Raw genomic sequence first — 57,526 nt, 5'->3', positions numbered from 1 at the left:
GGCCAACGCCTCGACATCGGCCGGCCCGTTATAGACGCCGAAGCTCGCGCGAGCGGTCGCCTCGACGCCCAGCGTCTCCATCAGCGGCTGCGCGCAATGATGGCCGGCGCGGATCGCGACCTTCGCCTCGTCCAAGATGGTGCCGATGTCGTGCGGATGCACCCCCTCGATGGAGAAGGAGACGATCCCGGCGCTGTCCTCCGGCCCAAACAGGCGCACGGAGTTGATCGCGGACAGTGCCTCGCGCGCCTGCCGGACCAGCGCTGTCTCATGTGCATGGATGCGGTCGAGACCGATGCCCTCGACATAATCGATCGCTGCACGGAGGCCGAGCGCGCCGACGATATGCGGCGTTCCCGCCTCGAAGCGCGTCGGGGCCGGGGCGTAGGTCGTCTTCGCGAAGGTCACGCGGTCGATCATCGATCCGCCCCCCTGATAGGGGGGCATCGCATCGAGCAGCTCCGCCCTGCCCCACAGCACGCCAAGGCCTGTCGGGCCGTACAGCTTGTGCGCGGAAAAGACGTAGAAGTCGCAATCGAGATCGACGACGTCGACCGGCATGCGCGGCACGGCCTGGCAGCCATCGATCAGGATTTTCGCACCGACGCCGTGCGCAAGCGCGGCGGCGCGTTTCGCGTCCAGCACCGATCCCAACACGTTCGACACATGAGCCAGCGCGACCAGCTTGTGCGCCGGCGTCAGCATCGCGGCCATAGCGTCGAGATCGATGCGGTGATCGGCGGTCAGCGGCACGACGTCGATCGCGGCACCGACACGCTCGGCGACCATCTGCCACGGGACGATGTTCGAATGATGCTCCAGTGCCGACAAGAGGATCCGGTCGCCCACCTTCAGCTGGGTCCCCGCCCAGCATTGCGCGATGAGGTTGATCCCCTCCGTGGCGCCGCGAACGAAGACGATCTCGCCTTCCTCCCCGCCGACGAAGCCAGCGACGCGGCGACGCGCGGCTTCATAGGCCAGCGTCATGTCCGCCGACCGCTGGTACACGCCGCGATGGACGGTAGCGTAAGTGGTGTCATAGCCGCGCGTGATCGCGTCAATCACCGGACGCGGCTTCTGCGCCGTCGCGGCGGTATCGAGATAGGCCCAACCTGCGGGAATCGCCGGAAAATCGGCGAGCACATCAAGCGGGCGGGCTGTGGCGAGAACGGTCATGCGACCTCGCGAATGTTGAGGAAGTTGAGGCGCTGGCGCGTTTTTCTCAACATTGGGGATGCGGCGAACAAAGGGGAATGCTGACAGATGAAGCGCCTGTAGGACAGGCCCGTGACGAGACCGGCACCCGCCACGTTCCTTCCGAGCATCGTCGAGGAACGTGCGGCGAGCGATGCGCCCGCGGCCGGCCCCTCGACTGCGCTCCGGACGAACGGGGTGAGTGATTGGTCCATCAATCCAGCGCCGCCTCGAGCCAGGCATCGGCGTCGGCCTCGAACGCCGAGCGCACCGTCTCGTCGCCGATCCGCTCCAGCGCGTCGGCGACGAACGCCCGCGTCAGGATCGCCTCGGCACGCGCCCGCGGGATTCCGCGGCTCTGCATGTAGAACATCGCGCGCTGGTCGAGCTCGCCGACCGTCGCGCCATGCGCGCACTTCACGTCGTCGGCAAAGATCTCCAGCTCGGGCTTCAGGTTTACCGTCGCGGTACGATCGAGCAGCAGGCCGCGCAGGCTCTGCTCGCCGTCGGTCTTCTGCGCATGGCGCGCCACCTCGACCGCCGCCGCCAGGCTGACCTGCGAACGATCCGCCGCGACCGCGCGCCACACCTGGCGCGACGAGCCATTGGGATGCGCATGGTTCACGCGCACCGCACATTCCTGCTTCTGGTCAGCCGACGTCAGCAGCGCGCCGCCATATTCGGCGAAGGCGCCGTCGCCCGCCATGGTCAGCTGCGCGTCGATCCGGCTCCCCTGCCCACCGGCACCCAGGAACACGGTGACGAGGCTCGCCGCCTCCCCGATCTCCGCCGCCTCGCGCAGCGACACGAACCCGGCGGGCTGAAGCAGCCGCACCGACCGCATCAGCCGCGCCCCCTTGCCCAGCCGCGTGCGGGTAAAGCGGTTCTGCCAGCCTGCACCGACGAACGTCTCCACCACCTCGGCCGCGGCATCGTCGGCAAGGATGATCTCCGCCGGCACATGGTTCTGCCGCCCGGTGGCGACATGAACGATCTGCACCGGATCGGCAGCCGCCTGCGCATCAAGGTGGAGCGACCAACCGGTGCCGCCAGCGCGGCGGCCGAGCGGGTGATCGTCCGCACCAAGCGCGCCGATCGCCACGCGATGAAGGTCGCTGCGCCCCTCATCGAGCACGCCGTCAACGAACAGCAGCTTCGCGCCCGGCAGATCGAGGAAATCGGCCTCCGGCGCCGCGATCGGTGCCAGCGCCGCTGCCGCCGCCAGCCCGCCGAGGTCGGCCCAGCGCCACGCCTCTTCTCGGGCCGAGGGCAGATCAAGCACGGCGTCGCTCACGCCGCGATCTCCGCATAACCCTCACGCTCGAGCTGATGCGCGAGCTCCGCGCCGCCCGAACGGGTGATGCGACCATCGGCAAGGACGTGAACGAAGTCCGGCTTCACGTAATCGAGCAGGCGCTGATAATGGGTGATCAGCAGCACGGCCTTTTCGGGCTTGCGCATGATGCGGTTGATGCCGTCGCCCACGATCCGCAGCGCGTCGATGTCGAGGCCGCTGTCGGTCTCGTCGAGGATCGCGAACTTGGGATCGATGATGCCCATCTGCACCATCTCGTTGCGCTTCTTCTCACCGCCCGAGAAGCCGACGTTGACCGGACGCTTCAGCATCTCCTGGTCGAGGCCGAGTGCATCGGCCTGCGCCCGCGCCAGCTTCAGGAACTCACCGCCCGACAGCGGCTTCTCACCACGGCCGGCGCGCTGCGCGTTGAGGCTTTCACGCAGGAACTGGACGTTGGAGACGCCGGGGATCTCGACCGGATACTGGAAGCCGAGGAACAGCCCCGCCGCGGCGCGCTCATGCGGCTCCAGCTCGAGCAGATCGACACCATCAAAGGTGACGCTGCCTTCGGTCACTTCATAACCGGGGCGACCGCCGAGCACGTAGCCAAGCGTCGACTTGCCCGCGCCGTTCGGCCCCATGATCGCGTGGATTTCACCCGCATTCACGGAGAGGCTGAGGCCCTTGAGGATCAGCTTGCCGTCGATCTCGGCGTGGAGGTTTTCGATTCTAAGCATGGTCATTCCGAAATGGAGGCGGTCGGAGCGGCCGACCCGAAAAGGTAAGTGACGGAACAGTTGGTCATCCGACGGAGCCTTCTAGGCTGATCCCGAGCAGTTTTTGCGCTTCCACCGCAAACTCCATCGGCAACTGCTGCAGCACCTCGCGGGCGAAGCCGTTGACGATCAGCGCCACGGCCGCCTCGCTGTCGAGGCCGCGCGACATCGCATAGAACATCTGGTCTTCGCTGATCTTAGAGGTGGTTGCCTCATGCTCGATCTGCGCGCTCGGGTTGCGAACCTCGATATACGGGATCGTATGTGCCCCGCACTGGTCGCCCAGAAGCAGGCTGTCACACTGCGTGAAGTTGCGCACGCCCTCTGCCGTCGGCGCGACCCGCACCAGCCCGCGATAGGTGTTGTCCGACCGCCCGGCGCTGATGCCCTTCGACACGATGGTCGAGCGGGTGTTCTTGCCTAGGTGGATCATCTTGGTGCCGGTATCCGCCTGCTGGCGATTGTTGGTCACCGCGACGGAATAGAACTCGCCCACGCTGCCATCGCCCAGCAGCACGCAAGACGGGTATTTCCATGTCACCGAAGAGCCGGTCTCGACCTGCGTCCACGATACCTTGCTGTTCTTGCCCTGGCAGAGCGCGCGCTTAGTGACAAAATTGTAGATGCCGCCGACGCCGTTCTCGTCGCCCGGATACCAGTTCTGTACCGTCGAATATTTGATCTCGGCATCGTCGAGCGCGACCAGTTCCACCACCGCGGCGTGCAACTGGTTCTCGTCGCGCATCGGGGCAGTGCAGCCCTCGAGGTACGACACGTAGGCGCCCTTGTCGGCGACGATCAGCGTGCGCTCGAACTGGCCAGTATTCTCCGCATTGATGCGGAAATAGGTGCTGAGCTCCATCGGGCAGCGCACGCCCTCCGGGATGTAGACGAACGTCCCGTCCGAGAAGACCGCGCTGTTGAGCGTGGCGAAATAATTGTCGTGCTGCGGCACGACCTTGCCGAGCCACTTCTTCACCAGATCGGGATATTCCCGGATCGCCTCCGAAATCGACAGGAAGATGACGCCGGCAGCCTTCAGCTCCTCGCGGAACGTGGTGGCGACCGAGACGCTGTCGAACACGGCATCCACGGCGACCTTGCGCGCGCCCTCGACCCCGGCGAGCACTTCCTGCTCGGCAATCGGGATGCCCAGCTTCTCATAGGTGCGGCGGATTTCCGGATCGAGCTCGTCCAAAGACGCAATCGTCTTCTTCTGCTTCGGCTCCGCGTAATAATAAGCGTCCTGATAGTCGATCGGCGGGATGTTGAGCTTCGCCCAATCCGGCGATTCCATCGTCAGCCATTTGCGGAACGCCTTCAGCCGCCAGTCGAGCATCCACTCGGGCTCACCCTTCTTGGCGGAGATGTAGCGAACGGTGTCTTCGTTCAGCCCCTTGGGCGCGAAGTCCTGCTCCACCTCGGTGGCGAAGCCCCATTCGTACTTCTTGGATACCGCGGCGAGCGCCTCGGCGTTCTTGGTGGCCATGTCAGGCGTCCACTTTCATTTCGGTCATGGCGCGTCCCTCGGATGGGACGAGCGGCGTGGTGGCGGCGAGTTGGGTGAGCGTGATGCCGGCAAGCGCGCCGCGCACCGCATTGTTCACAACCGCCCAATGCGGCTTCACGCGGCAACTGCCGTCGAGCACGCAATCATGCTGCGCCGTATCGACGCAGGTGGTGAGCGCGATCGGCCCCTCCACCGCCTCGATGATATCGGCCAGCGTGATCGCCGCCGGGGGCCGCGACAGGCGGAAGCCGCCACCCGTGCCGCGCGTGCTTTCAATCAGTCCGGCGGACGAGAGCCGGCTCACCAGCTTCTGCGCGGTCGGCAGCGGCACGCCCGTCTCCTGCGCGAGGCTGGTCGCATTGACGCGCGCCAGCCCGCCGCAATGGCGCGCCGCGGCCGTCATCATGACGACGGCATAATCGGCAAGGCTGGACAGACGCATATTGCGAGCGGTTCTCAAATCAGACTAAATCGTTCTGATTGCCAGATGGGCTTCCGTGAAGCGGAAATCAACCGGCGATTTTGCACCCGCGAAGAGCATTCACGCCCTTGATCTCGCGGGTGGTTCGGGGGCACCGCCCGGCCATGAGCTTTCCGATGCGCCCCGCCCTGTTCGCCCTCGACGCCGAACGCGCCCATCGCCTGACCATACGGTCTCTCGCGCTGTGGGGCCGGCTGGGCGCGCCCGGCGGCCGATCCGTATCCGATAACAGGCTGGCGACCCGCGTGGCGGGGCTGGATTTCGCCAACCCGCTCGGCCTCGCGGCCGGCGTGGACAAGGATGGCGAGGCGGTGACGGGGCTCCACGCGCTCGGCTTCGGCGCGGTCGAGGTCGGCACGCTCACCCCTCTGCCCCAGCCCGGCAACCCAAAGCCCCGCCTCTTCCGCCTGGTGGAGGATGAGGCCGTGATCAACCGAATGGGTTTCAACAACGGCGGGCTCGATGCCGCGCTGAAGCGCTTGCCGGCGCGGCGTGCTGGCGTGCTCGGCCTCAATGTCGGCGCCAACAAGGACGCTGCGGATCGCGTCGCCGATTATGTGGCCGGCGTCTCGGCCGCGGCGCGCGTTGCCGATTATGTCACGATCAACGTCAGTTCGCCCAACACCCCCGGGCTGCGCGATCTCCAGCATGGCAGCGCGCTGCGCGACCTCCTCGCCGCGACCCGCGCCGCCGCCGGCACTCTCCCCCTCTTCCTCAAGGTCGCGCCTGATCTCGACCATGCTGCAATCGACGACATTGCCGCCGCGGTCATCGACCACCGGCTCGATGCGCTCATCATCGGCAACACCACCATCTCGCGCCCCGCGCTGGCCTCGCCGAACGCCGGGGAAGCGGGCGGCCTGTCGGGTGCCCCACTGGCTGCGCTCGCGCGTCAGAAGCTCGCCGAGTTCCGCACCGCCACGGGAGGCGCCATCCCGCTCATCGCCGTCGGCGGCATCGGCAGCGGGGCCGAGGCCTATGCCCGTATTCGCGCCGGCGCGAGCCTCGTGCAGCTCTACAGCGCGATGGTCTATGCCGGTCCCGGCCTGCCGGTGCGGATCCTCAAAGACCTCGCCGCGCTGCTCGGGCGCGATGGCTATGGCTCGATAACCGAGGCTGTCGGCGCCGGTTGACGCCGCCGCCGCCGCCGATAGGGTCGCGCGCCATGAAGAAAATGCTGGCGCTTGCTGCGCTGATCGCTCCCGTTCCCGCGCTCGCTCAGGGAATGGTGACCTCCGCCGATCCCCGTGCGACCGAAGCCGGAAGGGAGATCCTGCGGGCCGGTGGCTCGGCCTCTGACGCTGCCCTCGCCATGATGCTCGCGCTGACCGTGGTTGAGCCGCAGTCGAGCGGTATCGGCGGCGGTGGCTTCCTGCTGCACCAATCGGCCAAAGGACAGCTGGAGACGATCGACGGGCGCGAAAAGGCGCCGATGGCGGCCACGCCCGATCGGTTCCTCGGCCCCGACGGCAAGCCGATCCCATTCGTTCAGGCATTCCCGGGCGGTAAGTCCGTGGGCGTGCCCGGCAACATTCGCCTGGCGGCGCTCGCCAGCAAGAAATGGGGCAAGCTGCCGTGGAAGGCGCTGTTTGCACCCGCGATCCGGCTCGCCGAGAACGGCTATACCGTGACCCGCCCGATGGCTGCCGCCAGCACCAATCTCACGCCGATGTGGAGTGGTGGCAGCACCGCTGTTGCCGGGCCGGAGGGTGGCACCTCCACCGGCGTCGCTGATTCAACCGGCCGCTTCCCGCAGATCGCCGCCATGTATTCGCGCAACGGCAAGCCGCTAGCGGAGGGCGAGACGATCAAGAATCCGACGCTCGCCAAGCTGCTGCGAAAAATCGCGGCGGAAGGCCCCGACGCCTTCTATACTGGCGAGAATGCCAAGGCGCTGCTGACCGCGGTGACCACCTCGAAGGTCGCGCCCGGCGACATGACTGCCGCCGATCTTACCGCCTATGAGGCAAAGGAACGCGCCCCGGTGTGCGGCACCTATCGCAGCTACAAGGTGTGCGGGATGGGCCCACCCTCGTCGGGCGCCACCACGGTGCTTCAGATCCTGGGCATGCTGGAACGCTTCGATCTGGCGAAGCTGGGCAAGGATTCGCCCGAATCCTGGCACCTGATCGCTGAGGCGATGCAGCTCGCCTATGCGGATCGTGAGAAATACCTCGGCGACGCCGACTTCGTCGACGTGCCGGTCGCTGGCCTGATCGACAAAGGCTATATCGCACAGCGTTCCGGGTTGATCTCGCCGGCGCGCGCGCTCGGCCGCTACGAGCCGGGCACGCCGCCGGGTGCCCAGTCGCGGACCCCGGGCAGCCAGCCCAACGAACATGGCACGACCCATTTCATCGCCGTCGACGGCAAGGGCGATGTCGCGACGATGACCTCGACGATCGAAATGCCTTTTGGCAGTCAGCTGATGGCGAACGGCTTCGTTCTGAACAACGAGCTTACCGACTTCAGTCTCGCGCCTGAAAAGGACGGCGCCCCCGTCGCCAACCGCGTGGAACCGGGCAAGCGGCCGCTGTCGTCCATGTCGCCGACGATCGTCTATGACCAGAGCGGCGCGCCCGTGTTCACCGTGGGCGCCGCCGGCGGCAAGACGATCATCATGCAGGTCGCCAAGGCGATCATCGCGCATTTCGACTGGAAACTGCCGGCGCGCGATGCGCTGGGTCTGGGCCTCGTTTTCTTCAACAACGACGGAATCGTGCTCGAACAGGGCACAATTCTCGCGCCGATGAAGCCGGCGCTGGAGGCTAAGGGCCACAAGGTGTCGGTCGCCCGCCTGGGGCTGAAAGCCAATGCCGCGGAAAGGACGGCGTCCGGCTGGGTCGGCGCGGCCGATCCGCGCGGGGTTGGCAATGCGCTTAGCGAATAGCTAGCGGGGGCGTAAGGAACGGCGAGGAAGAGGATCCCAATGCGCCAGCTTGAGCATTTCCCCAATCTCGTCACGATGTTCTTCACGCGCGCTGCCGAGCTAGGCGACGCCCCCTTTCTCTGGGCAAAGCACAGCGGCAGCTGGCAGGCGATCTCGTGGAGGCAGGCCGCCGAACAGGTCGCCAGCCTCGCGACCGCACTCAAGTCGCTCGGCTTGAAACCGGGTGAGCGCGTGATGCTGGTCAGTGAGAACCGGCCGGAATGGTGCATTAGCGATCTCGGCATCATGGCCGCCGGCTGCATCACCGTGCCCACCTACACGACCAACACCGAACGCGATCATGCCCATGTGATCGAGAATTCCGGCGCGCGGGCCGTGATCGTGTCGAACCAGAAGCTCGCCGACACCCTGTTAAAGGCGGTGCTGCGCACCACGCATGTCGAAACCGTCATCGCGCTGGACCATCTGCGGCCGCGCCCGCTGGGCGTCCGCAGTTGCCACTGGGCGGACCTGATCGAGGAGCATCGCGCGGATCCCGACATCGTCGCCGCTCAGGCGAATTTCACCCGCGCCGACACCGCCTGCATCATCTACACCTCCGGCACCGGCGGCGCCCCGCGCGGCGTGATGCAGCATCATGGCGCGATCCTGCACAACATCGCCGGTTGCGCGGATGTCATCTCGGAGGATCTCGGCTGGGGGGACGAGGTGTTCCTGTCGTTCCTGCCGCTCAGCCACGCTTATGAACATACCGGCGGGCAGATGCTGCCGATCGCGATGGGCGGCCAGATCTATTACGCCGAAAGCCTGGAGAAACTTGCCGCCAACATGGAGGAGGTGAGCCCGACGATCATGTTCGTCGTGCCACGATTGTTTGAGGTGCTGCGCGCCCGGATCACCCGCGCCATCGAGAAGCAGGGCGGCATGTCGCAGCGGTTGCTGAACGCTGCGCTGGAGATCGGCGCGCGGCGCGCCGCGGGCACCCTGCGGCTGCGTGATCGCCCGACGGCGCTGATCGTCGATCGCATCTTCAAGCCGCGCATTGCGGCCAAGTTCGGCGGCCGTATGAAGGCGATGGTCTCGGGCGGGGCGCCCCTGACGCCAGAGGTCGGCATCTTCTTCCAGTCGCTCGGCGTCACCTTCCTGCAAGGCTATGGCCAGACGGAGGCCGGCCCGGTCGTCTCCTGCAACAGGCCCAAGGTCGGCGTCACGGTCGACAGTGTCGGCCCACCCCTACCCCATACCGAAGTGCGCATCGCCGAGGACGGCGAGATCCTGGTCCGCGGCGAACTGGTGATGCACGGCTATTGGCGCAACCCGACCGAGACCGAGCGGGTGCTCCGGGACGGCTGGCTGCATACCGGCGACATCGGCGTCATCGACGAAGCCGGGCGCATCAAGATCACGGACCGGAAGAAGGACCTGATCATCAACGACAAGGGCGACAATATCGCCCCGCAAAAGGTCGAAGGGATGCTGACCCTTCAACCGGAGATCATGCAGGCGATGATCGCGGGCGATCGCAAGCCGCACATGGTGGCGGTGATCGTGCCAGATCCTGAATGGATGCAGGAATTCTGCGCAACGACCAATACGCGCTGCAACCTGCCCTCGCTCTCCAAGGATCCGGATTTCCGCGCGCTCGTCGGCGCAGCGGTGGAGCGGACCAACAAGGAGCTCTCGGTCATCGAACGCGTGCGGCGCTTCATCATCGCGGATGAGCCGTTCAGCATCGAGAACGAACAGCTGACGCCCAGCCTGAAGATCCGCCGCCACATCCTGCGCCAGGTCTATGGCGAGCGGCTGGACGCACTTTACAAGGGCTGATCAAGCAACAGCCGCTCCGCTGTCCGGCTGCCGAAGCAGCAGGGCTGCTGATTGGTCGCCCCGCCCCGTGGAACGGGGCAACCAACGGGATCAGGCAGCCTTCTTCAGATGCCGCCGGCCGAGCAGCTCGGCGATCTGCACCGCGTTCAGCGCCGCGCCCTTGCGCAGGTTGTCGCTGACACACCACAGCGCAAGGCCATTTTCCACCGTCGAATCGTCGCGCACGCGGCTGATATAGGTGGCATATTCACCGACGCATTCGATCGGGGTGACGTATCCACCGTCCTCACGCTTGTCGACGAGCATGACGCCCGGTGCCTCGCGCAGGATGCGCTGCGCGTCCTCGGCCGACAGCTCCTTCTCGAACTCGATGTTGATCGCTTCCGAATGGCCGACGAACACCGGCACGCGCACGCAGGTAGCGGTTACCTTGATCTTCGGATCCATGATCTTCTTGGTCTCGACCACCATCTTCCACTCTTCCTTGGTGGAGCCATCCTCGAGGAAGCTGTCGATGTGCGGAATGACGTTGAAGGCGATCTGCTTGGTAAACTTCTTGGGCTCCGCCTGGTCCCCGACGAAGATGTTGCGGCTCTGCTCGAACAGCTCGTCCATGCCCTGCTTGCCCGCACCCGACACCGACTGGTAGGTCGCGACCACCACGCGCTTGATCGTCGCGGCATCGTGCAGCGGCTTCAGCGCGACGACCATCTGCGCGGTCGAGCAATTCGGGTTGGCGATGATGTTCTTCGCGCGATAGCCGTCGATTGCCTCCGGGTTCACCTCCGGCACGATTAACGGCACGTCCGGGTCCATCCGATACAGCGACGAATTGTCGATCACCGTGCAGCCCGCCGCAGCGAATTTGGGGGCATAAACCTTGGTCGCCTCGCTGCCGATCGCGAACAGCGCCATGTCCCAGCCGGTCGGATCGAAATGCTCGATGTTCTGCACCTTGAGCATCTTGCCGGTGTCGCCAAATTCGATCTGCTCGCCGACGGAGCGCGATGACGCCAGCAGCGCCACCTCATCCGCCGGAAACTCGCGGTCGGCGAGGATGTTGACCATCTCTCGTCCCACATTGCCAGTCGCCCCAGCAACAACCACCCGGTAACCCATTACAACCGTCCTTCATTCACGTCGGCGGGCGCCTTACGCCCGCGCGACACATTGTGCCAACGAAGCTTTACTTCACGCCACTTTTCTTCACGTGGCGATCAAGGAAGTCGAGCATCGTCGTCCAGGGATGGATCTCCCGCGCCGCGCCATGCGCCTTGCCGGGATACAGCATCATCTCGAACGGGCGGTTCGCCGCCTGCATCTTCGCCGCAAACGCCGTGGCGTTGTCGAGGAAGACATTGTCATCCGCCATGCCGTGCATCAGCAGCAACGGATCGCTGATCCGCGTCGCGTCAGGCAAGGCGCTCGCCGCGGTATAGGCCGCCGCATCGCGCGTCGGATCACCCATATAGCGCTCGGTATAATGCGTGTCATATAACGCCCAATCGGTGACCGGCGCACCGGAGATGCCCGCCGCGAACACGCCAGGGTGCTGCTCCATCATCTTCAGCGTCAGATAGCCGCCATAGGACCAACCATAGATGGCGATCTTCGCCGGATCGACAAACGGAAGCGTCTTCAGATAGGCCGCGCCGGCGAGCTGATCGTCCACCTCCACGCTTCCCATAGCGTGCCAGATCGCATCCTCGAACTTCTTGCCGCGGTTGTCGGAGCCGCGATTGTCGATCTGGAACACGATCCAGCCCTGCTGCACCAGGAACTGGCGCAGCGGCATATTGCCCGGCCAGTCGCGTGAGACATCCTGGCTGCCCGGTCCGCCGTAATGCATGAAGAAGACCGGATAGCGCTTCCCCTTTTGCAGCGCCGGGGTGATCATCTGCCAGTGCAGCGTCGTGCCGTCATCGGCCTTGATCTTGCCGAACTGCGTCGGACGATGCAGCGGCAGATACGGCGCATAGGGATGGTCCCCCGTCACCGCATTCTCGTTGATCCAGGCGATCCGCTTGCCGTTTGCGTCCGCCAGATACGTCTGGCGCGGCTGCGTGGGATTGGAGCGGCTGATGATGAAGCGCGTGCCGGTGCTGTCGGCCGTGGCGCCGCTCAGGGTCCAGCCCGGCTCGGTCAGCCGGATGATCGCACCCGGCGCAGTCATGTTCACCGAATACAAATGCCGTTCCAGCACGCCGTCGCGATTGCCGGTGAACACAAGGCGACCGGATGCCTCGTCCACAGCCACCAGCGCATCGACCACCCAGTCGCCGGAGGTCAGCTGAGTCCACTTGCCATCCTTCCAGCGGTACAGATGGCCGAAGCCGTCCCGTTCCGAGCGCCAGATGAGGCTGCCGTCCTTCAGCGGGCGGTAGGCATCGGACAGATTGACCCAGCTCTTCTCGCCCGACCGCTCGGTGAACATCAAGCGCGACTGGCCGGTCGCGGGATCGACCACCAGCATGTCCAGCGTCCTTTGGTCACGCGACTGGCGCTGGACCAGCAGCGCCGACCCGTCCGGCGTCCAGTCGACCCGCGCCAGGTAGATGTCGCGGTCCGGCCCCAGATCCACCTTCACCTGCCCCGAACCATCAGGCTTCATGATGAACAGATCCACCAGCACGTTTGGCGTGCCGGCCGCGGGATAACGCTGTTCGTAGATGCTGGTTCCCGTCGCGCCGATCGAGGCGCGGGTGAAGACGCGCACCGGTGCCTCGTCGAACCGCTCCACCGCGATCAGCCGGTCGTCGGGCGACCACCAATAGCCGGTGCGACGATGCATTTCCTCCTGCGCGACGAACTCCGCCTCACCGAAGTGAACCGTGCCGCCGCCCTCGGTGGTGATGGCGCGCGCAACGCCATTTGCGTCCCCGACCCACAGGTTCTGGTCACGCACGAAGCTGACGAAACCGCCCCGCGGCGACACGACCGGGTTCAGCGCCCCCTTGGATCCGTCCAGCTTGCGCACGTTGCCGTCCAGCGTCGCGACGAACAGCTCGCCATCCACCGGCACCAGGATCGACTTCCCGTCGGGCGCCCAGCCGTAATCGAGGATGCCGGTCTTGCCCGTCTTGGAGCGATCCCGCTCGCGCTGCATCTTCTCGGCCTCGGACAATTCCGCGCCGCTGCCGATCCGCTTCGAATCGACCAGCATCCGCCACTGGCCCGTGCGCGTATCCATCGCCCACAGGTCGAAGCGGTTTCGCTCATCCTCGCGGGGCCGCACCGACGTCAGCAGCGTACCGTCGGGCGACAGGCGCAGCGCCTGCGGTTGCCCGCCACCCAGGTCGGGGCTGGCAAAGACCCGCTCCAACGTCAGCGGCGAGCCCTTCTTCACCGGCTGACCCACGGCGGTCGCCGCATACAATGCCAGTCCCACGCCAGCCGCCGCCATCCATATCCGCATTCATTCTTCCCGCTCGATTGTTCCCAGCGGGTTAGCCGCCCGCGCCGCGCAGCGCAAAGTCCGTAGCGCCCTCACTGGCTAAGCCACTGCCGCTTGCTCTACAGCCATGTCATGCGTCTGAAGAATCGCGACGAGGAGCTTCACCTGCGTCGACGCAGCGGCCTGCCCGATTGGGCGAGCCTGGGTCTGCGTATCCTGCTCGCGTTTCTGCTCGTCGGCATCGCACTCGTCGGCCACTGGCTCGATCGCGAGGGCCTGCGCGACAATATCGACGGCCACATCAGCTTCATCGACCTTCTGTATTTCACCATGATCACGGTGACGACGGTTGGCTATGGCGATATCGTTCCGGTGACCAACAGCGCTCGGCTGTTCGACACCTTCGTCGTCACGCCGATCCGCCTGTTCGTATGGTTGATCTTCCTGGGGACGGCCTATGACTTCCTTCTTCGGCGCACATGGTATCGGTGGCGCATGAAGGTCATCCAGCGCCGACTCACCGGCCATGTCGTCATCGCCGGCTACGGCACGAGCGGAACGGAGGCGCTGCGCGAACTGCAGCGGCGCGGATGCGATCCGGCGAACATCGTCGTCATCGACCGTGACGAGCGCGCGCTGGCCGACGCCGAACAATGCGGCGCTGTCGTCCTTGATGGTGATGCCACCCGCGACAAGACGCTGGAGATCGCCCACGTGGCGCAGGCGTCGACCCTCATGGTCTCGGCCGGGCGGGACGACACCACAATCCTGATCGTGCTGACCGCACGCCGTTTGTCGGAAAATGTCCGCATCAGCGCGGTGGTCCGGTCCGACGACAATGAGCCGCTCGCGCGGCAGGCGGGCGCGGATGTCGTGATCAATCCGGCGAGCTTCGCCGGGCTGCTCCTCGCGGGCTCCACCAACGGGCCGCATGTGGCGGAATATCTGACCGACCTCGCCGCCGCGCATGGCCGGGTTGCGCTGCGCGAGCGGGACGCGACGCCCGAGGACGTCGGGCGACCGCTGAGCGCCCTCACGACGGGCCTTGGCGTTCGCATGTTTCGCAACGGCGAATGCATCGGTTTCGACCAGCGCGAGGCGGAGAACATACAGCTTGGCGACCGGATCGTGGAGATCGTTCGCGGGACAGGGCAGAGCTGAGTTAGAGTGCACGGCCGCCCTGCCCTCCGGCGGCCGCTCCAACAAAAAAGGCGCCGGCAGATTGGCTGCCGACGCCTTCCTTGAACGTGTTCCGAACCGCTTATTCGGCGGCTTCGGCCTTCGCCGGACGATTGTCGCGACGCTCGGCGATACGCGCCGACTTACCCGTACGACCACGCAGGTAGTACAGCTTCGCACGACGCACGGCGCCCTTGCGGACCACCTCGATCGAATCGATGTTCGGCGAGTAGAGCGGGAAGACGCGCTCGACGCCCTCACCGAAGGAGATCTTGCGAACGGTGAACGAGGAACCCATGCCCTTGTTCGACCGCGCGATGCACACGCCTTCGTAGTTCTGGACGCGGGTACGCTCACCCTCGACCACCTTCACGCCGACCTTCAGCGTATCGCCAGGGCGGAATTCCGGGATCTTCTTGTTCGCGGTCAGCTTCGCGATCTGCTCGGCCTCGAGCTGCTGGATCAGGTTCATCTCAACTTTTTCCCACATCGTCGCCGCGCGCCAGAGGGCGGTTGACCCGAGCACCGACGTGGCGCTCCCACAGGTCCGGCCGCCGTAGCCGTGTATCTTCCTCCGCCCGGCGCTGGCGCCAAGCGGCAATTTTCGCATGATCCCCCGATCGCAGCACTTCAGGGATCGTGCGCCCTTCCCATTCAACAGGTCGGGTATAATGCGGATATTCGAGCAGGCCACTTTCGTGGCTTTCCTCGACCCCGCTTGAAGCGGCGCCCATTACGCCGGGAAGCAGCCGAACGCAAGCATCCAGCAGCACCAGCGCCGCCGTCTCACCGCCGGAGAGGACATAGTCGCCGATCGACACTTCCTCTATCTCGCGGCCTTCAAACAGGCGTTCGTCAAACCCCTCGAACCGCCCGCACAGCACCACGGCGCCCGGCCCCGCCGCCAGCTCGCGCACGCGCGCCTGGGTCAGCGGCTTGCCGCGCGGGGTCATCGCCAGCACCGGCCGCCCCTGCCCCTGCGCGTCGACCGCAGCGGCCAGGATGTCGACCCGCAGCACCATGCCAGCGCCACCCCCCGCCGGCGTATCGTCGACGGTGCGATGGCGATCGGTGGTGAAATCCCGGATGTTGACGGCGTCGAGCGACCATCGCCCCTCCGCCAGCGCCCGGCCGGCAATGGCAAAGCCAAGCGGCCCGGGAAACATCTCGGGATACAGCGTCAGGACGGTCGCATGAAAGGTCACTTGGCGGCGGTAAAGCTCAACACCTGAAGACTCAACGCCGGTGTCGGCGCGCGCTGTACCCGTCCCGCGACATTGCCGTTGGCGCACGCCCAGGTGAAGGTTCCCTCCATTGCCGAGATCGGCTCGATCGCGGCATCGGTACGACATGCGCCAACCTGCTTCTTCAGCTCGGCAATATCCTTGCGCCGGCGGTTGAGATCACGATCGGGCACGACATTGTTGGCCAGCGGCGCCCGCGCCGGATCCCCGCTGCGCCACACGTCACGCATGATGTCATAGGCCCGCGCCAGATCGGGCGATACCGGCACCGTACGCTCCTCGGCCAGCCCCGCCTGCCGCAGCGCATAGAGCGTCTGCGATACGGGCAGGCCAGGCCCGGCATACGTGCGATTGGCGAAGGCGAACACACCAACGCCAGCATCCGGCAGCAGCATCACGATCGAACCATAGCCGGGGTAGCCGCCCGAATGGGTCACGATGCGCCCCACGTCGCAGTCGTTCACCACCTGCCAGCCCATGCCATAGGCGCTCGCAACCCGGCATGGGCGGCCTGACGCGCCGGGCCGCTCCACCGTGTTGACGAAGTTCGACCCCTCGACGATCTCGCGCACCGTCGCACGCTTGATCGGCCCCTTGTCGGGATCGTCGCGTGCCGGCCACGCCGACAGCAGGAACGCCACCCAGCGCCAGTAATCGTTGGCGGTCGTCTGTACGCCGCCCATCGCACCGAAAGCGCCATCGGCCATGTCCGGCTCACGCACCCAGGCATTGTCCTGCCAGCGATAGCCCAGGGCACGCAGGTCCTGCGGCCCGTTCAGCACGTCATAGCCGGTCGATGTCATGCCCAGCGGGGTCATGATGCTGCTACGGATATAATCCTGATACCGCTGCCCGGAGACGTTGCTGACGATCCGCCCCAGCGTCGCATAGCCAAGGTTGGAATATTCCATGCGCAGACCCGGCGCCTGCGCCAGCGGCACGCCGGCCTTCAGCATCGCGGTGAAGGCGGGCTCCGACAATGGCTGCTGCCGGTCGCCCCAGGGATTATCCTCCACCAACCCCGCCGTATGATGCAGCAGGTCCGCCACCCGCGTCCGCCGGCTGTCAGCGGTTGGATAGCGCCAGTTGCGCAGTTCGGGCACGTATCGCTCCGCCGGCGCGTCGAGCGACACGCGCTCCTCGTCGCGCAGCTTCAGGATCGCCATGGCGGTGAACGCCTTGGACATGGACGCAATGCGGAACCTGCTGTCGGCGGTCACCGGCTTCTTGCTGGCGATATCCTGAACGCCCAGGCCCCGGACCAGCACCAGCTTGCCGTCCTTCACAACGCCATAGACTAGACCCGGCACATGCGCGTTCTTCATCCAGCTGTCGAAGAAGCCCGTGATCTGCGGCTCAATCGCCTCGATCGACGTGGCCGCCGCAGGCTTCGCCTCAGGCGTCGTCGTCGCGGGTACGGCGTTGTTCTGCGCTGCTGCGGCCACTGGCAGCGTCAGGAACAAGGCCGCAGAAAGCGCGCGGATCTTCATCGTCATCCCCCCGGTTAGTTGCCGAAGCGATACCGCACCCCCGCGCCGCGTCAATCGCCGAGCCAGGGAACCAGAAAGCGACCAATGCGCTCGGCAGGCCATGCACGACTGCGTCATCATCGGCGGCGGCCCGGCAGGTCTGACCGCCGCCATCTACCTCTCCCGCTTCCACCTCGACATCGCCCTGTACGACAGCGGCGAGAGCCGGGCCGCGCTGATCCCCTGCACGCACAATCACGCCGGCTTTCCCGGCGGGATCAGCGGCAAGGATCTGCTCGCCCGCATGCGGCAGCAAGCCGCCTCGTTCGGCGTTCGCTCGCACGACTCAAAGGTCACCGCGGTTGAGCCGGTGGACGACCATTTCGTCGTGCGTACAGGGGAAACGACCGTGGAGGCATGCACCGTCCTTCTCGCCACCGGCGTGGTGAACAACCGGCCAAGGATAGAGGCGGCGTTGCACGACGAGGCGCTGCAGCGAGGCCTCCTCCGCTACTGCCCGATCTGCGACGGCTATGAAGTGACCGACAAGCGCGTCGGGGTCATCGGTACCGGCACGCACGGGATGCGCGAGGCGCTGTTCCTCCGCGGCTATACGCGCGATGTCACGCTGATCGCTCCCGATGCCGAACACATGCTCGACGACGCTTGTGCCGATGCGCTGGACGCCGCCGGGGTGACGCGGGTGGATGGTCCGTGCGGCCATTACGCGATCGAGGGCGACCAGCTCGCCTTCGACACCGCCCACGGTCGCCTCCGCTTCGACAGCGTCTATCCGGCGCTTGGCTCACAGATCCGCTCGGAACTTGCGCTGGGTGCCGGCGCACGCGGCACCGACGATGGCTGTATCGTCACCGACGAACATCAGCGCACCACCATTCCCGGCCTCTATGCGGCCGGGGACGTGGTGAAGGGGCTGGATCAGATCAGCCACGCCATGGGTCAGGCCGGCGTGGCAGCAACCACGATCCGCAACGAACTTAGCGAGCGCCGCCCTCTCCGCAGATAAGGAAACGCCGCTTCATTCCCGGGAATGAGACGGCGCCTGTCGCATCACTTCGCTGGCGTTTTCGGCAGCACCTTCAGCGTCCAGTCCTTCTCCGGCCGCAGATATTTGGCGGCGGTTGCCTGCAACGTCTGGGGGGTGATGCCCATGTAATCGCTCACCAGCGTGCGCGCGCCGTTCAGCCGATTGGGGTCATAGGCGCCGCCGTTCACCAGCAGCAGCCAAAACTGGTTCCCCGACGATGCGCGCGCCAGATACTGCATCATCGGCCCGACCGCGCGGCGCAGCTCGTCCTCGCTGACCGGCGTTGACACCAGCTCCGCCGCAATCTCGCGGCTCAGCTTGTAGAACAGGTCGACATTCTCCGGCGCTACCTGGCCGACTGCGATCATACGCCCGCCCGACGTAAGCCCCATCGGCCACTGGCTGACCGCACTGGGGCTGTAGCTCGCGCCGGCCACCGACCGCAGACGATCGAACAGGCGATCACCGAAGATTGCAGACAGGATGTCGAGGCGCCGGCTCTCCGCGATACCCGCGCTGCCGCCACCGGTCGGCCAGGCGATCACCGCCGCCGCCTGCGTGTCCGCGCCCTCATGGGTAAGCGTCACGGGCACGTCATTGTGCGCCGGGAAAGCCGCGCCGGGCGAGAGCGCCGGCGCTTCCGTGCGGGCCTTCAGCGCGCCGAACGTTTTGGCGACGGCGGCAATGGCCTCGTCACCCGTCACGTCGCCGAACACATCGACCTCGATCGGGCCGGTGGCCAGAAGCGGCTCCCACAGCTTGCGGAACCCCTCCGGCGTCAGGGCATCGATCTCCTCGCGCGTCGGCGGGCCCCAGCGCGGATCGCCATTGCGCAACAGCCGCTCCAGATCGCGGGACAGCACACCATCCGGCGACGAATTGAACCCGGCATAGCCCGCCACCGCAGCGGCCTTGGCGCGCAGAACGGGCGCTGCATCCCAGCGCGGCGCCGCCAGCTTGGCCGCCATCAACGCCAGATTGTCGGCATAGTCGCCCGGGGTCGTCATGGCGCTCATGACGAATGCATCGTCAGTGATATCGAAATCTAGCCCCATGCGGCGGCCCGTGGTCAGGGCGTCGAGGTCGCTCTGATTCCACTTGCCGATCCCGCCAGGAATGAGCGCGCTATCCGCCGCCCAGGCCGCCGTCGGCTTGTCAGCTGGGAGCGCACTATATCCGCGGCCAAAGCGGACCCGCAGGTATACGCGACCCGTCTCGGATGCATTCGGGTACATCAGCATCCGCACACCGTTGGAGAAGGTCACCTTCTCGATCCCGGGGTCCGCAATCGTCTCGCGCGCCGTCACGTTGCCCGGCTTGCCCAGCTTCGGCAGGTCCTTGAAATCGACCTTCGACTGACGATCCCGCCGTCCGGCCAGCTTCGACACGTCCGCCGTCAGCGCCGACGCCAGCTTCGCGGCCGCACCGGGGTCCGCCATGCGCGTGTTGACGATGGCGCGCTGCGCGTCGCCCTTGAACACGCGCTGGGTGGACTCAAGCACGCCAGCCGCGGAGAACATCCCCTTCTTCTTGGCGTCGAGGAAGATGTTGTACGATTCCTGCGGCCCGGCCACCGTCTCGCGGATGTCGAGCGCCTGGACCATGTCGTCGGCCTGCTTGGCGCCGGCTTCGACCCGTGCGGTCTCCACCTCATTGCGCATCGCGCCTTCGAACTCTGCGGTCTCGCGGTCGACGTCGGCCTGGCTCGGCGCATTGGCCATCGCGTCGGCAATCACCGCCCGCACGTCCTTCAGCGCCGCTTCCCAATCGTCGCCGATCGGCACGGTGCTGACGAAGGTGCCGTTGGTGGATCGCGCCACATCCTCCAGGTTCACGCTCGCCTGCAGGAAGCTGCCACCGGCGCGTGCGCGATCCTCCAGCCGCCGGTTGATGACCCGCATCGCCACCAGGTCCACCAGCCGCTTCTGGTTGAAGATGATCGTATCGTCCTGATAGGTCCACGGACGCAGCGTGGCGCTGATCACCAGCGGCGGCAGCGACGGCTCGTTGATCGCCGCGGTCGGCGTCGCCTTCGGATCAGGCTTGCCGAAGTCGGGGTCCGCCGGATCAGGGCCAACACCCTTCCAGCCGCCGAAGTTCTTCACCACCAGACGGGCGGCGACTGCCGGGTCGATGTCACCAGAAATGATCACCACCGTCCGCGCAGGGCGATACCAGCGCTGGTGGAATGCTTGCACGCTGGCCGGCGTCGCCGCTTCCAGCGTCTTCACATTGCCGATTGGTGAGCGGTCGGCCAGCGGCTGCCCGGCAAAGAACAAGGCATTGCGCGCGTCCGACAGGCGCACCTGCGGTCCCGGCGCCTCGCGCTGCTCGGCCAGCACCGCCGGCCGCTCGGCGGCCAGCCCCTGCGCATTGATGCCCGGTTCGGACATCATCCCGGCAAAGATCTTGAGACTCTCGTCGAGGTTCGCCTCGGTCGCGGCCGGTAGGTCGAGCTTGTAGACCGTCTGGGTCGGCGTGGTCTGCGCGTTCGAATCCGACCCGAAGGTCGCGCCGAACCGCTGCCACACCCGCTTCGCCTCGCCGTCGGGCACGTATTTGGAGCCGCGGAACGAGAGATGCTCAATTAGATGCGCGTAGCCGCGTTCCTCATCGGTCTCGTTCAGTGATCCGGCATCAATGCGCACCCGCACTGCAACCTGCCCCGGGGGCACGCCATTCTTGCGGACGGCATAACGCAGGCCATTGGGCAGTGCGCCGAAGTTCCACGCCGGGTCGGGCGGAATGTCCGATCCCTTGAACAGCCAGGGCGAGGTGTCGACCCTTACCGTTGCAGGATCGATGATCGTGCCCTGCACAGGCGCGGCAGTGGCCGCCACTGCCCGGCTGGCGGTGGCAGCTGCCTTCTGCGCTGCCTGCTGTCCAATGGCCGGAACGGCCGCCAACGCGACAAGAGAAACAACGGCGAACGGCGCAGCAAGCGCGCGCGAAAATGCGGTCATGCGGCTGCTTCTAGCTTGCCCGACACGCTGCCGCCACACCCCCCGGCGATCTTTCGATCACCCTTTCCTCGCCATGTTTTGGACCTGATCCGCCCCTAGTCGGTCGCCATGAACGTCGTGGCCTGCTGCGCGCACGCCAATATCAGAAGGCGGATAGGCATCGTGAACACCATTTCTCCCGCCCGCGATTCCCTGGCACCTGACAAACGAGCAATCGCGCCGGTGCTGGTCCCGGATGTCTGCGCGATCTCGGGCGCGCCCGCCCCTTCGGCGGAGATGAAGGCTGATCCGAACCGTCCCTTGATCATCCGGGTGGGCAAGCATCTTCGCGGGATCTTCGACCGGCTGATCGCCTCGTCATCTTTGGTCTCGAACGATCCCGTGCTCGACGTGCGCACCTTCCCTTGGACGCAGTTGCTGCGCGACAATTGGGACGCGATCCGCGCAGAGGCGATCGAGGTCGCGCTGCGCGGCCAGGCCGCGCCCAGCCTCGCCACCATCTCGCCCGACCACCGGTCGATCGCGCAGGTGAACATGTGGCGGTCGTTCTTCATCTGGGGCTATGGCTATCGCATCGACGAGAACGCCGACCGCTGCCCCACCACTGCCCGCCTCGTCGAGCAGATCCCCGGCCTGAACAGCGCCTTCTTCTCGATCCTGGCGCCCGGCACACACATTCCCGCGCACCGCGGCGTTTCGAAGGGGCTGATCACCTGCCACCTCGGCCTGATCGTGCCCGATGACGGCGACGTGCGCATGCGTGTCGACAACCGTATCGTGCGTTGGCGCGAGGGCGAGACTCTGGTGTTCGACGACACCTATGATCACGAAGTGTGGAACGAGACCGGCGGCACCCGTGTGGTGCTCCTCGTTCAGTTCGAACGGCCGCTGCGCAATCCCGGCAAGTGGCTGGCGGATTTCTTCCTCGGCTTCGTGCGCCGCTCCGCCTTTGTGCAGGAGGCCCGTAACAACATCTCGATGTGGAATGCGGCGGTGAAGCAGATGGACGTCTGATCGCCGCCGGCCAACCCGCCCGTATCAGGCGTCGGCGAACGCCGCTGCGATCACCAGCCGCTCGTCATCCCATTCCGGAACCGCCTGCGGCGTCATCGGCACCATGAAACGCTTGCCGGTCGGGCGTTCGACCTCGATCACATCGCCGGCGCCGAAATTCTCGACCGAAACGACGAGGCCCAGCGTCTCGCCAGCGTCGGATACCGCTGGCAGGCCGATCAGGTCGGCATGATAATATTCACCCTCTTCCAACGGCGGCAAGGCGGCGCGCGGAACCGACAGTTCCAGCCCGCGCAATCCTTCCGCGGCCGTGCGGTCTTTCACTTCCGCAAACCGAGCGATCGTTCCGCGCACGCTTTTCAGCGTCAGCGCGCCATTGTTGAAGGAGGTATAGCTGGCAAGATCATCGGCGAAGAGCTTGAGCTTCACTTCGCCGCCGATGCCGTGCGCCCCCGTGATGACCGCCAGGACGACCTGCGGTTCACCCGTTGGGGGAGCCTTCGCCGCCTGTTGGGACGTCGTCTGCGCCTTCGGCGGGCTCACTCGCAGAGACTCCTTCGTTGCTGGCGACCTGTTCGTCGTCATCGCTTGCGGTCCTGGGGTCTGGCGCGTGAGGCTTGGGGTCGACGGTCATGGCACGTTCCTTTCGCTGCCGAAGGAAAACGCGCCATGACCCGATTTGATGCTTACTGCTCGGCCGTCGCGTCGGCGACCTTCTCGGCCTCTGCGCTCGGCGTCTCGGTCGCTGCGTCGACTTCCGCGGCCATCACGGCCTCGGTCTCCGCCTGCGACGCTTCCTCAGCGGCCTTCAGCTTCTCGGCACGCTCCTCGGCGCGCTCCTTGGCCTTCTCGCCCGGCTCGGCTTTCTTCGGGTTGTTGCGGGCTGCACGCTCGCGAACGCCGGCGAGGTCGAGGAAGCGGGCGACACGATCGGTTGGCTGCGCGCCATTGCTCAGCCAGTGCTTCGCACGCTCCGCGTTCAGCACGACGCGCTTCTCGTCGTCCTTGGCGAGCAGCGGGTTGTAGTTGCCGATCTTCTCGATGAAGCGGCCATCACGCGGGCTGCGCGCATCGGCCACGACGATGCGATAGTACGGACGCTTCTTGGAGCCGCCACGCGACAGGCGAATGCTGAGTGCCATTGTAGTCTTCCTTGCCTTCTAAGTCTTCGTCCCTGCGCACGCGGGGATTTCGTTGGTGACAATGTTGCCCCGCGACGGGGCGGTTGCTTACTTCTTGAACTTCGGAAATCCGGGCGGCAGGCCGCCCGCACCACCGGGCAGACCAGGGAGCCCGCCGCCGGCCTTGCCCAGCATGTCGCCAAGCTCCGGCCCGCCCAGCGCGTTGCCGATGCCGGCCATGCCGCCGCCAGGACCACCCTTGCCCAGCATCGCCAGCATGCCCTTGATACCGCCCATCTTGCGGATCTTCTTCATCGCGGTGGACATTTCCTGGTGCATCTTCAGCAGCTTGTTCACGTCCTGAACGGTCGTGCCGCTGCCCTTGGCGATACGAATCTTACGCTTGGCGTTGATCAGTTCGGGCTTCGATCGCTCCTTCGGCGTCATCGACGTGATCATCGCATCCATGCGCAGCAGAATGCGTTCGTCGACCGCGCCGTTGGCCATCGCCTGCTGCGCCTTCTTCATGCCGGGCATCATGCCGGCGAGCGCGCCGAGGCCGCCCATGCGGCGCATCTGCGCCAGCTGGCCACGCAGGTCGTCCATGTCGAACTGGCCCTTGGCCAGCTTCGCCGCCATGCGCTCGGCGTCTTCCTGCTGGATCGACTCCGCCGCCTTCTCGACCAGGCTGACGACATCGCCCATGCCCAGGATACGGCCGGCAACCCGCTCCGCATGGAACGCCTCGAGCGCGTCCATCTTTTCGCCGACGCCGGCAAACTTGATCGGCTTGCCGGTGACGGCGCGCATCGACAGCGCCGCACCACCGCGCGCATCGCCGTCCATGCGGGTCAGCACGACGCCGGTCAGCGGCACCTGCGCCGAGAAGCTCTGCGCGACATTGACCGCGTCCTGGCCGGTCAGCGAATCGACGACGAGCAGGATTTCCTGCGGCGTGGCGATTTCCGCCACTGCCTTCATCTCGTCCATCAACGCCTGGTCGACGTGGAGACGACCGGCGGTGTCGAGCATCAGCACGTCGAAGCCCTGCAGCTTCGCCGCCTGAAGTGCGCGGCGGGCGATATCGACCGGCTGCTGCCCGGCCACGATCGGCAGCGTCTGCACCTCGATCTGCTTGCCCAGCGTCGCCAGCTGCTCCTGCGCCGCCGGGCGATTGACGTCGAGCGACGCCATCAGCACCTTCTTGCGATCGCGGCCCGCCTTGCCGCCCGACAGGCGCTTGGCGATCTTCGCGGTCGTGGTCGTCTTGCCCGACCCCTGCAGGCCGACCATCATCACCACCGCCGGCGGCGTGACGTCGATCTTCAGCTCGGCCGCTTCGGGATCGTCGCCGCCGAGCATCGCGACCAGCGCGTCATTGACGATCTTGACGACCTGCTGCCCCGGAGTCACCGAGCGCAGCACGTTCTGGCCGATCGCCTTTTCGGTGGCCTCTTCGACGAACTGCCGCGCGACCGGCAGCGCGACGTCAGCCTCCAGCAACGCGATGCGCACTTCGCGCATGGCCTGCCGGACATCGGCCTCGGTCAGCGCGCCGCGGCCGCGAAGACGGTCGAATACACCGCCAAGACGGTCGCTCAGGCTGTCGAACATCGCGTCAAAACTCCTTTCTTCCGCCCAAACGCAAAAGCGCCGGCGGGCGAAACCTCGCCGGCCAGCGTGCACCACAATGGGCGCTCGTCTTCAGCGTTCAACTCGGAACGTTGCGCGGCCTGTACGGCAAACGGCGCTTCAGGGCAAGCATCGGGCAGTTAACAAATTATACATGGCCCCGCCGCATCATGGGGCGAGATGGAAGACTCGGCGCCCCCCGCCCAGGTCTCGCGTGGTTCTGCTGAGCCGCGCGCTACCCCTGCAGGCCGTATCACGATCGCCGCGATCGGGCTGTTCGTTGCGCTGCTCGGTGCAACGGCCGCCACCCTTCTGCAGCGCAGGTTCGGCGGCGCGGTGGACGAACTGATGGTCCTCGCGCTTCTCCTGAATGTCGCGCTCATTCTTCTCGGGTGGCACCGCCATCGCCAGATCACCCAGCTGGTCGGGCAGCGGCTGGCGAACAGCGCTCGTACCCGCCTGACGCCGACCAGTGATCCGCTGACCGGCCTGCTCAATCGTCGGGCGTTGACGGAGCAGGGCAGCGCGATGCTGCTCGATGCGTCGCGCAGGCATCGCGCCACCGCGCTCCTGCTGGTCGATCTCGATCGCTTTCGCGCGGTGAACGAACTCCATGGCCACGCCACGGGTGACAAGCTGCTCGCCCGCGTTGCCAGCCAGATCCAGGCCGAGCTGCCACCTTTCGCACTGGCCGGACGGCTCGGCGGGGACGAATTCGTCTGCGCCTTCGTCTTCGATCCGCGCGATCCCGATACCGTACAGCGTATAGCCGAGCGCCTCGTCAGCCACCTCGCGCAGCCGATCGAGATCGACGGCGCGGGCATTCAGATCACGGCTACCATCGGCCTTGCACGGTCGGACGTGGAGCGTGGCTCGATCGACGCGCTGACGCGCGCGGCCGAAATCGCGATGTGCGCCGCCAAGGAAGCCGGGCGAAACCGCGTCGGCTGGTTCGATCCGGCGATGGCGCGTGCGCTGCAGGCGCGCAACGAACTGGAACAGGCGCTGCGCGACGCCATTCCGGCGGGCCAGATCATCCCCTATTTCGAACAGCAGATCGACCTCGCCACCGGCCAGTTGTTCGGGTTCGAAGTGCTCGCCCGCTGGGACCACCCGGTCCACGGCATCATCCCGCCAGACCGGTTCATCACCATCGCCGAACAGACCGGCATGATCGCCGACCTGTCGCTGGCCGTGATGCGTCAGGCGTTCCATGCCGCGCGCGACTGGGATCCCTCGCTCAGCCTGTCGATCAACATCTCGCCCGCGCAGTTGCGCGACGCCTGGCTGCCGCAGAAGATCATCAAGCTCCTGCTCGAAACCGGCTTCCCCGCGCATCGGCTGGAGATCGAGATCACCGAAGGCGCGCTGTTCGAAAACCTGCCGCTCGCTCAGTCGATCGTCGGCAGCCTCAAGAACCAGGGCATCCGCGTCGCGCTGGATGATTTCGGCACTGGCCATTCCAGCCTCGGCCACCTGCGCGCGCTGCCGTTCGACCGGATCAAGATCGACCGGAGCGTGGTGAAGGCGGTCGCCAGCGACAGCGACAGCGCCGCTGTGGTCAGCGCCATCGCCGGCCTTGGCTCCAGCCTGAACCTGCCGGTAACCGCAGAAGGCGTCGAGGACATCGAGACGGAGGGCTGGCTGCGCAACCTCGGCTGCGCACGCGGCCAGGGCTATCTCTACGGGCGGCCGATGAACTCGGCCAACACGCGCAGGCTCCTGGCGGAGCGGCGCCTCCTTGCCCCCGGCGCGCCGCTGCTCGATCCCGATCACCGCCTCGCCGGCTGACCCCTCAATTTGTCGGCGCCCGCCGCCGATAGCTCAGCGCCTCCGCCACATGGATGCGTCCCACGGCGTCGGAACCCGTCATGTCGGCAATCGTCCGGGCGACGCGCAGGATGCGGGTATAGCCGCGCGCCGACAGCCGCATCGCCTCCGCCGCCTGCGCCAGCAGCGCACGCCCCGCCGCATCCGGCGCGCAGAACGCCTCCAGCACATCGCCATCGGCTTCGGCATTCGTCCTTATGCCGCGGTCGCGATACCGGTCCTGCTGGATCGCCCGCACCTGTGCCACGCGGGCGGCTACCTGGGCCGACCCCTCCACTGGGGGCGGCAGCATCAGGTCGGCGGCGCTCACCGCCTGCACTTCGACATGCAGGTCGATCCTGTCCAGCAAGGGGCCCGATACCTTCGCCTGGTAATCGGAGGCACATTTCGGCGCCCGGGCGCAGGCCAGCCCGGCATCACCCAGATAGCCGCAGCGGCAGGGGTTCATCGCCGCGACTAGCTGCACACGCGCCGGAAAGGTCACATGCGCGTTGGCGCGCGCCACGCTGACCGTGCCGGACTCGAGCGGCTGGCGCAGCGAGTCGAGCACCGCGCGCTGGAACTCGGGCAGCTCGTCGAGGAACAAGACCCCCAGGTGCGCCATGCTCACCTCGCCCGGCCGCACCTTCAGCCCGCCGCCGGTAAGCGCCGCCATCGAGGCTGAATGATGCGGTGCGCGGAAGGGTCGGGTGCGGGTTAGCCGCCCGTTCTCCAACACCCCCGCCACCGATTGCACCATCGACACTTCCAGCGCCTCGGCTGGATCGAGCGAAGGCAGGATGCCCGGCAGACAGGACGCCATCAGCGACTTGCCGGCACCCGGCGGTCCGACCATCAGCAGGTTGTGTCCGCCCGCCGCTGCGATCTCCAGCGCGCGCTTGGCCGTCTCCTGCCCCCGCACCTGCCGCAGGTCCGGCCCCTCACCACCAGCGACGACCTCACCCGGCGCCGGGGCCGAGAGCAACCCGTGGCCCTTCAGGTGATTGATCAGCGATAGCAGGTCGGGCGCGGCCAGCACCTCGATCGAACTCGCCCAGGCGGCTTCGGCGCCCTGCGCGGCCGGGCAGATCAATCCACGCCCCAGTTCCGCGGCATGCAACGCGGCCAGCAGCACCCCAGGTGACGCGGCGATCCGTCCGTCCAGCGTCAACTCACCGACGATGACATAATCCGCCAGCGCCTCGGCATCGACCACGCCCATCGCAGCCAACAGCCCCAGCGCGATGGGAAGGTCGAAATGCGATCCTTCTTTCGGTAGGTCGGCCGGCGACAGGTTCACCGCGATCCGCTTGGGCGGCATGGCAAGCCCCATGGCGGCAATCGCGCCGCGCACGCGCTCGCGACTTTCGCCGACTGCCTTGTCGCCCAGCCCGACCAGATTGAACGCCGGCAGGCCAGCTATCAGTTGCACCTGAACCTCGACCGCGCGCGCCTCCAGCCCCAGATACGCCACCGTCGCGACGATCGCCGCCATGCATCCCCCGCCCCCGTTATGACATTGTTCATAGCCGCTTTGTCAGCGCTGCAAACCATTCATCACCGTCTTGTCTTCGCAACACACCGGAGCCACATGCGGCGCATGCATGATCGCCACCCTGCCATGAGGATCCTGCAGCTCTCGCTCGGCGGCGTGCTGCTCGTGGGCGCGGCGGCGATGGGGCCGTTGCCGGGGCCGGGCGGCATCTTCCTGTTCGCCGGCGGCATGATCCTGATCCTCCGCAACTCGCGCCGCGCGCAGGTGCGCTGGGCCCGTGCCAAACGTCGCTGGCCACGCGTCGGCAACATCGCGGACCGGGCAATGCGCCGCCGCGGTGCGCTGCGCCGCCGCGCGCGGGATCGCGTGATCGGCTCGCGTTGACTTACCCGTCACCTTCACCTATGCGGCGCCATGTTCGGGCTGCCCCTCGTGGCGGCCCTTCTTTTTCAGATTCGGGAATGAGCAATGAAGCGGACCTTTCAGCCGAGCAACCTGGTGCGGGCACGCCGTCACGGCTTCCGTGCGCGGATGGCGACGGTCGGCGGCCGCGCCGTGATTCGGGCGCGTCGCGCGCGCGGTCGCAAGAAGCTGTCGGCCTAACGGCCGGTCAGCCTCGCGCAGGCGACTCGATCATTCAGACGCTTACCCGCCGCCGGGATTTCCTGGCGGCGAACGCGGGCGAGCGCGCACCCATGCCCGGCTTCGTGCTTCTGGTGCGCCCCCGCAATGATGGCGACGCGACGATCCGCGTTGGCTATACCGTCACCAAGAAAATCGGCAACGCGGTGGTGCGCAACCGGATGAAACGCCGGCTGCGGGCGCTCGCGCGTGAGCTGCTGCCGTCAGATGGCGTGCCGGGTGCAGATCATGTCCTGATCGGCCGTATGGGCGGAATCGAGCGTGATTATGCCAGCCTGCGTGCCGAATTCGGCAAGGCGCTGCGAAAGACGGCTACGCGTGTCCGCGGCAAGGTGCCGGGATGATCGCCCGCCTGCTGATCCTGGTGGCTCGGCTATGGCAACTCGGCCCGTCGCTCATCCTGCCACCAACCTGTCGTTACCAGCCAAGCTGTTCGGCCTATGCAATCGAGGCCTTGCGCCGCTATGGCGCAGCACGAGGCAGCTGGCTCGCGGCAAAGCGCATCGCGCGATGTCATCCGTGGGGCGGGCACGGCTATGATCCGGTCCCATGATGGATTGGGCCCTAAGGGAATAAGGCGCTCGTGAACAAAGAGAACAAGAACTTCGTGCTGTTCGCGGTCATCGCGGCGCTGATCCTGTTCGGCTGGCCGGTGGTGCAGAACCGCTTCTTCCCGACCGCCAATCCGCCGGTGACGAAGATCGAGGACGGCAAGACCGAGGTTCTGCCGAACAAGAACGCCGATCCGACGGCCGATACGCCGGCCGCCAATCGCGACCGCGCCGTCGTGCTGCGCGAAACGCCGCGGGTGCAGATCGACACGCCGACCATGCACGGCTCGATCAACCTGAAGGGCGCGCGGATCGACGATCTCGTGCTGAAGAATTACAAGGTCACCGTGGCGAAGGATTCGCCGCCGGTGCGCCTGCTGTCGCCAGCGGGCGCGCCCGAGGCATATTTCGCTGCGTTTGGCTGGCGTGACGACGGCCTCTCGCCGCCGTCCGCCGACACGGTCTGGACCGCCTCGTCCAACCTCCTTGCCCCCGGAAAGCCGGTCACGCTGACCGCCACCAACGACAAGGGCCAGCGCTTCACGATCGAGCTGACCGTCGACGACGGCTATATGTTCGGGATCAAGCAGACGGTCGCCAATGCAGGCACCGGCGCCGTTCCGGTCGCCGCCTACGGCCTGGTCAACCGCGCCGGCGTGTCGAAGGATCCGGACAGCTGGACGATCCACGTCGGCCCGATGTCGGTCCACAACGACAAGGCCGACTATGACGTCGATTTCAAGGATCTGGACGAAGCGCCGCAGCGCTTCTCCACCACCGGCGGCTGGCTCGGCTTTGCCGACAAATACTGGCTGACCGCGCTGATCCCGGATCAGGTGCGTCCCTTCGACGGCCAGTTCCGCGCCGGTGCCAACAAGGCCTATCAGGGCGATTACACCACCAACGCCCAGCTGCTGCCCCCGGGCCGCCAGATCACCCAGACGAGCCGCTTCTTCGCCGGCGCGAAGGAAGTTCGCCTGCTTGATCATTACACCGACAAGGAAGGCGTCACCCGGTTCGACTATGCACTCGACTGGGGCTGGTTCCGCGTCGTTGAGAAGCCGATCTTCTACTATCTCGACTGGCTGTTCCGCCATGTCGGCAACTTCGGCGTCGCGATCATCCTGCTGACGCTGACGATCCGCCTGCTCATGTTCCCGATCGCGCAGCGCCAGTTCGCGTCGATGGCCAACATGCGCGCCGTCCAGCCGAAGATGAAGGCCATCCAGGAGCGCTTCAAAGACGACAAGCCGCGGATGCAGCAGGAGATCATGGCGCTGTACAAGACGGAGAAGGTCAATCCGCTCGCCGGCTGCCTTCCCACCCTGTTGCAGATCCCGATCTTCTACGCGCTGTACAAGATGCTGATGCTGACGATCGAAATGCGGCATCAGCCGTTCGTCGGCTGGATCAAGGATCTGTCCGCGCCCGATCCGCTGACCCCCGTCAACCTGTTTGGCCTGCTCGCCTTCACCCCGCCGTCATTCCTGGCGATCGGCGTGATCCCGATCCTGCTCGGCATCAGCATGTACTTCCAGTTCAAGCTGAACCCGGCGCCGATGGATGACGCACAGAAGCAGATCTTCGCGCTGATGCCGTGGGTACTGATGTTCGTGATGGCGCCGTTCGCGGTCGGCCTCCAGGTCTACTGGATCACCTCCAACGTCCTCACCATCCTGCAGCAGAAGCTGCTCTACGCCCGCCACCCGGGCCTGAAGGAAGCACCGTCGAAATGAGCCAGTCCCCCTCCGACACCGGCGATACGCCCGGCGATATGCCGGTGCCGGAGGTGGCAGGCCATCTCGCGCCCGACGTCAGCGAAGCGGCAAGCCGCTCCGCCGAGGAGATCGAGACCGCGCGAAAGATCTTCGCCGGCCGGATCGAGTTTCTGAAGTCAGCCCCCGCGCTTCAGTTCCTGCCCGATCCGCTGGTGCCCGAAGTCGCTTTTGCCGGTCGCTCCAACGTGGGAAAGTCGTCGCTCATCAATGCGCTGACCGGGCGCAAGACGCTGGCACGCACCTCGGTCACGCCGGGGCGAACGCAGGAGCTGAACTTCTTCGATATCGGCGATCCGCTGCTGTTCCGCCTCGTCGACATGCCCGGCTACGGCTTTGCCAAGGCGCCCAAGGACATCGTCAAGAAATGGCGCTTCCTGGTGAACGACTTCCTGCGCGGGCGTCAGGTGCTGAAGCGCGCGCTGGTGCTGATCGACGCGCGCCACGGCGTGAAGGACGTCGATCGCGAGATCCTGGAGATGCTCGACAAGGCGGCCGTCAGCTACCGCATGGTGCTGACCAAGGCGGACAAGATCAAGGCGAGCGAGCTTGCCGAGGTCACGGAACGCACCGTCGCTGAGGCACGCAAGCGCCCCGCCGCGCATCCGGAGATCATCGCCACCTCCGCCGAGAAGGGCATGGGCATCCCCGAACTGCGCGCCGCGGTGATCGAGGCGATCGGCTGACCGATCGCCCCCACCTGCACCCTCAGGCGATCGCTGCGACCTGATACAGGAAATCGGCGAACACGGCGGTCGCCGCATCATAGCCCATCACCTTCGGATTGGTGCTTTCGATCAGCAGATATTCGTCAGGAGCATGGGCGCCATTGCCATGCCCCAGCCCGAACTGTCCCGCGGGTAGCGACACGGGTGCGCCGGTAAAGATATAGCCGGGCCAGCTTCCTGCGAGCCGCGGATAGACCGTCGTCTTCACCCCTGCCCGCTCGCACGTCGCGCGTTCGGCCTTGATCAGCGCCGAGTCCTCCGCCGTCTCGGTCGGGTCGTAGCCACCACCCACCTTGACGGCGATGTCCTTGAACCCGCGCTTGTCCAGATGCGCGCGCACCTTGGCGACGCAATCGGCATAGGTCTGGTTGGGCACCAACCGGAAATCGAGCTTCGCCGTCGCCCTGGCCGGCAGGATCGTCTTGCCGCCTGGGCCGGTATAGCCCGCGACCAGCCCCTCGATATTGACCGTCGGCATCGCCGCCAGCCGCTCCAGCGTCGCCTGCCAGCTCTCCTCGCCGATCCACTTCTTCACCCCGGCCTGCCGCAACGCATCAGTCGAGTCGCTCACCCGCGCGTTCTCCGCGATCAGCGCCTTCTCGCGCGCGGTCAGCGGGCGAACCTTGTCGAACCAGCCGTCGATCGTCGGCGTATTCCCGTCCTCGGACACCAAGGTGTCGAGCGCCTTGACCAGCCGCCACGCCGGCGCGTCGATGATCGCCTTCTGGCTGGAATGGATGTCGCGCGTCGGCCCGCGGTCCCAATTGTCGGCCGAGGCGATCAGCTCCAGTTCAACGATACCCTTGGCGCCCAGGTTGATCGTGAAGTCACCCGTCGTCGGGTCCTGCCACATCGCCGGGATAATCACGCCGCTGCATTTCTTCAGCGCCGCCAGCACCTCGGGCCGCTCGACGATCTGCCTGAAGTTGGGAGAGCCGATTTCCTCCTCACCCTCCGCCACCAGCACCAGATTGACCGGCGGCTTCACACCCGCGCGCTTGAACGCATGAAGCGCGGCCAGCATCGCGCTTTCCGGCCCCTTCTGGTTCACCGCCCCGCGCCCGACCAGCACCTTGCCCAGCCCCGGCTTGTCGACGATCCGCCCCTCCAGCGGCGGCGAGGTCCATTCCGCCGGGTCGAACTGCTTGACGTCATACATGAAATACAGGCCCAGCGTCTTGGCCGCGCCATTATCCATCGTCGCGAATACGCCCGGCGCGCCATCGGTGGGGACGATCGTCGCCTGCTGGAACCCGGCATCGCGCGCCATTTGCGCCATCATCGCCGCGCCCTTGTCCATGTCGCGGTTCTCCGCCGCGATGGAGGGCAGCGCGATCCACTGGCGCAGCCGCGCGATCGCTTCGTCATGGCCGGCGATCACCGCGCGGCGGATCTTGTCCATGGCTCCGCCCTGTGCCGTTGCCGCTCCCGGCGCCAGCAACGCCGCCCCCGCCACTGCGCCGCCCAGCAGCCCGCGCCGATCCGTCTCCATAATCCCCCCTCGTTCTGTTTCGCCCGGCGAATGTTGCACGGGGTCGCGCGCGGCTCTACCCCTTGCAGCTATGAAATTGATCATCGGCAACAAGGCCTATTCCTCCTGGTCGCTGCGCGGCTGGCTCGCCTGCAAGCAGTCGGGCGTCCCGTTCGAGGAAGTCGTGGTGCCGCTCTATGATCAGGATTGGGACAAGCGCCGTGGGGGCGCAGAGTTCGCCCCGTCATCTGGCAAGGTGCCGATCCTGTGGGATGGTGACGCGGTGGTGTGGGACAGCCTCGCCATCATCGAATATCTCGCCGACAAGGTCGGCCGAGACGTGTTCTGGCCCAAGGACGATGCCGCCCGCGCCATGGCCCGCTCAATGGCGGCGGAAATGCATTCCAGCTTCGTCTCGCTGCGCCGCGAGCACAGCATGAACATCCGCCAGATCTATCCGCCCGCACCGCCATCGGCTGGCGTGGTGGCCGATCTCACCCGAATGATGGAATTGTGGGCGCAGGCCCGCGCCCGCTGGGGTGGCGATGGCGAGTTCCTGTTCGGGGAGTTCAACGCCGTCGACATCATGTTCGCGCCTGTCTGCACCCGCATCGTTACCTATTCGCTGCCGGTCGCGCGGTTCGCGCAATCCTATATCGCGGCCGTCCTCGCCCATCCGTTCATGCAGGACTGGATCGCCGGTGCGCAGGAAGAGGATTGGGTGATCGAACAGTTCGAACAGCCGGCCCGGCAATGACCGATGTTCTCGCGCTGGCGCAGGCCTTGCTCGCCTGCGAAAGCGTTACCCCTGCCCGCGGCCTGGTGTTCGACGTGCTTGAGGCGGCCTTGCGCCCGCTCGGCTTCGACGTGGATCGCTTCTTGGTCGGCGAGGCGCCCGACGGTCCGGTCGAAAACCTCCTCGCCGTCCGCGGCAGCGGCGGGCCGCACATCGCCTTTGCAGGCCACCTCGACGTGGTCCCGCCGGGTGACGGCTGGACCAGCGGCGCCTTCGAGCCGGAGGTCCGCGGCGATCTGCTCTATGGCCGCGGCGCCGTTGACATGAAGGGCGCGATCGCCGCCTTCGTCGCGGCCGCATCGCAGGTCGATGGCCCCGGCACCACCAGCCTGCTGATCACCGGCGATGAGGAAGGCCCGGCGATCTACGGCACCCGCGCGTTGATCGATCGCATGGCGACACGCGGCATCCGCCCGGACGCCTGCCTCGTGGGAGAGCCGACCTCGACGACGCGGCTCGGCGACATGATGAAGATCGGCCGGCGCGGATCGGTCAACATCTGGATCGATATCCCTGGCCGCCAAGGGCATGTCGCCTACCCGCACCTCGCCGACAATCCGATCCCGCGGCTCATTGCGGCCTTGGCCGAGATCGAGGGAATCGTGCTGGACGCGGGCACCGACTGGTTCCAGCCGTCCAATATCGAGGTGACCGATATCACCGTCGGCAACCCCTCGACCAACGTGATCCCGGCGCGCGCTACTGCCCGCCTCTCGATCCGCTTCAATGACCTGCACCGGGGCGAAGAGCTAGGCCGACGGATCACCGCCATCGTCCAGCGCCACGCACCCGACGCGATCGTCACGCCCAAGGTGTCGGGAGAGGCGTTCCTGACCGAGCCCGGCGCTCTTTCGGCCACCCTCGCCACCTCGATCGAGGCCTGTACCGGGCTGGTGCCCGAACTTTCCACCTCGGGCGGCACGTCGGACGCGCGCTTCCTCGCTGCGGTCTGCCCGGTGGTGGAATTCGGCCTGCTCAACGCGACCATGCACAAGCTTGATGAGGCGGTATCGGTGGCCGACCTCCACACGCTGACCAGCATCTACGCCGACTTCCTCCAACGGAGCTTCGCCCGCTAGCGCCGACGCCCAAAACGACAAAGGCCTCCCCGGATCCGATCCGGGGAAGCCTTTGACAATGTCCGCTAAGGACGCGTGAGCGAACCGCCCTTAGGCAGCATGCTCCGCCAGAACGGTCAGGCCGTTGGCGTTCACTTCAGCAAAGCCGCCGCGAATGGCGATCGTTTCCGGCGCGGCGCCCGCGGTCTTCTGGACCAGCAGATTGCCGTCGCGGATCGTCGACATCAGCGGTGCATGGCCTTCCAGCACGCCGAAGTCGCCTTCGGTGCCGGGAACGGTGACCATGTACACGCTCTCGCTGCGGACGAGGCGTTCAGGCGTGACGAGTTCGAAGTGCAGCATTTCTTCTTCTCAATCCCTTCCACCCGGGAAGGGGCTGGGAGGACCGGGCGGTCGGGGTCGATCCTCAGATCAATCCCCGCCCTGCGGCCCTCCTGTTAGGCAGGAGGGAAACGTGCTTACGCTTCCTGCGCCAGCTTCTCGGCCTTGGCGACGACTTCGTCGATGCCGCCGACCATGTAGAAGGCTGCTTCCGGCAGGTGATCGTACTCCCCGTTCACCACCGCCTTGAAGCTGCGCACCGTGTCCTCGATCTGCACGAACTTGCCGGGGATGTTGGTGAACACCTCGGCGACGTGGAACGGCTGGCTGAGGAAGCGCTGGATCTTGCGGGCGCGGCTGACGGTCAGCTTATCCTCTTCGGACAGCTCGTCCATGCCGAGGATGGCGATGATGTCCTGCAGCGACTTGTACTTCTGCAGGATCGTCTGCACGGCGCGCGCCGTCTCGTAATGCTCCTGGCCGACAACGCGCGGCTCGAGAACGCGGCTGGTCGAATCGAGCGGGTCCACCGCCGGATAGATGCCGAGTTCAGAGATCGCGCGGTTAAGCACGGTCGTCGCGTCCAAGTGGGCGAACGAGGTCGCCGGCGCCGGGTCGGTAAGGTCGTCCGCGGGGACGTACACGGCCTGCACCGAGGTGATCGAACCCTTGTTGGTCGACGTGATGCGCTCCTGCAGCGCGCCCATGTCGGTCGACAGAGTCGGCTGATAGCCCACCGCCGACGGAATACGGCCGAGCAGTGCCGACACTTCCGCGCCCGCCTGGGTGAAGCGGAAGATGTTGTCGACGAAGAACAGCACGTCCTGGCCCTCAACGTCACGGAAGTATTCCGCGATGGTCAGGCCCGACAGAGCGACGCGGGCACGCGCGCCCGGCGGCTCGTTCATCTGGCCGAACACCAGCGCCACCTTCGACCCTTCGGTCGTCGGGTTGCCGTCGGCATCCTTGGCGATAACGCCCGCGTCGAGGAACTCGTGGTACAGATCGTTGCCCTCGCGGGTACGCTCACCGACGCCCGCGAACACCGACGTGCCGCCATGGCCCTTCGCGATGTTGTTGATCAGCTCCTGGATCAGCACGGTCTTGCCGACGCCGGCGCCGCCGAACAGGCCGATCTTGCCGCCCTTTGCATAAGGCGCGAGCAGGTCGATCACCTTGATGCCGGTGACCAGGATCGAGCTTTCGGTCGACTGGTCGATGAACTCCGGCGCCTTGGCGTGGATCGGCGCGTGATGCTCCGAGTTGACCGGGCCGCGCTCGTCGATCGGCTCGCCGACGACGTTCAGGATGCGGCCGAGCGTCGCCGGGCCGACCGGCACGGTGATCTGCGCGCCCGTGTCGGTCACGCTCTGGCCGCGGGTCAGGCCCTCGGTCGAATCCATCGCGATCGTGCGAACGGTGTTCTCACCCAGGTGCTGGGCGACTTCGAGCACCAGGCGCTGGCCGTTGTTGCTCGTCTCCAGCGCCGACAGGATCGCCGGCAGGTGGGTGTCGAACGTCACGTCGACCACCGCGCCGATCACCTGGCTGATGCGGCCCACATTGTTGCTGCCCGAAGTGGTCGGGCGATCCTCGAGGACGGTGGCCATCTTGCTTCTACCTTCTTCGTCGTGCCTGCGGGTGCAGGATTGTGTCGTTGGTCGTCGTGCGGGGCGTTGCGGCGGCTCAGCTAGCCGTCGGGTCGGTCCCGTTCAATATAGGGTCGCCGGGCGTGAAGGTCACGGCCAGCAACCGATCCTTGTCGGTCGTCTCACGATCGACGGCGTAGCGCGCGCCGCCCGGCACCGTGCCGGTCGCGCTCGCTTCGCCATGGATCGCCTTCAACGCCTGGTCGCCACCGGCCACGCCAAGCTGGGTAAGCGCCTGGCTCATCCACTTGTCGAACTGGTCGCGCGCCTGCTGGTCGTTCGACGCAAGCGGCTCGACCAGCGTGAAGGTGACTCGCGACAGCTTCTTCTCGTCTCCGGCGGCGACGAACATCGCCATCACCGGGTTGGGCGCCGACGGATCGGTCATCGCCGTTGGCACGGCCTCCGATCGCCATTCGCCACCGACCTTCTCATATGCACCGGGGCGAAGCCCGATGCGTGCGAAATGGTCGATCGAGCTTGCCGGATCGTCGAACACCCCTTGCCAGGTTCCCCCGGCAAGATTGGGCGAGACGAAGCTGTTGTTGTAGGCCGCCTCTGCCGTGTCATTCCCGGCAGGCGCGCCGGAGCAACCCGCCAGGGCAAGCGTCGCCGCCGCCAGCAGGATGCCCGCCTTCATCACAGGGCTTCGGCGCCCGAGATGATCTCGACCAGCTCGGTCGTGATCGCGGCCTGACGCGCGCGGTTGTACTGGATCGACAGCCGCTTGATCATGTCGCCGGCGTTGCGCGTCGCATTGTCCATGGCGGTCATGCGGCTGCCCTGCTCGGACGCGGCATTTTCCTGCATGGCGCGGAACACCTGGATCGCGACGTTGCGCGGCAGCAGCTCGGCGAGGATCGCTTCCTCGTCGGGCTCGTACTCCACCGCCGCATCGCCATCGTTGGCGGTATCGACGGCAACCGTCGGCACCGACACCGGAATGATCTGCTGCCCGGTCGGGATCTGCACCAGCGCCGACTGGAACTTGGCGTAGAACAGATGCGCGACGTCGAACTCGCCCGCCTCGAAGCGTGCGATCAGGTCATCGGCAACTTCGCGTGCCTGGTCGAAACCGAGCACCTTGTGCTGCCCGAGCTCATGATCGGCCAGGATCGCGTCCGGGTAGAAACGGCGCAGCACGCGCCCCTTCTTGCCGGCGAGATAGAAGCGCACCGTCTTGCCCTGGCCTTCCAGCTCCTCGGCCTTCTTGCGCGCGGCACGAACGATGTTCGTGTTGAACGCGCCCGCCAGGCCGCGCTCCGACGTCGCGACGACGAGCAGGTGCACCTGGTCCTTGCCGGTGCCCGCGAGCAGCTTGGGGCTGTTCTCGCTGACCGTCACCTTGGACGCGAGGCTGGACATCACCGCCTCCAGCCGCTCCGCATAGGGGCGACCGGCGATCGCCGCTTCCTGCGCACGGCGCAGCTTCGCGGCGGCGACCATCTTCATCGCCTTGGTGATCTTCTGCGTCGACTTCACCGAGCCGATGCGGATCTTTAGGGCCTTGAGGCTTGCCATTCTAGTTCTTCACCGTCCCCTCACCCGTCATGCCGCGCCTGCGCGGCCTCCCGCCTGTTCCTGCCGTGGCAGCAGCGGGACCCCGGCCTGACGCCGGGGTGACGCGATGTGTTGCCCTATCCGTTACGCGAACGTCTTGGCGAAAGCGTCGAGCGCCGCGACGACCTGGCCCTTGGCCTCGTCGCCCAGATCGCGCGTATCGCGGATCTTCGCCAGCGTCGCGCCATGCTGGTCGCGCATGAAGGCCAACATCGCCGCCTCGTAACGGACCACGTCCTGCACCGCGACATTGTCGAGATAGCCGTTGGTGCCGGCAAAGATCGACACCGTCTGCTCCTCGAACGGCAGCGGCGAGAACTGCGGCTGCTTCAGCAGCTCGGTCAGGCGCGCGCCACGGTTCAGCAGCTTCTGGGTCGATGCGTCGAGGTCCGAACCGAACTGAGCGAAGGCCGCCATCTCGCGGTACTGCGCCAGCTCCAGCTTGATCGAGCCCGACACCTTCTTCATCGCCTTGGTCTGCGCGGCCGAGCCGACGCGGCTCACCGACAGACCGACGTTGATCGCCGGGCGGATGCCCGCGAAGAACAGGTCGGTTTCAAGGAAGATCTGGCCGTCGGTGATCGAGATCACGTTGGTCGGGATGTAGGCCGACACGTCGCCTGCCTGCGTCTCGATGATCGGCAGCGCGGTCAGCGAGCCACCGCCATTGGCGTCGTTCATCTTCGCCGCACGCTCCAGCAGGCGCGAGTGGAGATAGAACACGTCGCCGGGATAGGCTTCACGGCCCGGCGGACGGCGCAGCAGCAGCGACATCTGACGATAAGCGACTGCCTGCTTGGAAAGGTCGTCGAACACGATCACGGCGTGCATGCCGTTGTCGCGGAAGAACTCGCCCATCGCGGTGCCGGTGTACGGCGCCAGGAACTGCAGCGGCGCCGGGTCCGAAGCGGTCGCGGCGATGATGATGGAATATTCCATCGCGCCATTCTCTTCCAGCGTGCGGACGAGCTGCGCGACGGTCGAACGCTTCTGGCCCACTGCGACATAGACGCAGTACAGCTTCTTCGATTCGTCGTCGCCCTTGTTCACTTCACGCTGGTTGATGAACGTGTCGATCGCGATTGCCGACTTGCCGGTCTGACGATCACCGATGATCAGCTCGCGCTGGCCACGGCCAACCGGCACAAGCGCGTCGATCGCCTTCAGGCCGGTCTGCACCGGCTCATGCACCGATTTGCGCGGGATGATGCCCGGCGCCTTCACCTCGACGCGGCGGCGCTCGGCCGCCACGATCGGGCCCTTGCCGTCGATCGGGTTGCCCAGGCCATCGACCACGCGGCCTAGCAGGCCCTTGCCGACCGGCACGTCCACGATGGTGCCGGTACGACGAACGGTGTCGCCTTCCTTGATCTCGGCGTCCGAGCCGAAGATCACGACGCCGACGTTGTCGGCTTCGAGGTTGAGGGCCATGCCCTGCACGCCATTGGCGAACTCGACCATCTCGCCCGCCTGGACGTTGTCGAGGCCATAGATGCGCGCGATGCCGTCACCGACGCTGAGCACCTGGCCGGTCTCGCTGACCTGGGCCTCGGTGCCGAAGTTGGCGATCTGGTCCTTGATGACCTTGGAGATTTCTGCGGCGCGAATATCCATTGTTCTTAGCCCTTCATCGCGCTGGCGAGCGCATTCAAGCGGGTACGGATCGACGAATCGATCATCTGGGAGCCGACGCGGACGACAAGTCCGCCAAGCAGCGCAGGATCGACCGACAGCTCGACCGACACCTCGCGGCCGACGCGCTGGCGCAGCTGCTGCTTCAGTTCGGTGACCTGATCGTCGGTCAGCGGGTGCGCGCTGGTGACGTCAGCGGTGACTTCGCCGCGATGGTGCGCGGCAAGCATGCGAAAGGCGCGAATGATCGCGGGCAGCTGCGCCAGCCGGCGATTCTGCGCCAGCACGCCCAGGAAGTTGCGCGTCACGGGATCAACGCCGAGCTCGTCGGCGGTCGCCAGCACAGCCTTTCCTGCCGCGTCGCGCGCCACGACCGGCGAGGTCGTCAACGCCTTGAAATCGTCCGACTGATCCAGTGCGGCCCGAACCTTTGCCAGGCTCGCCTCCACCGTATCGATCGTCTTCGCCTGTTCGGCGAGGTCAAACAGCGCAGTCGCATACCGACCGCCCAGGCTCGCCTGGATGCTGCCACCTAGATTACCGCTGGAACCATCCACGCGAGTCGAATCCCCGTTCGCACTAAGGTTAAACCCCCATGCGAAAACACGACGCGCTAACGGCGCCGACGCTTGGGTTGGCCGCCGCGTAGCAAAGGGGTAGCGTGGATGCAACAATCGGAAACGGAGGGATTGCGATGCTTGATGGCCCGACGGGCAAGATGATGCGCATGACGATGAGCGACGGCGCCGATATCGCGGTCTATCACGTCACTCCCGCGGGCGAGCGGCGCGGCGGGGTCGTGCTGGTGCAGGAAATCTTTGGCGTTACCGATCACATCCGCGACATGGCCGATGATTATGCGACCGAAGGATATGAAGTGCTCGCCCCCGCGCTGTTCGACCGCGAGCATCCGGGGTTCGAGGCGGACTATACAGGCCCCGGCTTCGAGCGCGCGGTTGAGCTGGCGCGCACGCTTCACCCGTTCGACCTGTCACTGAAGGACACGCAAAGCTGCATCGACCGTCTCAAGGACAAGGGGCCGGTGTTCGTGGTCGGCTATTGCTACGGTGGCTCCGTCGCCTGGGCGGCCGCGACGAAGCTCGACGATGTGGCCGCCGCCTCGGCCTATTATGGCAGCATGATTCCCGCCTTCGCCGCGGAAGCCGCCCCACGCGTTCCCGTTATCGCGCACTTCGGCCGCTATGATCGCGGCATCCCGATGGAGGGCGTCGAGGCGACCATCGCCTGCGCGCATCCGCTCGCCGAAGTTCATGTCTATGAAGCCGGGCACGGCTTCAACTCCGACCGGCGCAAGGATTATCACGAGCCCTCGGCCGAACTCGCGCGCGACCGGACGCTGACGCTGTTCCGCGAAACCGCCGGCTGATCAGCGCCAATCGGTGGCGGCGCGGCTAGCCGCCCTGGCAGAAGGTCTGCGGCGGCGGGGCGCGCCGCTCACGGCTGTTCGCCCGTCGCCTCCGTTTTCACCTCGCCGACCGCCCGGATCTCGCTCCCCGTCTTCCCCGCTTCGATTGCGGTCAGCATGGCCAACGCCAGATTATCCTCGGGCGCGTGGGGATGATAGGCGATCGGCCGCAAGAGCCGCTTGGCCTCGGCCCACTCCTTTGCCTCGATCCGCCCCACTGCCGCGGCCATCCTGACCCCCCAATCCTGCGGTGTCAGTTCCTGCGCGCGGTACAGCCCCTTGATCGCCGACGCGGTCGGCTGGCGCTCCTGCATCTGGAAACTCAGCCAGAACCACCAGAGCGGCTCGGCATCGTCCGGATCGCTGCGGTTGGCCGCGATGATGCTGCGGCGGGCGCGGTCCCACTGCGCGGCATCCTTGACATTGCCCTGCTTCAACTGGCGCAGCAGTGCCGCGCCGCGATACATATGCGCCTGGACGGATCGGGCATCCCGCGCGATCGCCTGGTCCGCCGCCGCCACCGCCGCGTCATATTGCTCGGCATCAAAGGCCATTTCGGCCAGCCATCCCTGAACCAGCGCGTCATCGGCATATTTGACGGCGATCGGAGCCGCCCTGGCGTACAGCTTCGCCGCCTCCGTCTTGGTGACGCCGCGTATCGATCGCATTCGTAGGTCGATCATGTCCGCTTCGCCCGCTGACAAACGCCGCACACGGGCCGCCGGCAACACATTCCCATCGTACATCATGGTCATGGCCGGCATCCGCGAGCCGGCAAGATACCGGTCCACTTCGATCGACAATGCGCCAAGGTCGCCGAATGACTGTTCGGCCGCCGCCACGCTTGGCGTGCCGCTATTCAGCAGCCTCAGATATTGCTGGAACTGCCGGTACCGCTCGGGCTTGAACGTCAGATAATGGGTGAGCAGCCAGCCGCGCCCATAAAACGCGTCCTGCCGCTCGGCGCTGCCCAGCCGCGATCGCAGCGTCGGATCGAACATTTCCGGCACCCGAAAGCGCTGGCCCTGGAACAGCCCACGGGCGCGGTGCTGCGCCGGGACGCCGATCTGCGCCGAATCGTCCTCGATCCGCATCGTCGACGCGAACTCGGCGAAGCCTTCTGTGTACCAGGCGGGAAAGGCGAGGTCGTAGGACGCGAACATGAAATGGTGCGCATATTCGTGGAACAGCACCATCTGCCCGATGCCATTGTCACCGAACGACGACGCCTTGCCGCTGAACGCGATCGATCCACTCACCCGCGTTTGGTAGAAGCCTCCGACATTCTGGCATCCGCACAGCGATCGCACCTGCGAATCATCGATCAGAAAGACGGTGACCTTGCGCGACGCAATCTCGGGCTCGTCCTGCACCTTGGCGAACCGGCGCAGCCCCCAGTCGAGCCGTTCCAGCGCCTCCGACTGGCGCCGAATCATCTTCTCGCTCGTGTCCGAATACAGCACGAAGTGCCGCGACGACGCCTCCAGCCATTCGGCTGCGGCAGGCGTCGCCGCCAGGATCGCACCGCACAGTGCGGCCAGTTTCCCCCAGGTCATCCATCCCCCGTTTTCATCCCCGTTCCATGAACTTAGCGGGGATATTTGGGAAGAAAAGCGCTATTGCGACCGCCCCCGCGCCTGTACCGCCGCGCGCCGTGCCTCGACCGCTTCCGGCGTCACCGCCTGGTTCGCCGCCGACGAGCGCTCATGCTCCAGCGCCATCGCCTCGCCGAACGGCCGCGCAAAGCCATCGTCGATCAGCTTCTTGTACGCCGCGATGAAGCCTGCATCGGCAGAAGCAATGTCCCCCGCCAGCTTGCGCGCCGTCGCCAGCAGGTCGCCCGCCGGCACCACGCGATTGACCAGCCTCCAGCGCTCGGCGGTCGCCGCATCGATGAAATTGCCGCTCAGCGACAATTCCTTGGCCCGCGAAATGCCGATCAGCCGCGACAGTTTCTGGCTCAACCCCCAGCCCGGCATCACGCCGACCCGCGCATGGGTGTCGGCAAAGCGCGCATTCTCGCTCGCGATCAGGATATCGCATGCCAGCGCCACCTCGAACCCGCCGGTGATCGCCACCCCGTTGATCGCGCCGATCACCGGCTTGCGGCACAGTTCGATCGCCTTGACCGGGTTCTCGTCCGCGCCGCGCGCATTGGCGGAGCCGAGTGCGCCGGCCTGCGATCCCAGCTCCTTCAGGTCCAGCCCGGCGGTAAACGCGCGCTCGCCCGCCCCCGTCAGCACCACCGCCCGCACGTCATCGTCGGCGTCGACCTGTTTCATCACCGCGTAGAGGCGCGCCCGCAGCGCGGTCGACAGCGCGTTCATCGCCCCCGGCCGGTTCAGCGTCACCGTCGCCACGCCATCGGCCACGTCCAGCAAGACCAGATCGTCCATTCACCCTCTCCCGTTCATTGTTCTGTTTTGATCGCAAGCCATGGGATGCCTGCGTCCGCGCGGTGTCGTACATCAGGGTCATGAGCGATGCCATCGACACCGACGCCGCTTGGGCCGCCTTCGCCAGCCGCGATCGTGGCGCCGACGGCCGGTTCGTGGTCGCGGTGCGCACCACCGGCATCTATTGCCGGCCAAGCTGCCCCGCCCGGCACCCCCGGCGCGAGAATGTGTCCTTCTACCCCGCCCCCGATCAGGCGCGCGCGGCCGGCTATCGCGCGTGCCTGCGCTGCCGCCCGGACGAGATCGCCCGCGATCGCCTCGCCGTCGCCCGCGCGCTCACTCTCCTCGACGCGGCTGAGGTTCCGCCCCCGCTGGAAGAACTCGCCACCAGCGTCGGCTACGCCCCGCACCATTTCCACCGCCTGTTCAGGCGCGCGACCGGCGTCACGCCCGCCGCTTATGCGCGCGGGCTGAAGGCAAGCCGCGCCACCGAGGCGCTCGCCGCCGGCGCCTCCGTCACGACGGCCATCTACGAGGGCGGCTATTCCGCGCCGAGCCGCTTCTACGACCACGCCGTCCCACGGCTCGGCATGAGCCCCAGCGCCTGGAGCCGCGGTGGCGCCGGCGTCACGATCCGCTGGACTATCGCGCCGACCAGCCTTGGCCCCCTGCTGGTCGCCGCCACCGACCGCGGCATCTGCCGCCTCGCCTTTGATACCGGGCCGGACGACCTCGACCGCCTGTTCCCCCAGGCGCAGATCATCCCCGGCGACGCGGCGCTCGCCCACCTCGCCCAAGAGGTCGTCGCGCTTGTCGAATCCCCCGCCCGTGACCACAACCTGCCGCTCGACGTGCGCGGCACCGCCTTTCAGGAGGCGATCTGGCAGGCATTGCGCACCATCCCGCCCGGCGAGACGCGCAGCTATGCCGATCTCGCGGCGCTCGCCGGCCGGCCGGGGGCGGTACGGGCGGCGGGAAGCGCGTGCGGCGCCAACCACGTCCCCATCCTCATCCCCTGCCACCGAGTCACCCGCAGCGACGGGGCAACTGGCGGCTACGCCTTTGGCCCCGAGCGCAAACAGGCGCTGCTTGCCCGGGAAAAAGACACCGCCACCGCCCGCGCCCCATCGCGCGACTGATCCCGCCAGACGCCCGTAATTAGGCAAATATAAAGCCTTGCCGCTTACCAATTCTCCGGTGTTAGCAGGACGGATGGCATGAGCGCTTTTGGGCGTCGTAACAACGTAGGTACGGCCGCGCGCCCCGGGTTTGGCGTGGCGCGCCCGATGCAGGGTGGCGCCCCGGCGCCCCGCCCCGATGGCGGTGACCAATTCCCCGCGCTCGACGCCCTGCCCCTTCCCGGAGAGCTTGCGGCGCCCGACATCGTCGGCACCATGCCGGGGCTCCAGATGGACGCGATGCAGCGCCTCGCCGAACGTCAGGCCACCTCGGGCGACGCCGGCAACAGCCGCATGGAAGGCTTCGAGGCGTCGATCCACAAGATCAAGGAACAGGTGCTCCCGCGCCTTCTCGAGCGCGTCGATCCGGAGGCCGCGGCCACGCTCGGCAAGGACGAGCTGGCGGAGGAATTCCGCCCGATCATCGGCGAGGTGCTCGCCGAGCTGAAGCTCACCCTCAACCGCCGCGAACAGTTCGCGCTGGAAAAGGTGCTGGTCGACGAGCTGCTCGGCCTCGGCCCGCTCGAGGAACTGCTGGCCGATCCCGAAATCTCGGACATCATGGTCAACGGCCCGGACCAGACCTTCATCGAAAAGAAGGGCAAGCTGCAACTCGCGCAGATCCAGTTCCGTGACGAGGAACATCTGTTCCAGATCGCGCAGCGCATCTGCAACTCGGTCGGCCGCCGCGTCGACCAGACGACGCCGCTCGCCGACGCTCGTTTGAAGGACGGCTCCCGCGTCAACGTGATCGTCCCGCCGCTCTCGCTTCGCGGCACCGCCATCTCGATCCGTAAATTCTCTGCCAAGCCGATCACGCTCGACATGATGGCCGGCTTCGGATCGATGTCGCCCAAAATGGCGACCGCGCTGAAGATCGCCGGCGCCTGCCGCTTCAACATCGTCATCTCGGGCGGCACCGGCTCGGGCAAGACGACGATGCTCAACGCCCTGTCGAAGATGATCGACCCCGGCGAGCGCGTGCTGACGATCGAGGACGCGGCCGAACTCCGCCTCCAGCAGCCGCACTGGCTGCCGCTCGAAACCCGCCCCGCCAATCTTGAGGGTCAGGGCGAGATCTCGATCCGCGATCTCGTCAAGAACGCGCTGCGTATGCGCCCGGACCGTATCATTCTCGGCGAAATTCGCGGCGCCGAGTGTTTCGACATGCTCTCGGCGATGAACACCGGCCACGATGGCTCGATGTGCACGCTCCACTCCAACAGCCCGCGAGAGGCGCTGGCGCGTATGGAGAACATGGTGATGATGTCGGACATCAAGGTGCCGAAGGAGGCGATCAGCCGCCAGATCGCCGATTCGGTCGACATGATCATCCAGGTGAAGCGCCTGCGCGACGGCTCGCGCCGGGTCACCAACGTCACCGAGGTGATCGGCATGGAAGGCCCCGTGATCGTCACGCAGGAGCTCTTCAAGTTCGAATATCTGGACGAGAGCGCCGACGGGAAGATCATCGGCGAATATCGCGCCATGGGCCTTCGCCCCTATACGATCGACAAGGCCAAGCAGTTCGGCTTCGATCAGGCGTTTCTCGAGGCGTGCCTCTGATCCGCCACCGTTGATCTTTGACGACAAGGAAGGGGCATCCGCCGACCGATCAGGCCGGCGGATGCCCCTTTCGCATTCAGAAGCTCAGCCGCGCCGCGACCCGGATGTCGCGCCCGGCGAGCGGCACATAATCCTTGGTGAACGACGCATGGCGCCGCGCGTCCACGTCGAAGATGTTGTTCGCCGACACGATGAAGGTCGTCTCGCTCTCGCGCCCGAACGGCTTGAACGACAAGGACGCATTGACCAGCGTGAAATCCTCGGTCGGCGTCTCGAATGCCGCGACGCGGTTCTGCGCCGTGACATGCTCCACCTCGACCCGGCCGCCGAAATCGCCCGCCCGCGCGCTCAGCCCGCCCAGCACGCGCAGCGGCGGGATACGCGGCACCGGGCCACGATCGTTGGTCAGCGTCGCATTGACGTAATCGGCGACGATATTGGCATCCAGTTCGAACCCGTTGGTCCGGATCAGGTCCGCGGTCAGCTCGCCTTCGACGCCGTAATAGCGCGCACCGGCCTGGAAATATTGGAAGATCGGCAGGCCGTCGCGCGCGCCGCCGACCGCATTTTCATAGATGTAATCGTCGAACCAGGTGGCGTAGCCGCTGACCTGGAAGCGGACCGGCCCGGTCCGCCCGCGCGCATACAGCTCCAGTCCCCAGCTCTTCTCGGTCTTGAAATTGGGGTTGCCGATTTCATACGCCTGCGTTGCGATGTGCGGCCCGTTGGAGAACAATTCCTCCGCCGACGGAGCACGCTCGGCGCGCGATCCGTTGATCCCGATGCGCACTTCCGGCGCCACGGCATAGGACAGGCCAAGCGCGCCGGAGAAGGCGTTGAAGTTGCGGCTGACGCCAACCACCGGCGCGTCCTCTTCCGGGCCGACGCGCACCGCGCTGGATCGCACCGCCGCATGTTCATAGCGGCCGGCAAATTCGACCTCCCAGTTACCCCGGTTGATCTCCTGCAGCGTGAACAGGCCATATTGGTCGGTCACGTTGGGGGGCACGAACGCTTCTGCGCCCACCGCTGAGAAGTCGCGCGTAAAGCCCTGGAATCCGGTCACACCACGCCAGCCGCCGCGATCCGCCTGGACCAGCTCGACACGCCCCTCGAAGGCCTGCGAATTGAACACGGTGCCAACCTCGGCGCCCTCGAACTCGGTATGCTCATAATCAGCAAAGCCGGCGCGGAAGCGGATGCGGTCGAGGAAGTCGCCGCCCGCGATCACCTCGCCGCGCATGTCAGCGCGGAACTGCTTCATCGCGATCGTCACGTCGCCGTGATCATGCCCTTCCTCGCCATGATCGTGGTCGTGGTCGTGGTCGTGATCATGATCGCCGTGATCGCCGCCGCCGTGCAGGTGCGACGCCCCGGGCCGCTCCGGCACGCCATATTTGCTGTCGTAATAGCCAACGGAGAAGCCGAGGCTGCCCCCCTCGTTGATCAGCGCGAGGCCAGCGCCCAGCGTATAGGTCTCGGTCCCGCTGTTGGGCAGCCGCCCGCGCCGATTGGCCAGCGCCCGCGCCTCGGCGGCCTCCTCCGTATGCCCTTCGGCCGCTTCCTCGGCGGCGATGGACAGCTGCTCGCGGCGAAGCGTCGGCGACAATTGATAGCCGCCGATGCGAAGGTCGTCGGACTTGCGATAGCTGCCATCGACATGCGCCACGATCTGCGACGACAGCGCCACGTCGACGCCTGCGCCGCCGCTCCGCTCGTTCGCCGCCGAGCCATAGGTGCCGATCGCATCGACGTGATAGCCATGTTCGGGCACGCCGCGCGGGATGCGCCGATCGATCACGTTCACCGCACCGCCGATCGCCTGGCTGCCAAACAGCATCACCGCCGGGCCGCGCAGCACCTCGATCCGCTCCGCCGTCAGCGGGTCGATCGTCACGCCATGATCGGTCGAGGTGTTGGACACGTCGAGCGACCCCAGCCCATCGGTCAGCACCCGCACGCGCTCGCCCTGGAAACCGCGCAGCACGGGGCGCGACGCGCCGGGGCTGAACGAGGTGGCGGAGACGCCCGGCTGGCGCGTCAGCGTGTCGCCGATCTGCGGCCGCAGATCGCGGACAAGTTCATCACCAGCGACAACAGATTTGCCCGCCAACAGGTTGAGATCCCGGACGAACGGCGCGCTGACGACAATGTCATTGTCGGCTTCCACATGGCCCGTCCGGGTCGGCGCACTGTCATTCCTGCCGCCTGCGTTGCCGGCGGTCGGTGTTGGCGTATCGGCCGGCTGATCGGTGGACTGGGCAAGTGCGGGGGTGGCGGCAAACGCGGTACCGGCCAGCAGAACGGCAAAGATCTTCAACGTGGTCCCTCCCTGGATCGCCGCTCCCTAACCGCGACGTGATAACATCACAAGGGGTGATTTGCGCCCGCGACGATCCGCTTGCGCGACCGGGGCAAAATTCCCAATTACCGCCGCATGACCGATCCGCAGCCGCCCGAGGATCACGCGCGCGCCGCCGATGCCACGCCCGGCCGCGAAATGATCGCGCGCGCGCCGCGTAACAGCGTGTTCCTCGGCGCCACGGTAGAGCGGTTCGGCGGCGGCGCCCCCACCCGCCACCGCGTCCGCGACCTGTCGACCGGCGGCGTCCGGCTCGATCAGGCGACGGGGTTGCAGGCGGGCGCGACGATCCTCGTCAGCGTCGGCGCGCTGCAGGCGGTCGCCGCCACCGTAGTCTGGGCACGTGACGGACAGGCCGGGATCAAGTTCGCCGAGCCGATCGATCCCGATGCCGCCCGCGCCCGCGCCGCCGTCGCGCCTCGCCCCGCGGCGTACCCCAGCGCCGCCCCCTCAGGCGCGCCGTCCGCTGGCTGGATCCCCGCGCTCAAGAACCCCTACGGCCGCTGATCGCCCCGCATCGGCGGCTTTTTCCTGCCAAACCAAGATTTTGTTCCCAACCTCGCGTCGTTTCCCCGCGCGGCGCGTTGGAGGGCGATCAGATGGGGAGAATGATCATGGCGGACGACCGCGAAGAGCTGATCCGGCAGCGCGCCTACCGGATCTGGCAGGAGGAAGGTGAGCCCGAGGGGCGCGCCCACGATCACTGGTCGCGCGCCGAGCAGGAGCATGCGCCCGCCACATTGGAGGAGGATGCGCTGCTCCCCGGCACTGCGGCCGACCTCCCCTTCGGCGAACCTGCCGATACCGGCGTCGAGGATCGCGCGGTGGCGGCGCCTGCATCTACCAGTCCCGCCTCCACCGAACCCGCCCCGGCGCGAAAACCACGCCGCGGCAAAGGCCTGATCAAGGCGGTGACCTGAAGCCGCGGGCGGCGCACCCGCCCCACTCCCCGGCCGCCCCTCAACGGCCACCGGCGCGTGCCCCACGCCCCTGCGGTGCGGCACGATCGGCCGCATTCGCCTGTCACTCCCGCGTCCATCACCGTCCTGCAGCGAGGCTCGCGCATTGCTTCCTTCGATCGACCGGCTCCAGCCCGGCTCTCCCCACCCGCTCGGCGCCACCTTTGACGGCCTCGGCGTCAATTTCGCGGTCTTCTCCGCCAATGCCGACGCGATCGAGCTGTGCATCTTCGATCCCGCCGGCAAGCGCGAGATCAAGCGCTTCTGGCTCCCTGAATGCACCGATGAGGTGTTCCACGGCTATCTGCCCGACGTCGAACCCGGACTCCTCTACGGCTATCGCGCGCACGGCCGCTATGAGCCGGAGGCGGGGCACCGCTTCAATCCCAACAAGCTGCTGCTCGATCCCTATGCGCGAAAGCTCCACGGCCAGATCCGCTGGACCGATGCGCTCCACGGCTATCGCATCGGCTCCCGGCGAGAGGATCTCTCCTTCGACCGGCGCGACAGCGCCGCCGCCATGCCCAAGGCGGTGGTGGTAGACGATCATTGGGACTGGTCGCGCGATCGCCGCCCCAACACGCCCTGGTCGGAAACGGTGATCTACGAGGCGCACGTCAAGGGTCTGACCAAGCTGATGGAGGAAGTGCCCGCGCGCGATCGCGGCACCTATGCCGCGCTCGGCCACCCCGCCGTCATCCGCCACCTCCAGCGGCTCGGCGTCACCGCGATCGAATTGCTCCCGATACAGGCCTTCACCCAGGATCGCTTCCTGCAGGAAAAGGGCCTGCGCAACTATTGGGGCTATAACACGCTCGGCTTCTTCGCCCCCGAACAGGCCTATATGGCGCGCGAGCAGCAGGACGAGCTTCGCCGCGCGGTCTTCCGCCTCCACCAGGCCGGGATCGAAGTCATCATGGACGTGGTGTACAACCACACCTGCGAGGGTTCGGAAAAGGGCCCGACGCTCTCATGGCGCGGCCTCGACAACGCCAGCTACTATCGCCTCGTCGCCGACAACCCGCGCTACACGATCAACGACACCGGCACCGGCAACACGCTCAACATGAGCAAGGCGCGCGTGATCCAGATGGTCGCGGACAGCTTGCGCTATTGGGCGACCAGCTTCGGCATCGACGGCTTCCGCTTCGATCTCGGCCTCACCCTGGGGCGCGAGGCAACCGGCTTCGATCCCGGCGCCGCCTTCTTCGATGTGGTCCGGCAGGATCCGGTGCTCAGCCGGCTGAAGCTGATCGCCGAGCCCTGGGATGTCGGCCCCGGCGGCTATCAACTCGGCCACTTCCCCCCGGGCTTCGCCGAATGGAATGACAAGTACCGCGATACGGTGCGCAGCTATTGGAAGGGCGATCCCGGCACCCGCGGCGATCTCGCCGCACGCCTGTCGGGCTCGGGCGATCTCTTCGACCGCCGTTCACGCCGCCCTTGGGCCAGCGTCAATTTCCTCGTCGCGCATGACGGCTTCACCCTCGCCGACACGGTGATGTACGAACATCGCCACAATGAGGCGAATGGCGAGGACAATCGCGACGGCCATGACAACAATCATTCGCGCAACTGGGGCGTGGAGGGGCCGACGGACGATCCCGCGATCAACGACGCGCGCGGCCGCGTCATGCGATCGATGCTGACGACGCTGCTCGCCTCGCTCGGCACGCCGATGCTGGTCGCCGGCGACGAATTCGGCCGCACGCAGCAAGGCAACAACAACGCTTATTGCCAGGATAATGAGATCAGCTGGCTCGACTGGAACGCCGCCGCCACGCCGGAGGGCCAGCAGCAGATCGATTTCACCGCCCGCCTGACCGAACTTCGCCGCCGCTACCCCGTGCTGCGCGCGCCGACCTTCCTCTATGGACAGGATTCGCCTGGCCATGGCGTCAACGATGTCGAATGGTGGGATGAACGGGGTGAGCGGCTCAGCGACGAGGATTGGCAGAACCCCGAGGGCCGCGCGCTGATGATGCGCCGCGCCGCAATGAACGACGCGGGCGAGGTGGAGGCAGTGTCGCTGCTACTCAACGCCAGCAGCGATCCCGTCACCTTCCGCCTGCCAAAGCCCGACACGAAGCGCACCATCCTGATCGACAGTGCCAAGCCCGATCAGGGCGAAATCGACGTCGGCAGTGAATATGAGGTCGCGCCGCAGGGCGCCGTCCTCCTCAGCTGGACCAGCGCATGGGAGGAATGAACACCTGGGGGCCGGAGCCGCTGCCCGACGGCACCACCCGCTTCCGCCTCTGGGCACCGGGCACGCCGCAGGTCGTCCTCGACTGCGACGACACGCATCTGCCGATGACGCCGCAGGACGACGGCTGGCATATCGCTGATCACTCGGCGCCGCCCGGCACCCGCTACCGCTTCCACATCGGCGACACACCTGTCCCCGATCCCGCCTCGCGTCGCCAGCATGGCGGCGTTCACGGCTGGAGCATCGTTCCCGATCACAGCCATGACTGGCGCGTGCCCGAATGGCGCGGCCGCCCGTGGCACGAGGTGGTGATCATGGAGCTTCACGCCGGCACGCTCGGCGGCTTCAGCGGCGTCACCCAGCGCCTCCCTGTCATGGCCGCGCTAGGCGTCACCGCAATCCAGCTCATGCCGATCAACGCCTTCGCCGGCGACCGCGGCTGGGGCTATGACGGTGTCCTGCCTTATGCCGTGCATGAGGCCTATGGCTCCCCTGCCGAGCTGCGCGCGCTGATCGACGCGGCGCACGAACTCGGCCTCAGCGTCTTTCTCGACGTGGTCTACAATCACTTCGGTCCCGACGGTAATTACCTCGGCCTCTATGCCGATCGCTTTTTCCACCGCGACGTGGCGACCCCCTGGGGCGGAGCAGTGGCGGTGGACGAGGCTCCGGTGGCGCGCTTCTTCATCGACAATGCCCTGATGTGGCTGCGCGACTATCGCTTCGACGGCCTCCGCTTCGATGCCGTCCACGCGATCGACAACCCCGCCTTCCTCGATGCCATGGCTGCCGAGATCCGCGCGTCCCTGCCCGATCGCCACGTCCATCTCGTGCTCGAGAACGAACATAATGACGCAGCCCGGCTCCACGCCGACGGCTATGACGCGCAGTGGAACGACGATTTCCACAATGTCATGCATGTCCTGCTGACGGGCGAGACCAGCGCCTATTATGCCGACTTCGCCGATCGCCCGGCGCAGCGGCTCGCCCGCGCGCTTATTGAGGGCTTCATCTATCAGGGCGAACCCTCGCCCAATCAGGACGGCCGCCCGCGCGGCACGCCTAGCGCGCACCTCGCGCCGACCCGCTTCGTCAGCTTCCTCCAGAACCACGATCAGGTCGGCAACCGCGCGCTGGGCGAGCGGCTCACCCGGCTCACCGATCCGTCAAAGCTGCGTGCCGCCACCGCGCTGATGCTGCTCGCTCCGCAGATCCCCTTGCTCTTCATGGGCGAGGAGGAGGGCAGCGACAGCCCGTTCCTCTTCTTCACCGATTTCCATGACGAACTTGCCGACACGGTTCGCGAAGGCCGCCGGCGCGAATTCGCCAAGTTTGCCGCCTTCGCCGATCCCGAAGCGCGCGAACGCATCCCCGATCCCAACGCGCCGGACACGTTCGCGCAATCCCATCCGCAACCCGGCAGCGATGCCCTCGCCTGGCGCACCTTCTACCGTGACCTGCTCGCGCTGCGCCACGAACATATCGTGCCCCATCTGCCCGGCGCAGTCGCCCTGGGCGCGCAGGTGCTGGGGGATGCTGCCGTCATCGCCCGCTGGCGTCTCGGCAACGGCAGGCAACTGACGCTCGCGATCGACCTCGCCGACGCGCCGGCGCCCTTGCCGCAGGACGCTGGATCACCCCCGATCTTCACCACCGACGAACGCTTCGCCGCGTGGGCCGAATGAGCGATCTTCACGCCGCCGCTGCCGCCGCCGGGCTCAAGCGCGACTGGACCGACGCCAGCGGGCGCGCGCAGCGCGTCGACGATGCCGTGCTGGAGGCGCTTCTCGCCCGACTGGACCTGACGCCCTCCGACACCCCCTTCGTATCGGTAACGGCCGGCGCGCCCCTCTCGCTGCCCGATGCGCCCGCCGGTACTGCCGAACTGGTGCTGGAGGACGGGACGACGCGTCCGTTGACGATCGCTCCGGATGGTATCGCAGCGCCGGTCGACACGATCGGCTACCACACGCTGATCGCCGGGCATCGTCGTTACACGATCGCCGTCGCCCCGCCCCGCTGCCCTCCGGTTCCCGCCCGTGGCTGGGGCGCGTCGGTACAGATCCCCGCGCTCCGCGACGACCGCGCGACCTTTTATGGCGATTACGGCACCCTCGCCGCCGCCGCCGCCGCCTTCGGCCACGCCGGTGCCGCGGCGCTCGCGATCAGCCCGACCCACGCGCTCTTTCCGGCCGATCCCAATCGCTTCAGCCCCTATGCGCCCTCCTCGCGGCTGTTCCACAATGTGATGCTGGCCGATCCGTCGCCGCTCGGGATGCCCTTCCCCGACGAACCATCCGGCGACCTCATCGACTGGCCCGGCGCCCTCACCGATCGCCTCGCCCATCTGCGCCGCGTCTATCTGGCCGATCTGAGCCGCCACCAGGCCATCGCCGCCGCCTATGAGGCCGAACACGGCCCGGATCTCACCGCCCACGCGCTGTTCGATGCCCTGCATTTTCAGCTCGGCGGCATCGGCTGGCCCGACTGGCCGACCGCTTATCACGATCCCGCCGCCCCCGCCGTCACCCGCTTCGCCGCAGAGCATCAGGACGACGTTTCGTTCTTCATCTTTCTTCAATGGCTCGCCAACGAAGGCCTTGCGAAGGCGCAGGAAAGTGCGCGCCGCGACATGTCCATCGGCCTCATCGCCGACCTCGCCGTCGGCACCGATCGCGCCGGCAGCCACGGCTGGAGCCGCCGCGCCGACCTGCTCAGCGGAGTCTCGATCGGCGCACCACCCGATCCGCTCGGTCCCGACGGCCAGAATTGGGGCATCTCCGCGCTGGATCCCTACGCACTCCAGCGCAGCGGCTTTACCCCATTTATCAACACGATACGAACGGCTCTTCGACATGCGGGCGGCCTGCGCATCGATCACGCCATCGGCCTTGACCACCTGTGGATCGTTCCCGACGGCGGCACCGCGGCGGACGGCGCCTACCTCACCATGCCCGGCGACACACTCAAGAATATCGTGGCAATCGAGGCATATCGGGCCAACGCCATCGTGATAGCGGAGGATCTCGGCACCGTCCCGGCCGGCCTGCGTGCGGACCTCTCGCGCCGCGGCATGCTCGGCATGCGCGTCCTGCCCTTTGAGCGTGACCAGCAAGGCGCCTTCATCCCTCCCTCGCGCTGGGATGCCGATGCCGTCGCCATGACCGGCACCCATGATACGCCAACGCTCGCCGGCTGGTGGGTGGGGCGAGACATCGATTGGCGCGCGCGCATCGCTGGCACCGTCGATGCCGCCGCCACGTCACACCGCACAAAAGAACGCAAGTCACTCGCACAGGTTATTGATCTAGCGCCATTACCTTCTGCCGCGCCGGCCGATGAAATCCTGCACGCGGTAGCGGACGCCCCCGCCCCGCTCGCCATCTTCCCGCTGGAGGATCTCCTCGGCCTCGAGGAACAGCCCAACCTTCCCGGCACGATCGACCAGCACCCCAATTGGCGCCGCCGCATGCCCGGCGCGACCGACACGCTCCTCGCCCGCCCTGACGTACAGCGGCGCACCCATATGCTGTCCGAAAAGAGACCTGGATGATCCCGCGCGCCACCTATCGCCTGCAGTTGCACCGGGGCTTCACCTTCGCCGATGCGGAGGCGATCGTGCCCTATCTCGACCGGCTCGGCATCAGCCACATCTACGCGTCCCCGATCACCACCGCCGCGCCCGGATCGACCCACGGCTATGACGTGGTCGATCCCACGCGCATCAATCCGGAGCTTGGTGGCGAGGCCGGCTTCTGCCGCCTCGTGACCGCGCTTCGCGCGCGGAACATGGGCATCATCATCGACATCGTCCCCAATCATATGGGCGTCGCCGGGGACACTAACGCATGGTGGAACGACGTCCTTCTCCGCGGCCAATCAAGCCCTTACGCCGCGATCTTCGATATCGACTGGTCCCGCCCCATCCTGCTGCCCGTGCTCGGCGGCCCGCTGGACGAGGCACTGGCGGACGGCGCCATCACGCTGGACCGTCACGACGGCCGCCACTGGCTGAGCCTCTATGGCGAACGCCGCCTCCCCTTGCGCGATGAGGATCAGGCGAGCGCCGGTCGTGAACCACTCGCAGCCTTGCTCGACCGCCAGCATTACCGCCTAGCTTCGTGGCGCACCGCCAATGACGATCTGAACTGGCGCCGCTTCTTCGCCATTAACGAACTCGCCGGCGTCCGGGTGGAGGATCCGGCGGTCTTTGCGATGACCCACGCCTTGTATTTCCGGCTGCACGATGAGGGTCTGATCGACGGCGTGCGGATCGACCATGTGGATGGGCTCACCGATCCGCTTGGTTATTGCCGCGCCCTGCGTGCCCGGCTGGGCGAGGACGCCTGGATCGTGATCGAAAAGATCCTCGGCGTCGGTGAGGTGCTGTCGCAGGATTGGGCGGTAAATGGCACCAGCGGCTATGATTTCATGGAGGATGCAGCCGCGCTGCTTCATCATCCATCCGGCGCCGCACCGCTCGCTTGCCTATGGCACGACATCAGCGGCCGGCGGCCTGATCTGGCGGCGGAGGAGCTGCTCGCCCGCCAACAACTTCTCGCCTGGCAGTTCAGCGGCCAGCTCGAACAGTGCGTCGACGCCTTTGCCGCCGTTGCCCCGGAGGGAATCACGCGCGGCATGCTGCGCCGTGCGCTGGAACGCCTGCTATGGATCTTCCCGGTATATCGCACCTACGGCCCGACACCCCCGGCAACCGACGCGGAGGTGCGCGCCAGCGTGCGCCTGCGCGTCGCGCCGCACGTACCGCCAGGCGAAATGCCGGTCGTCGATCTGGTCCTGCGCTGGCTCGCTGGCGAGGGAAATCACGCGGACCCCGTCCGCCGCTTTCAGCAGCTCTCCGCCCCGATCGCCGCCAAGGCGCT

General features: G+C 66.6%; 50 protein-coding genes (2 of these 50 cut by a window edge). 24 read left to right on the top strand and 26 right to left on the bottom strand.

What is annotated here, in order from left to right; all coding sequences use genetic code 11:
* From XM50_RS13615 to XM50_RS13590, 6 genes are all read right to left on the bottom strand, one after another.
* A protein-coding gene (locus tag XM50_RS13615) for a cysteine desulfurase (RefSeq protein WP_046410252.1) crosses the window boundary here: on the bottom strand, positions 1 to 1,176 show its 5' portion. It extends 36 nt beyond the left edge of the window; 1,176 of the gene's 1,212 nt are visible here — the first part of the coding sequence; the start codon lies at positions 1,174 to 1,176; its stop codon lies off the left edge, out of view.
* Complete coding sequence (locus tag XM50_RS20895; RefSeq protein ID WP_046410250.1) at positions 1,173 to 1,409, bottom strand: hypothetical protein; 237 nt, start codon at positions 1,407 to 1,409, stop codon at positions 1,173 to 1,175. The genes XM50_RS13615 and XM50_RS20895 overlap by 4 nt, the downstream gene beginning before the upstream one ends.
* Complete coding sequence (locus XM50_RS13605; RefSeq protein WP_046410247.1) at positions 1,409 to 2,488, bottom strand: SufD family Fe-S cluster assembly protein; 1,080 nt, start codon at positions 2,486 to 2,488, stop codon at positions 1,409 to 1,411. The genes XM50_RS20895 and XM50_RS13605 overlap by 1 nt, the downstream gene beginning before the upstream one ends.
* On the bottom strand, positions 2,485 to 3,228 hold the full coding sequence (gene sufC / locus XM50_RS13600) for a Fe-S cluster assembly ATPase SufC (protein WP_046411674.1): 744 nt from the start codon (positions 3,226 to 3,228) through the stop codon (positions 2,485 to 2,487). The genes XM50_RS13605 and sufC overlap by 4 nt, the downstream gene beginning before the upstream one ends.
* A gap of 64 nt (positions 3,229 to 3,292) precedes the next feature.
* Positions 3,293 to 4,756 carry a Fe-S cluster assembly protein SufB gene (sufB, locus tag XM50_RS13595; protein WP_046410245.1) on the bottom strand — a complete coding sequence of 488 codons (1,464 nt, stop codon included), beginning with the start codon at positions 4,754 to 4,756 and terminating at the stop codon, positions 3,293 to 3,295.
* 1 nt (position 4,757) lies between these two features.
* Entirely contained in the window at positions 4,758 to 5,219 is a 462-nt protein-coding gene (locus XM50_RS13590) for an SUF system Fe-S cluster assembly regulator (protein WP_046410243.1), read from the bottom strand.
* A gap of 155 nt (positions 5,220 to 5,374) precedes the next feature.
* Here XM50_RS13590 and XM50_RS13585 point away from each other — a divergent pair, with 155 nt between their 5' ends.
* From XM50_RS13585 to XM50_RS13575, 3 genes are read left to right on the top strand one after another with little or no spacing between them, the layout of a single operon-like run.
* Positions 5,375 to 6,391, top strand: a complete 1,017-nt coding sequence (locus XM50_RS13585; protein ID WP_443024667.1) for a quinone-dependent dihydroorotate dehydrogenase — start codon at positions 5,375 to 5,377, stop codon at positions 6,389 to 6,391.
* Positions 6,392 to 6,423: 32 nt separating this feature from the next.
* The gene (locus XM50_RS13580) at positions 6,424 to 8,148 is read left to right on the top strand and encodes a gamma-glutamyltransferase family protein (protein ID WP_052742576.1); all 1,725 of its coding nucleotides are present in this window, start codon (positions 6,424 to 6,426) and stop codon (positions 8,146 to 8,148) included.
* 39 nt (positions 8,149 to 8,187) lie between these two features.
* Complete coding sequence (locus XM50_RS13575; protein WP_046410240.1) at positions 8,188 to 9,975, top strand: AMP-dependent synthetase/ligase; 1,788 nt, start codon at positions 8,188 to 8,190, stop codon at positions 9,973 to 9,975.
* A 90-nt stretch (positions 9,976 to 10,065) separates the two neighbouring features.
* Here XM50_RS13575 and XM50_RS13570 read toward each other — a convergent pair whose 3' ends face one another.
* Together XM50_RS13570 and XM50_RS13565 are read right to left on the bottom strand one after the other, a co-directional pair.
* On the bottom strand, positions 10,066 to 11,094 hold the full coding sequence (locus XM50_RS13570) for an aspartate-semialdehyde dehydrogenase (RefSeq protein WP_046410238.1): 1,029 nt from the start codon (positions 11,092 to 11,094) through the stop codon (positions 10,066 to 10,068).
* Positions 11,095 to 11,161: 67 nt separating this feature from the next.
* Positions 11,162 to 13,390 (bottom strand): S9 family peptidase, encoded by a 2,229-nt coding sequence (locus tag XM50_RS13565; protein ID WP_046410237.1) that lies wholly within the window; start codon positions 13,388 to 13,390, stop codon positions 11,162 to 11,164.
* A 111-nt stretch (positions 13,391 to 13,501) separates the two neighbouring features.
* Here XM50_RS13565 and XM50_RS13560 point away from each other — a divergent pair, with 111 nt between their 5' ends.
* Entirely contained in the window at positions 13,502 to 14,530 is a 1,029-nt protein-coding gene (locus XM50_RS13560) for a potassium channel family protein (RefSeq protein WP_046410235.1), read from the top strand.
* A gap of 100 nt (positions 14,531 to 14,630) precedes the next feature.
* On the opposite strand, the gene rplS is transcribed toward XM50_RS13560, so the two are convergent.
* Genes rplS through XM50_RS13545 form a run of 3 tightly spaced genes read right to left on the bottom strand, consistent with a single transcriptional unit; the run spans position 14,631 to position 17,282 of the window.
* Positions 14,631 to 15,020 carry a 50S ribosomal protein L19 gene (gene rplS, locus XM50_RS13555; protein ID WP_046410233.1) on the bottom strand — a complete coding sequence of 130 codons (390 nt, stop codon included), beginning with the start codon at positions 15,018 to 15,020 and terminating at the stop codon, positions 14,631 to 14,633.
* Between the two features lies 1 nt (position 15,021).
* Positions 15,022 to 15,753: a tRNA (guanosine(37)-N1)-methyltransferase TrmD gene (gene trmD, locus XM50_RS13550; protein ID WP_046410232.1), complete on the bottom strand. Its 732-nt coding sequence runs from the start codon at positions 15,751 to 15,753 to the stop codon at positions 15,022 to 15,024.
* Positions 15,750 to 17,282: a serine hydrolase domain-containing protein gene (locus tag XM50_RS13545; protein ID WP_231621981.1), complete on the bottom strand. Its 1,533-nt coding sequence runs from the start codon at positions 17,280 to 17,282 to the stop codon at positions 15,750 to 15,752. Before XM50_RS13545 ends, trmD begins: the two co-directional genes overlap by 4 nt.
* 100 nt (positions 17,283 to 17,382) lie before the next feature.
* Between XM50_RS13545 and XM50_RS13540 the strand changes: the two genes are divergently transcribed.
* Positions 17,383 to 18,288: an NAD(P)/FAD-dependent oxidoreductase gene (locus XM50_RS13540; RefSeq protein WP_046410230.1), complete on the top strand. Its 906-nt coding sequence runs from the start codon at positions 17,383 to 17,385 to the stop codon at positions 18,286 to 18,288.
* 44 nt (positions 18,289 to 18,332) lie between these two features.
* Here the strand turns inward: XM50_RS13540 and XM50_RS13535 are convergent, their stop codons facing one another.
* A complete protein-coding gene (locus tag XM50_RS13535; protein WP_046410229.1) occupies positions 18,333 to 21,272 on the bottom strand; it encodes a M16 family metallopeptidase in 2,940 nt (979 codons plus the stop codon).
* Between the two features lie 162 nt (positions 21,273 to 21,434).
* On the opposite strand from XM50_RS13535, the gene XM50_RS13525 reads away from it, so the two are divergent.
* Positions 21,435 to 22,286 carry an aspartyl/asparaginyl beta-hydroxylase domain-containing protein gene (locus tag XM50_RS13525; RefSeq protein WP_231621980.1) on the top strand — a complete coding sequence of 284 codons (852 nt, stop codon included), beginning with the start codon at positions 21,435 to 21,437 and terminating at the stop codon, positions 22,284 to 22,286.
* Positions 22,287 to 22,310: 24 nt separating this feature from the next.
* Here XM50_RS13525 and rimM read toward each other — a convergent pair whose 3' ends face one another.
* From rimM to ffh, 3 genes are all read right to left on the bottom strand, one after another.
* Positions 22,311 to 22,829, bottom strand: a complete 519-nt coding sequence (gene rimM / locus XM50_RS13520; protein WP_046410225.1) for a ribosome maturation factor RimM — start codon at positions 22,827 to 22,829, stop codon at positions 22,311 to 22,313.
* A 143-nt stretch (positions 22,830 to 22,972) separates the two neighbouring features.
* On the bottom strand, positions 22,973 to 23,428 hold the full coding sequence (gene rpsP, locus XM50_RS13515; protein WP_046410223.1) for a 30S ribosomal protein S16: 456 nt from the start codon (positions 23,426 to 23,428) through the stop codon (positions 22,973 to 22,975).
* An 87-nt stretch (positions 23,429 to 23,515) separates the two neighbouring features.
* The gene (ffh, locus tag XM50_RS13510; RefSeq protein ID WP_046410221.1) at positions 23,516 to 25,021 is read right to left on the bottom strand and encodes a signal recognition particle protein; all 1,506 of its coding nucleotides are present in this window, start codon (positions 25,019 to 25,021) and stop codon (positions 23,516 to 23,518) included.
* A 198-nt stretch (positions 25,022 to 25,219) separates the two neighbouring features.
* On the opposite strand from ffh, the gene XM50_RS13505 reads away from it, so the two are divergent.
* Entirely contained in the window at positions 25,220 to 26,830 is a 1,611-nt protein-coding gene (locus XM50_RS13505; protein ID WP_046410220.1) for a putative bifunctional diguanylate cyclase/phosphodiesterase, read from the top strand.
* Positions 26,831 to 26,834: 4 nt separating this feature from the next.
* Here XM50_RS13505 and XM50_RS13500 read toward each other — a convergent pair whose 3' ends face one another.
* On the bottom strand, positions 26,835 to 28,343 hold the full coding sequence (locus XM50_RS13500) for a YifB family Mg chelatase-like AAA ATPase (protein WP_046410219.1): 1,509 nt from the start codon (positions 28,341 to 28,343) through the stop codon (positions 26,835 to 26,837).
* A 126-nt stretch (positions 28,344 to 28,469) separates the two neighbouring features.
* On the opposite strand from XM50_RS13500, the gene XM50_RS13495 reads away from it, so the two are divergent.
* The 6 genes from XM50_RS13495 (at position 28,470) to yihA (ending at position 31,997) form a co-directional block, all read left to right on the top strand.
* Positions 28,470 to 28,727, top strand: coding sequence for a hypothetical protein (locus XM50_RS13495; RefSeq protein WP_046410218.1), 258 nt, complete (start codon positions 28,470 to 28,472; stop codon positions 28,725 to 28,727).
* An 84-nt stretch (positions 28,728 to 28,811) separates the two neighbouring features.
* Entirely contained in the window at positions 28,812 to 28,946 is a 135-nt protein-coding gene (gene rpmH / locus XM50_RS13490) for a 50S ribosomal protein L34 (protein WP_028056723.1), read from the top strand.
* A 32-nt stretch (positions 28,947 to 28,978) separates the two neighbouring features.
* Positions 28,979 to 29,329: a ribonuclease P protein component gene (rnpA, locus tag XM50_RS13485; protein WP_082103228.1), complete on the top strand. Its 351-nt coding sequence runs from the start codon at positions 28,979 to 28,981 to the stop codon at positions 29,327 to 29,329.
* On the top strand, positions 29,326 to 29,538 hold the full coding sequence (yidD, locus tag XM50_RS19760) for a membrane protein insertion efficiency factor YidD (RefSeq protein ID WP_082103069.1): 213 nt from the start codon (positions 29,326 to 29,328) through the stop codon (positions 29,536 to 29,538). Before rnpA ends, yidD begins: the two co-directional genes overlap by 4 nt.
* Positions 29,539 to 29,568: 30 nt before the next feature.
* Positions 29,569 to 31,272 carry a membrane protein insertase YidC gene (yidC, locus tag XM50_RS13480; protein ID WP_046410215.1) on the top strand — a complete coding sequence of 568 codons (1,704 nt, stop codon included), beginning with the start codon at positions 29,569 to 29,571 and terminating at the stop codon, positions 31,270 to 31,272.
* A gap of 38 nt (positions 31,273 to 31,310) precedes the next feature.
* Positions 31,311 to 31,997: a ribosome biogenesis GTP-binding protein YihA/YsxC gene (gene yihA / locus XM50_RS13475; RefSeq protein WP_082103226.1), complete on the top strand. Its 687-nt coding sequence runs from the start codon at positions 31,311 to 31,313 to the stop codon at positions 31,995 to 31,997.
* A 22-nt stretch (positions 31,998 to 32,019) separates the two neighbouring features.
* On the opposite strand, the gene XM50_RS13470 is transcribed toward yihA, so the two are convergent.
* Entirely contained in the window at positions 32,020 to 33,531 is a 1,512-nt protein-coding gene (locus XM50_RS13470; RefSeq protein ID WP_046410214.1) for a M20/M25/M40 family metallo-hydrolase, read from the bottom strand.
* Between the two features lie 70 nt (positions 33,532 to 33,601).
* On the opposite strand from XM50_RS13470, the gene XM50_RS13465 reads away from it, so the two are divergent.
* Both XM50_RS13465 and dapE read left to right on the top strand, forming a co-directional pair.
* Positions 33,602 to 34,267, top strand: coding sequence for a glutathione S-transferase family protein (locus XM50_RS13465; RefSeq protein ID WP_046410213.1), 666 nt, complete (start codon positions 33,602 to 33,604; stop codon positions 34,265 to 34,267).
* Positions 34,264 to 35,385, top strand: coding sequence for a succinyl-diaminopimelate desuccinylase (gene dapE / locus XM50_RS13460; RefSeq protein ID WP_046410212.1), 1,122 nt, complete (start codon positions 34,264 to 34,266; stop codon positions 35,383 to 35,385). Before XM50_RS13465 ends, dapE begins: the two co-directional genes overlap by 4 nt.
* 90 nt (positions 35,386 to 35,475) lie before the next feature.
* Here dapE and XM50_RS13455 read toward each other — a convergent pair whose 3' ends face one another.
* The 6 genes from XM50_RS13455 to XM50_RS13430 form a co-directional block, all read right to left on the bottom strand.
* Positions 35,476 to 35,727 carry an ATP synthase F1 subunit epsilon gene (locus XM50_RS13455; protein ID WP_046410211.1) on the bottom strand — a complete coding sequence of 84 codons (252 nt, stop codon included), beginning with the start codon at positions 35,725 to 35,727 and terminating at the stop codon, positions 35,476 to 35,478.
* Between the two features lie 116 nt (positions 35,728 to 35,843).
* Positions 35,844 to 37,316 (bottom strand): F0F1 ATP synthase subunit beta, encoded by a 1,473-nt coding sequence (gene atpD, locus XM50_RS13450; RefSeq protein WP_046410209.1) that lies wholly within the window; start codon positions 37,314 to 37,316, stop codon positions 35,844 to 35,846.
* 76 nt (positions 37,317 to 37,392) lie between these two features.
* Positions 37,393 to 37,995, bottom strand: a complete 603-nt coding sequence (locus XM50_RS13445; RefSeq protein ID WP_046410208.1) for a hypothetical protein — start codon at positions 37,993 to 37,995, stop codon at positions 37,393 to 37,395.
* Positions 37,995 to 38,876, bottom strand: coding sequence for a F0F1 ATP synthase subunit gamma (locus tag XM50_RS13440; RefSeq protein WP_046410206.1), 882 nt, complete (start codon positions 38,874 to 38,876; stop codon positions 37,995 to 37,997). Before XM50_RS13440 ends, XM50_RS13445 begins: the two co-directional genes overlap by 1 nt.
* Before the next feature lie 123 nt (positions 38,877 to 38,999).
* Complete coding sequence (gene atpA, locus XM50_RS13435; RefSeq protein ID WP_046410204.1) at positions 39,000 to 40,529, bottom strand: F0F1 ATP synthase subunit alpha; 1,530 nt, start codon at positions 40,527 to 40,529, stop codon at positions 39,000 to 39,002.
* Positions 40,530 to 40,534: 5 nt separating this feature from the next.
* Complete coding sequence (locus tag XM50_RS13430; RefSeq protein ID WP_046410203.1) at positions 40,535 to 41,104, bottom strand: F0F1 ATP synthase subunit delta; 570 nt, start codon at positions 41,102 to 41,104, stop codon at positions 40,535 to 40,537.
* A gap of 137 nt (positions 41,105 to 41,241) precedes the next feature.
* On the opposite strand from XM50_RS13430, the gene XM50_RS13425 reads away from it, so the two are divergent.
* A complete protein-coding gene (locus tag XM50_RS13425) occupies positions 41,242 to 41,934 on the top strand; it encodes a dienelactone hydrolase family protein (RefSeq protein ID WP_046410201.1) in 693 nt (230 codons plus the stop codon).
* A gap of 68 nt (positions 41,935 to 42,002) precedes the next feature.
* Here the strand turns inward: XM50_RS13425 and XM50_RS13420 are convergent, their stop codons facing one another.
* Both XM50_RS13420 and XM50_RS13415 read right to left on the bottom strand, forming a co-directional pair.
* The gene (locus tag XM50_RS13420; protein WP_046410199.1) at positions 42,003 to 43,529 is read right to left on the bottom strand and encodes a hypothetical protein; all 1,527 of its coding nucleotides are present in this window, start codon (positions 43,527 to 43,529) and stop codon (positions 42,003 to 42,005) included.
* A gap of 60 nt (positions 43,530 to 43,589) precedes the next feature.
* On the bottom strand, positions 43,590 to 44,369 hold the full coding sequence (locus tag XM50_RS13415; protein ID WP_156167256.1) for an enoyl-CoA hydratase: 780 nt from the start codon (positions 44,367 to 44,369) through the stop codon (positions 43,590 to 43,592).
* 80 nt (positions 44,370 to 44,449) lie between these two features.
* On the opposite strand from XM50_RS13415, the gene ada reads away from it, so the two are divergent.
* The gene (ada, locus tag XM50_RS13410) at positions 44,450 to 45,508 is read left to right on the top strand and encodes a bifunctional DNA-binding transcriptional regulator/O6-methylguanine-DNA methyltransferase Ada (protein ID WP_046410197.1); all 1,059 of its coding nucleotides are present in this window, start codon (positions 44,450 to 44,452) and stop codon (positions 45,506 to 45,508) included.
* 78 nt (positions 45,509 to 45,586) lie between these two features.
* A complete protein-coding gene (locus tag XM50_RS13405) occupies positions 45,587 to 47,113 on the top strand; it encodes a CpaF family protein (protein ID WP_046410196.1) in 1,527 nt (508 codons plus the stop codon).
* Positions 47,114 to 47,189: 76 nt separating this feature from the next.
* Here XM50_RS13405 and XM50_RS13400 read toward each other — a convergent pair whose 3' ends face one another.
* Positions 47,190 to 49,433: a TonB-dependent receptor gene (locus tag XM50_RS13400; protein WP_082103067.1), complete on the bottom strand. Its 2,244-nt coding sequence runs from the start codon at positions 49,431 to 49,433 to the stop codon at positions 47,190 to 47,192.
* Positions 49,434 to 49,514: 81 nt separating this feature from the next.
* Here XM50_RS13400 and XM50_RS19225 point away from each other — a divergent pair, with 81 nt between their 5' ends.
* From XM50_RS19225 to treY, 6 genes are all read left to right on the top strand, one after another.
* Positions 49,515 to 49,982, top strand: coding sequence for a PilZ domain-containing protein (locus XM50_RS19225; protein ID WP_052742574.1), 468 nt, complete (start codon positions 49,515 to 49,517; stop codon positions 49,980 to 49,982).
* Between the two features lie 92 nt (positions 49,983 to 50,074).
* Complete coding sequence (locus tag XM50_RS13390) at positions 50,075 to 50,395, top strand: DUF2934 domain-containing protein (RefSeq protein ID WP_231621978.1); 321 nt, start codon at positions 50,075 to 50,077, stop codon at positions 50,393 to 50,395.
* A gap of 145 nt (positions 50,396 to 50,540) precedes the next feature.
* Complete coding sequence (gene glgX / locus XM50_RS13385; RefSeq protein WP_231621977.1) at positions 50,541 to 52,643, top strand: glycogen debranching protein GlgX; 2,103 nt, start codon at positions 50,541 to 50,543, stop codon at positions 52,641 to 52,643.
* The gene (treZ, locus tag XM50_RS13380; protein WP_231621976.1) at positions 52,631 to 54,328 is read left to right on the top strand and encodes a malto-oligosyltrehalose trehalohydrolase; all 1,698 of its coding nucleotides are present in this window, start codon (positions 52,631 to 52,633) and stop codon (positions 54,326 to 54,328) included. The genes glgX and treZ overlap by 13 nt, the downstream gene beginning before the upstream one ends.
* Positions 54,325 to 56,196, top strand: a complete 1,872-nt coding sequence (gene malQ, locus XM50_RS13375) for a 4-alpha-glucanotransferase (protein WP_046410187.1) — start codon at positions 54,325 to 54,327, stop codon at positions 56,194 to 56,196. Before treZ ends, malQ begins: the two co-directional genes overlap by 4 nt.
* Positions 56,193 to 57,526: the 5' portion of a malto-oligosyltrehalose synthase gene (gene treY, locus XM50_RS13370; protein ID WP_046410186.1), read on the top strand. 952 nt of this gene lie beyond the right edge of the window; only the first 1,334 of its 2,286 coding nucleotides appear in the window; its start codon is at positions 56,193 to 56,195; its stop codon lies off the right edge, out of view. Before malQ ends, treY begins: the two co-directional genes overlap by 4 nt.

This window comes from Sphingomonas sp. Ag1 (assembly GCF_000980895.1).
Lineage (GTDB): Bacteria > Pseudomonadota > Alphaproteobacteria > Sphingomonadales > Sphingomonadaceae > Sphingomonas > Sphingomonas panaciterrae.
The sequence above is the reverse complement of the archived record's forward strand: the minus strand, read 5'-3'. Positions and strand labels throughout refer to the sequence as shown.

Excerpts from the sequence above, each read along its gene's own strand:
- XM50_RS13455 (WP_046410211.1), bottom strand. The coding sequence starts at position 35,727 with ATGCTGCACTTCGAACTCGTCACGCCTGAACGCCTCGTCCGCAGCGAG.
- XM50_RS13505 (WP_046410220.1), top strand. The coding sequence starts at position 25,220 with ATGGAAGACTCGGCGCCCCCCGCCCAGGTCTCGCGTGGTTCTGCTGAG.
- XM50_RS13575 (WP_046410240.1), top strand. The coding sequence starts at position 8,188 with ATGCGCCAGCTTGAGCATTTCCCCAATCTCGTCACGATGTTCTTCACG.
- sufC (WP_046411674.1), bottom strand. The coding sequence starts at position 3,228 with ATGCTTAGAATCGAAAACCTCCACGCCGAGATCGACGGCAAGCTGATC.
- XM50_RS13500 (WP_046410219.1), bottom strand. The coding sequence starts at position 28,343 with ATGGCGGCGATCGTCGCGACGGTGGCGTATCTGGGGCTGGAGGCGCGC.
- sufB (WP_046410245.1), bottom strand. The coding sequence starts at position 4,756 with ATGGCCACCAAGAACGCCGAGGCGCTCGCCGCGGTATCCAAGAAGTAC.
- XM50_RS13540 (WP_046410230.1), top strand. The coding sequence starts at position 17,383 with ATGCACGACTGCGTCATCATCGGCGGCGGCCCGGCAGGTCTGACCGCC.
- XM50_RS13535 (WP_046410229.1), bottom strand. The coding sequence starts at position 21,272 with ATGACCGCATTTTCGCGCGCGCTTGCTGCGCCGTTCGCCGTTGTTTCT.
- yihA (WP_082103226.1), top strand. The coding sequence starts at position 31,311 with ATGCCGGTGCCGGAGGTGGCAGGCCATCTCGCGCCCGACGTCAGCGAA.
- XM50_RS13570 (WP_046410238.1), bottom strand. The coding sequence starts at position 11,094 with ATGGGTTACCGGGTGGTTGTTGCTGGGGCGACTGGCAATGTGGGACGA.
- malQ (WP_046410187.1), top strand. The coding sequence starts at position 54,325 with ATGAGCGATCTTCACGCCGCCGCTGCCGCCGCCGGGCTCAAGCGCGAC.
- yidD (WP_082103069.1), top strand. The coding sequence starts at position 29,326 with ATGATCGCCCGCCTGCTGATCCTGGTGGCTCGGCTATGGCAACTCGGC.
- XM50_RS13585 (WP_443024667.1), top strand. The coding sequence starts at position 5,375 with ATGCGCCCCGCCCTGTTCGCCCTCGACGCCGAACGCGCCCATCGCCTG.
- XM50_RS13495 (WP_046410218.1), top strand. The coding sequence starts at position 28,470 with ATGAGGATCCTGCAGCTCTCGCTCGGCGGCGTGCTGCTCGTGGGCGCG.
- XM50_RS13565 (WP_046410237.1), bottom strand. The coding sequence starts at position 13,390 with ATGCGGATATGGATGGCGGCGGCTGGCGTGGGACTGGCATTGTATGCG.
- XM50_RS13425 (WP_046410201.1), top strand. The coding sequence starts at position 41,242 with ATGCTTGATGGCCCGACGGGCAAGATGATGCGCATGACGATGAGCGAC.
- XM50_RS13470 (WP_046410214.1), bottom strand. The coding sequence starts at position 33,531 with ATGGAGACGGATCGGCGCGGGCTGCTGGGCGGCGCAGTGGCGGGGGCG.
- ada (WP_046410197.1), top strand. The coding sequence starts at position 44,450 with ATGAGCGATGCCATCGACACCGACGCCGCTTGGGCCGCCTTCGCCAGC.
- rpmH (WP_028056723.1), top strand. The coding sequence starts at position 28,812 with ATGAAGCGGACCTTTCAGCCGAGCAACCTGGTGCGGGCACGCCGTCAC.
- XM50_RS13445 (WP_046410208.1), bottom strand. The coding sequence starts at position 37,995 with ATGAAGGCGGGCATCCTGCTGGCGGCGGCGACGCTTGCCCTGGCGGGT.
- atpD (WP_046410209.1), bottom strand. The coding sequence starts at position 37,316 with ATGGCCACCGTCCTCGAGGATCGCCCGACCACTTCGGGCAGCAACAAT.
- XM50_RS13440 (WP_046410206.1), bottom strand. The coding sequence starts at position 38,876 with ATGGCAAGCCTCAAGGCCCTAAAGATCCGCATCGGCTCGGTGAAGTCG.
- atpA (WP_046410204.1), bottom strand. The coding sequence starts at position 40,529 with ATGGATATTCGCGCCGCAGAAATCTCCAAGGTCATCAAGGACCAGATC.
- XM50_RS20895 (WP_046410250.1), bottom strand. The coding sequence starts at position 1,409 with ATGGACCAATCACTCACCCCGTTCGTCCGGAGCGCAGTCGAGGGGCCG.
- XM50_RS13415 (WP_156167256.1), bottom strand. The coding sequence starts at position 44,369 with ATGGACGATCTGGTCTTGCTGGACGTGGCCGATGGCGTGGCGACGGTG.
- XM50_RS13580 (WP_052742576.1), top strand. The coding sequence starts at position 6,424 with ATGAAGAAAATGCTGGCGCTTGCTGCGCTGATCGCTCCCGTTCCCGCG.
- XM50_RS13405 (WP_046410196.1), top strand. The coding sequence starts at position 45,587 with ATGAGCGCTTTTGGGCGTCGTAACAACGTAGGTACGGCCGCGCGCCCC.
- XM50_RS13590 (WP_046410243.1), bottom strand. The coding sequence starts at position 5,219 with ATGCGTCTGTCCAGCCTTGCCGATTATGCCGTCGTCATGATGACGGCC.
- XM50_RS13560 (WP_046410235.1), top strand. The coding sequence starts at position 13,502 with ATGCGTCTGAAGAATCGCGACGAGGAGCTTCACCTGCGTCGACGCAGC.
- XM50_RS13545 (WP_231621981.1), bottom strand. The coding sequence starts at position 17,282 with ATGAAGATCCGCGCGCTTTCTGCGGCCTTGTTCCTGACGCTGCCAGTG.
- XM50_RS13465 (WP_046410213.1), top strand. The coding sequence starts at position 33,602 with ATGAAATTGATCATCGGCAACAAGGCCTATTCCTCCTGGTCGCTGCGC.
- dapE (WP_046410212.1), top strand. The coding sequence starts at position 34,264 with ATGACCGATGTTCTCGCGCTGGCGCAGGCCTTGCTCGCCTGCGAAAGC.
- rplS (WP_046410233.1), bottom strand. The coding sequence starts at position 15,020 with ATGAACCTGATCCAGCAGCTCGAGGCCGAGCAGATCGCGAAGCTGACC.
- XM50_RS13420 (WP_046410199.1), bottom strand. The coding sequence starts at position 43,529 with ATGACCTGGGGGAAACTGGCCGCACTGTGCGGTGCGATCCTGGCGGCG.
- ffh (WP_046410221.1), bottom strand. The coding sequence starts at position 25,021 with ATGTTCGACAGCCTGAGCGACCGTCTTGGCGGTGTATTCGACCGTCTT.
- treZ (WP_231621976.1), top strand. The coding sequence starts at position 52,631 with ATGGGAGGAATGAACACCTGGGGGCCGGAGCCGCTGCCCGACGGCACC.
- XM50_RS13390 (WP_231621978.1), top strand. The coding sequence starts at position 50,075 with ATGGGGAGAATGATCATGGCGGACGACCGCGAAGAGCTGATCCGGCAG.
- rpsP (WP_046410223.1), bottom strand. The coding sequence starts at position 23,428 with ATGGCACTCAGCATTCGCCTGTCGCGTGGCGGCTCCAAGAAGCGTCCG.